This window comes from Roseateles sp. (assembly GCF_965262435.1).
Classification (GTDB): domain Bacteria; phylum Pseudomonadota; class Gammaproteobacteria; order Burkholderiales; family Burkholderiaceae_C; genus Paucibacter_A.
Window position 1 is genome coordinate 5237859 of sequence record NZ_OZ253537.1, and the last position, 57671, is coordinate 5295529.

At 66.0% G+C, this 57671-nt stretch carries 45 protein-coding genes and 2 other RNA genes (2 of these 47 cut by a window edge); 17 read left to right on the plus strand and 30 right to left on the minus strand.

Translation table 11 applies throughout. The features are described from left to right. The 7 genes from ACQY39_RS22500 to ACQY39_RS22530 all read left to right on the plus strand — a co-directional run. On the plus strand, positions 1-54 hold the 3' end of the coding sequence (locus tag ACQY39_RS22500; protein ID WP_428510073.1) for a M28 family peptidase. The gene continues 1560 nt to the left of window position 1, outside the view; the window shows 54 of its 1614 coding nt (coding positions 1561-1614); its start codon lies beyond the left edge, outside the window; it ends in the stop codon at positions 52-54. Positions 55-60: 6 nt separating this feature from the next. After that, a complete protein-coding gene (locus ACQY39_RS22505) occupies positions 61-378 on the plus strand; it encodes a hypothetical protein (protein ID WP_428510075.1) in 318 nt (105 codons plus the stop codon). Positions 379-420: 42 nt separating this feature from the next. Next, positions 421-1065 (plus strand): lysophospholipid acyltransferase family protein, encoded by a 645-nt coding sequence (locus ACQY39_RS22510; protein ID WP_428510077.1) that lies wholly within the window; start codon positions 421-423, stop codon positions 1063-1065. Beyond that, entirely contained in the window at positions 1065-2126 is a 1062-nt protein-coding gene (locus tag ACQY39_RS22515) for a phosphatidate cytidylyltransferase (protein WP_428510912.1), read from the plus strand. The genes ACQY39_RS22510 and ACQY39_RS22515 overlap by 1 nt, the downstream gene beginning before the upstream one ends. A 221-nt stretch (positions 2127-2347) precedes the next feature. Then, the gene (locus ACQY39_RS22520; protein WP_428510079.1) at positions 2348-3433 is read left to right on the plus strand and encodes a D-alanyl-D-alanine carboxypeptidase family protein; all 1086 of its coding nucleotides are present in this window, start codon (positions 2348-2350) and stop codon (positions 3431-3433) included. Positions 3434-3443: 10 nt separating this feature from the next. Continuing rightward, positions 3444-4298 (plus strand): hypothetical protein, encoded by an 855-nt coding sequence (locus tag ACQY39_RS22525; protein WP_428510081.1) that lies wholly within the window; start codon positions 3444-3446, stop codon positions 4296-4298. A 32-nt stretch (positions 4299-4330) separates the two neighbouring features. Beyond that, entirely contained in the window at positions 4331-4963 is a 633-nt protein-coding gene (locus ACQY39_RS22530; RefSeq protein WP_428510083.1) for a hypothetical protein, read from the plus strand. Positions 4964-5117: 154 nt separating this feature from the next. Here ACQY39_RS22530 and ACQY39_RS22535 read toward each other — a convergent pair whose 3' ends face one another. Continuing rightward, positions 5118-6704 carry a methyl-accepting chemotaxis protein gene (locus tag ACQY39_RS22535; RefSeq protein WP_428510085.1) on the minus strand — a complete coding sequence of 529 codons (1587 nt, stop codon included), beginning with the start codon at positions 6702-6704 and terminating at the stop codon, positions 5118-5120. Between the two features lie 429 nt (positions 6705-7133). Between ACQY39_RS22535 and ruvC the strand changes: the two genes are divergently transcribed. Together ruvC and ACQY39_RS22545 are read left to right on the plus strand one after the other, a co-directional pair. Further along, the gene (gene ruvC, locus ACQY39_RS22540; RefSeq protein WP_263518770.1) at positions 7134-7682 is read left to right on the plus strand and encodes a crossover junction endodeoxyribonuclease RuvC; all 549 of its coding nucleotides are present in this window, start codon (positions 7134-7136) and stop codon (positions 7680-7682) included. A gap of 150 nt (positions 7683-7832) precedes the next feature. Next, on the plus strand, positions 7833-8447 hold the full coding sequence (locus ACQY39_RS22545; RefSeq protein WP_428510087.1) for a LysE family translocator: 615 nt from the start codon (positions 7833-7835) through the stop codon (positions 8445-8447). Between the two features lie 13 nt (positions 8448-8460). On the opposite strand, the gene ACQY39_RS22550 is transcribed toward ACQY39_RS22545, so the two are convergent. Both ACQY39_RS22550 and ACQY39_RS22555 read right to left on the minus strand, forming a co-directional pair. Then, a complete protein-coding gene (locus ACQY39_RS22550; RefSeq protein WP_428510089.1) occupies positions 8461-8976 on the minus strand; it encodes a PEP-CTERM sorting domain-containing protein in 516 nt (171 codons plus the stop codon). 61 nt (positions 8977-9037) lie between these two features. After that, positions 9038-12076, minus strand: a complete 3039-nt coding sequence (locus ACQY39_RS22555; protein ID WP_428510091.1) for an ExeM/NucH family extracellular endonuclease — start codon at positions 12074-12076, stop codon at positions 9038-9040. A 368-nt stretch (positions 12077-12444) separates the two neighbouring features. Here ACQY39_RS22555 and ACQY39_RS22560 point away from each other — a divergent pair, with 368 nt between their 5' ends. The 3 genes from ACQY39_RS22560 (at position 12445) to ACQY39_RS22570 (ending at position 18214) form a co-directional block, all read left to right on the plus strand. Continuing rightward, positions 12445-14196 carry an ABC transporter ATP-binding protein gene (locus tag ACQY39_RS22560; RefSeq protein WP_428510093.1) on the plus strand — a complete coding sequence of 584 codons (1752 nt, stop codon included), beginning with the start codon at positions 12445-12447 and terminating at the stop codon, positions 14194-14196. A gap of 85 nt (positions 14197-14281) precedes the next feature. Further along, complete coding sequence (locus ACQY39_RS22565; RefSeq protein ID WP_428510914.1) at positions 14282-16000, plus strand: ABC transporter ATP-binding protein; 1719 nt, start codon at positions 14282-14284, stop codon at positions 15998-16000. A gap of 1719 nt (positions 16001-17719) precedes the next feature. Next, positions 17720-18214, plus strand: coding sequence for a DUF6265 family protein (locus tag ACQY39_RS22570; protein WP_428510097.1), 495 nt, complete (start codon positions 17720-17722; stop codon positions 18212-18214). Between the two features lie 588 nt (positions 18215-18802). On the opposite strand, the gene ACQY39_RS22575 is transcribed toward ACQY39_RS22570, so the two are convergent. Together ACQY39_RS22575 and ACQY39_RS22580 are read right to left on the minus strand one after the other, a co-directional pair. Continuing rightward, positions 18803-20575: an HDOD domain-containing protein gene (locus ACQY39_RS22575; RefSeq protein WP_428510099.1), complete on the minus strand. Its 1773-nt coding sequence runs from the start codon at positions 20573-20575 to the stop codon at positions 18803-18805. Between the two features lie 167 nt (positions 20576-20742). Next, positions 20743-22566 carry a M4 family metallopeptidase gene (locus ACQY39_RS22580; RefSeq protein WP_428510101.1) on the minus strand — a complete coding sequence of 608 codons (1824 nt, stop codon included), beginning with the start codon at positions 22564-22566 and terminating at the stop codon, positions 20743-20745. A gap of 431 nt (positions 22567-22997) precedes the next feature. Here ACQY39_RS22580 and ACQY39_RS22585 point away from each other — a divergent pair, with 431 nt between their 5' ends. Continuing rightward, entirely contained in the window at positions 22998-24638 is a 1641-nt protein-coding gene (locus ACQY39_RS22585) for a M20/M25/M40 family metallo-hydrolase (protein WP_428510103.1), read from the plus strand. A 25-nt stretch (positions 24639-24663) separates the two neighbouring features. On the opposite strand, the gene ACQY39_RS22590 is transcribed toward ACQY39_RS22585, so the two are convergent. From ACQY39_RS22590 to ACQY39_RS22685, 20 genes are all read right to left on the minus strand, one after another. Continuing rightward, the gene (locus ACQY39_RS22590; RefSeq protein WP_428510105.1) at positions 24664-24849 is read right to left on the minus strand and encodes a hypothetical protein; all 186 of its coding nucleotides are present in this window, start codon (positions 24847-24849) and stop codon (positions 24664-24666) included. A 49-nt stretch (positions 24850-24898) separates the two neighbouring features. Then, positions 24899-25834, minus strand: coding sequence for a UDP-3-O-acyl-N-acetylglucosamine deacetylase (lpxC, locus tag ACQY39_RS22595; RefSeq protein WP_428510107.1), 936 nt, complete (start codon positions 25832-25834; stop codon positions 24899-24901). 17 nt (positions 25835-25851) lie between these two features. Further along, the gene (locus ACQY39_RS22600) at positions 25852-27951 is read right to left on the minus strand and encodes an ATP-binding protein (protein WP_428510109.1); all 2100 of its coding nucleotides are present in this window, start codon (positions 27949-27951) and stop codon (positions 25852-25854) included. 188 nt (positions 27952-28139) lie between these two features. Then, the gene (gene ftsZ / locus ACQY39_RS22605; protein WP_428510111.1) at positions 28140-29417 is read right to left on the minus strand and encodes a cell division protein FtsZ; all 1278 of its coding nucleotides are present in this window, start codon (positions 29415-29417) and stop codon (positions 28140-28142) included. A gap of 137 nt (positions 29418-29554) precedes the next feature. Continuing rightward, complete coding sequence (gene ftsA, locus ACQY39_RS22610) at positions 29555-30784, minus strand: cell division protein FtsA (RefSeq protein ID WP_428510113.1); 1230 nt, start codon at positions 30782-30784, stop codon at positions 29555-29557. Positions 30785-30797: 13 nt separating this feature from the next. Further along, positions 30798-31670, minus strand: a complete 873-nt coding sequence (locus ACQY39_RS22615) for a cell division protein FtsQ/DivIB (protein ID WP_428510115.1) — start codon at positions 31668-31670, stop codon at positions 30798-30800. 27 nt (positions 31671-31697) lie between these two features. Next, positions 31698-32684 carry a D-alanine--D-alanine ligase gene (locus ACQY39_RS22620; RefSeq protein WP_428510117.1) on the minus strand — a complete coding sequence of 329 codons (987 nt, stop codon included), beginning with the start codon at positions 32682-32684 and terminating at the stop codon, positions 31698-31700. Between the two features lie 106 nt (positions 32685-32790). Further along, positions 32791-34194 (minus strand): UDP-N-acetylmuramate--L-alanine ligase, encoded by a 1404-nt coding sequence (gene murC, locus ACQY39_RS22625; protein ID WP_428510119.1) that lies wholly within the window; start codon positions 34192-34194, stop codon positions 32791-32793. Beyond that, a complete protein-coding gene (gene murG, locus ACQY39_RS22630; protein WP_428510121.1) occupies positions 34191-35279 on the minus strand; it encodes an undecaprenyldiphospho-muramoylpentapeptide beta-N-acetylglucosaminyltransferase in 1089 nt (362 codons plus the stop codon). Before murG ends, murC begins: the two co-directional genes overlap by 4 nt. Continuing rightward, complete coding sequence (gene ftsW, locus ACQY39_RS22635) at positions 35276-36523, minus strand: putative lipid II flippase FtsW (protein WP_428510123.1); 1248 nt, start codon at positions 36521-36523, stop codon at positions 35276-35278. The genes murG and ftsW overlap by 4 nt, the downstream gene beginning before the upstream one ends. Before the next feature lie 11 nt (positions 36524-36534). Continuing rightward, entirely contained in the window at positions 36535-38376 is a 1842-nt protein-coding gene (gene murD, locus ACQY39_RS22640) for a UDP-N-acetylmuramoyl-L-alanine--D-glutamate ligase (RefSeq protein WP_428510125.1), read from the minus strand. 4 nt (positions 38377-38380) lie between these two features. Next, positions 38381-39559, minus strand: coding sequence for a phospho-N-acetylmuramoyl-pentapeptide-transferase (gene mraY / locus ACQY39_RS22645; protein ID WP_428510127.1), 1179 nt, complete (start codon positions 39557-39559; stop codon positions 38381-38383). Positions 39560-39563: 4 nt separating this feature from the next. Next, the gene (locus ACQY39_RS22650; protein ID WP_428510916.1) at positions 39564-40967 is read right to left on the minus strand and encodes a UDP-N-acetylmuramoyl-tripeptide--D-alanyl-D-alanine ligase; all 1404 of its coding nucleotides are present in this window, start codon (positions 40965-40967) and stop codon (positions 39564-39566) included. A gap of 14 nt (positions 40968-40981) precedes the next feature. Beyond that, positions 40982-42481, minus strand: a complete 1500-nt coding sequence (locus ACQY39_RS22655) for a UDP-N-acetylmuramoyl-L-alanyl-D-glutamate--2,6-diaminopimelate ligase (protein ID WP_428510129.1) — start codon at positions 42479-42481, stop codon at positions 40982-40984. 4 nt (positions 42482-42485) lie between these two features. After that, entirely contained in the window at positions 42486-44279 is a 1794-nt protein-coding gene (locus ACQY39_RS22660; protein WP_428510131.1) for a peptidoglycan D,D-transpeptidase FtsI family protein, read from the minus strand. 2 nt (positions 44280-44281) lie between these two features. Continuing rightward, the gene (locus ACQY39_RS22665; RefSeq protein ID WP_428510133.1) at positions 44282-46135 is read right to left on the minus strand and encodes a peptidoglycan D,D-transpeptidase FtsI family protein; all 1854 of its coding nucleotides are present in this window, start codon (positions 46133-46135) and stop codon (positions 44282-44284) included. After that, complete coding sequence (gene ftsL, locus ACQY39_RS22670) at positions 46132-46443, minus strand: cell division protein FtsL (protein ID WP_428510135.1); 312 nt, start codon at positions 46441-46443, stop codon at positions 46132-46134. The genes ACQY39_RS22665 and ftsL overlap by 4 nt, the downstream gene beginning before the upstream one ends. Before the next feature lie 4 nt (positions 46444-46447). Further along, positions 46448-47452: a 16S rRNA (cytosine(1402)-N(4))-methyltransferase RsmH gene (gene rsmH / locus ACQY39_RS22675; RefSeq protein WP_428510137.1), complete on the minus strand. Its 1005-nt coding sequence runs from the start codon at positions 47450-47452 to the stop codon at positions 46448-46450. Next, positions 47452-47880: a division/cell wall cluster transcriptional repressor MraZ gene (gene mraZ / locus ACQY39_RS22680; RefSeq protein ID WP_428510918.1), complete on the minus strand. Its 429-nt coding sequence runs from the start codon at positions 47878-47880 to the stop codon at positions 47452-47454. Before mraZ ends, rsmH begins: the two co-directional genes overlap by 1 nt. Positions 47881-47976: 96 nt before the next feature. Then, positions 47977-48324 carry a hypothetical protein gene (locus ACQY39_RS22685; RefSeq protein WP_428510139.1) on the minus strand — a complete coding sequence of 116 codons (348 nt, stop codon included), beginning with the start codon at positions 48322-48324 and terminating at the stop codon, positions 47977-47979. Between ACQY39_RS22685 and ACQY39_RS22690 the strand changes: the two genes are divergently transcribed. Further along, entirely contained in the window at positions 48311-50563 is a 2253-nt protein-coding gene (locus ACQY39_RS22690; protein WP_428510141.1) for an ATP-binding protein, read from the plus strand. The genes ACQY39_RS22685 and ACQY39_RS22690 overlap by 14 nt on opposite strands. Positions 50564-50629: 66 nt before the next feature. On the opposite strand, the gene ACQY39_RS22695 is transcribed toward ACQY39_RS22690, so the two are convergent. Both ACQY39_RS22695 and ACQY39_RS22700 read right to left on the minus strand, forming a co-directional pair. After that, entirely contained in the window at positions 50630-51592 is a 963-nt protein-coding gene (locus ACQY39_RS22695; protein ID WP_428510143.1) for a carbonic anhydrase, read from the minus strand. Positions 51593-51689: 97 nt separating this feature from the next. Beyond that, complete coding sequence (locus tag ACQY39_RS22700) at positions 51690-52895, minus strand: multidrug effflux MFS transporter (protein ID WP_263518851.1); 1206 nt, start codon at positions 52893-52895, stop codon at positions 51690-51692. Positions 52896-53006: 111 nt separating this feature from the next. On the opposite strand from ACQY39_RS22700, the gene ACQY39_RS22705 reads away from it, so the two are divergent. Continuing rightward, positions 53007-53999 carry a Gfo/Idh/MocA family protein gene (locus ACQY39_RS22705; RefSeq protein ID WP_428510146.1) on the plus strand — a complete coding sequence of 331 codons (993 nt, stop codon included), beginning with the start codon at positions 53007-53009 and terminating at the stop codon, positions 53997-53999. A gap of 388 nt (positions 54000-54387) precedes the next feature. Here the strand turns inward: ACQY39_RS22705 and rnpB are convergent. Beyond that, positions 54388-54760, minus strand: an RNA gene (gene rnpB / locus ACQY39_RS22710) — RNase P RNA component class A. 112 nt (positions 54761-54872) lie between these two features. Between rnpB and cysK the strand changes: the two genes are divergently transcribed. Together cysK and ACQY39_RS22720 are read left to right on the plus strand one after the other, a co-directional pair. Next, the gene (cysK, locus tag ACQY39_RS22715) at positions 54873-55790 is read left to right on the plus strand and encodes a cysteine synthase A (protein WP_263518854.1); all 918 of its coding nucleotides are present in this window, start codon (positions 54873-54875) and stop codon (positions 55788-55790) included. Positions 55791-55852: 62 nt separating this feature from the next. Continuing rightward, a non-coding RNA gene (locus ACQY39_RS22720) (sX9 sRNA) lies at positions 55853-55935 on the plus strand. 81 nt (positions 55936-56016) lie between these two features. Here the strand turns inward: ACQY39_RS22720 and ACQY39_RS22725 are convergent. Both ACQY39_RS22725 and ACQY39_RS22730 read right to left on the minus strand, forming a co-directional pair. Then, on the minus strand, positions 56017-57021 hold the full coding sequence (locus ACQY39_RS22725) for an FHA domain-containing protein (RefSeq protein WP_428510148.1): 1005 nt from the start codon (positions 57019-57021) through the stop codon (positions 56017-56019). Further along, positions 56988-57671: the 3' portion of a S1 family peptidase gene (locus tag ACQY39_RS22730; RefSeq protein ID WP_428510150.1), read on the minus strand. Its footprint extends 714 nt past the window's final position; 684 of the gene's 1398 nt are visible here — the last part of the coding sequence; the start codon falls outside the window, past its right edge — the gene reads right to left on this strand; it ends in the stop codon at positions 56988-56990. The genes ACQY39_RS22725 and ACQY39_RS22730 overlap by 34 nt, the downstream gene beginning before the upstream one ends.

Sequence of the window (57671 nt, forward strand, 5' to 3'; positions counted from 1 at the left end):
GAGGCCCTGCCGGCCTGGCGCGCGGGCGACCCCTTTGGCGCGGTGAAGCGCTGAAGTGCCATGAATCAGCCAAACCGTCTGAGCCTCCTGCAGGGCCTGCTGCTGGCACTGTTCGTGATGCTGAGCCTGCTGATGTTCGGCAGTGCGTTCTTTACCTGGCGACTGCGCTGCGAAGGCTTTGGCTGCGTGGGCATCGGCATTGTCTGGATGGCCTGGGCTGTGTTGGTGGCTGTCTGCCTGGTGCTGGGTCTCTCCTTGCAGGCCTCTCTGAAGACGCGTTTGCCCGCAGGCGCACAGCGCCTGCTGCGCCTGACACTCTGGTCGCAAGGCGGGCTGACTGCAGGGCTGCTGATCTACTGGATGCTGCGCGGCCACTGAGACGCCGTCCGGGCGAGGCCGGCCAGCGGCTACCATCTCGGGATGTCTCTTGCTTCCGCGGCCGGTCTGGCCCTGTCTTCGCTGGCGCGCTTGATCACTGGCGCCCAAGGTCACTGGAAAGGTTGCCCGCCCATGGCGGAGCAGCGCATCTACTTCGCCAACCACCAAAGCCATTTCGATTGGGTGCTGATCTGGGCCGCGCTGCCGCGCGAGCTGCGCGCCCAGACCCGCCCCATCGCTGCGCGTGACTACTGGACCAGCAGCCCGCTCAAGGGCTGGTTGACCCGCGCGGTGTTCAACGCCATTTACGTCTCGCGCACCCGCAGCTCGCCCGATGAAGACCCGCTGGAGCCCCTGGTCGAGGCACTGCGCAACGGCGACTCCCTGGTGATCTTTCCCGAGGGCACGCGCTCCAACAAGGGCGAGCCCCAGGCCTTCAAGGCCGGGCTCTACCACCTGGCCGAACAGTTCCCCGAGGTGCGCCTGATCCCGACCTGGATCGACAACGTCCAGCGTGTCATGCCCAAGGGCGAGATCGTGCCGGTGCCGATTCTCTGCACCGTCACCTTTGGCGCGCCGATCCAGCTCAAGGCCGACGAGGACAAACGCGCCTTCCTGGAGCGTGCGCGCGCGGCGGTGCTGGCCTGCCGCCCTGGCGGTGGCGAAGGGGGCGGCGCCGCATCATGATGAATCCGATTCAATGGCTCAAGTCCCTGGACAGCAGTGGCCAGGTCGCCCTGCTCTTCATCATCTTGTTCGGCGCCCTGATGCTGCTCAGCCTGGCCAGTTTTATGCTGCAGCTGCGCGCCCGCCACCGCGGCCTCAGCAAGGACGACGACCGGCCGGGCGAGGCGGACAGCCACCTCGACTCCACCCTCTGGGGCGACGCACCGCTGACCCTGGCACCGCGCCGGCGCGGCTTGCGCCATGAGCTCGGTTTCCTCTGGGGCGGCGCCTGCCTGTTCTGGGCGGCCTGGATCTCGGGGCCGCTGGGCGCCACCTTGCTGTTCGGCGTGCTGTCCTTCCTGGCCTTGCGCGAGTTCATCACCCTGATGCACACCCGCCGCGCCGACCACCGCAGCTTGATCCTGGCCTTCTTTGTCATCCTGCCCGTGCAATACGTGCTGACCGGCGGACGGCATTTCGATCTGTTCTCGGTGCTGATTCCGGTCTACGCCTTCCTGGCCATCCCCGTGGTCAGCGCCCTGGCTGACGACCCGGCCCGCTTCCTCGAACGTAACGCCAAAATCCAGTGGGGCATCATGGTCTGCGTCTACGGCCTGTCCCATGCGCCGGCTCTGCTGCTGCTGGACTTCCCCGGCTACCGGGGCCGCGGCGCCTTCTTGCTGTTCTTTCTGGTGATGGTGGTCAGCTGCGGCCAGCTGGCCCAGCTGGTGGCCAGCCGGCGCCTGCGCCGCCGCCCGGTGGCGCGGCGCATCAGCCGCAGTTTCTCGATGCGCGCCTGGTGGATCGGCACCCTGACCGCCGCCTTGGTCGGCGCCCTGCTCTACTGGATCACGCCCTTCAAGGTCGGCCAGGCCCTGGTCATGGCCTTCATCGCCGCCGGTGCCGGCAGCTTCGGCACCCTGGTCATGAAGGCGCTGAAGCGCGACGCCGGCGTGCGCTACTGGGGCAACCGCAGCTCCATCACCGGCGCGGTCGGCCTGCTCGACCGCATCGCGGTGCTGTGCTTCGCCGCACCGGTGTTCTTCCATTCGGTGCGCTGGTATTTCAAGCTGTCTTTGTGAATTCCCGCTGAAACGGGCGTGAGCACTCGCGAACATGGCCGTTACAAGAACGTACACTTTCGCAGTTAGGGGGGCATGGTTTTTTTCGTGCGGCGCGGGCTAGCATCGCGTCCACTCTGTTCCACCCGCCGTCGGAGCGCTCGCCACAGCGAGCGCGTCTGGCGCCTTCGGTGCTGGTACCGGGTCTGCTTGTCAACGCCATCCAGCGAGAGGGAGAAGGCATGAATTGCAAGTCCCCGAGTGTGCCGCAGGGCCACAGGCCCAGCCGCACGAACCCGATTTTCCGCACACGCTGGCCACTGCTGGCCCTGAGCTATCTGCCCCTGGCCCTGTGCCTGCCCGGACAGCTGGCCCAAGCCCAGCTGCCGCCGGCACGGCCGGCCGTCATCGCCAGCACCCAAGACAGCGGCAATGGCTACATCAGCAGTTCGACGGCGGCCAACGGTCTCAGCGCGCTGATCAGCCGCTGGGACACACCCTACCCGGGCGGCCCCAACGGCCCGCAAGCACCTGGCCTGGAGCCCAGCGGCCGCCGTGTCTTCAGCATCGACGTCGACGTCAACGATGGCGGTCTGGCCGCCTTCGGTTATGCCATCTCCACCTATGACGCCGGTATCTACGACTGGTATGACATTCATGTCGAAACGCCGACGGGAAACGTGCCCATCGTCACCCGCCTCGGGCAGCCAGGCTCGACCTATGGCGTGCTGTTTGAAAGCCCGGTGGTCACCCGCTCCATCAATCTGAACCCATGGCGCAATCAGCGGGTGCGCTTCGTCTTCGCCGTGACCAATGACGGCTGGGGCGACCAGACCCAGGGCCGCTTGATCGGCTTCACGCTGAGCACTTGCACGGTGCCGCCGCTGACCCCGCTGACCGATGCGACGGCGATTTCATTTGAAGGCGGGGCCTCCTTGGACACCGCCAATTTGACGCAGCGCATGCGAACGGCGCTGAGCTGCGTGCAAACCGCAGCCGCGGCAGCGGGTGGCACGGTGACCGTGGCATCGGCCTACCGGCCGCCCCAGTACCAGCAGCACTTGCGTGAGGTCTGGGACAAATGGGATCTGCTGCGCGACATGCGTGAGCCAGAATGCGTCGAGTTGCGCACCCAGGTTCAGGCAGAGTTTCAACGTCACGGCCTGTTGCTGACCCAGCGCCCGGCTGCCTCCAGCCAACACACACTGGGGGAAGCGATCGACATGCGGTCCAGCCTGACGGCAGCGCAGTTCGCCACCGCGACCACCGGCTGCCTGCTGAACCGACCCTTGCCAGTCACCGATCCGGTCCACTATGTTCACCAATAAGGAGCGCACCATGACCCCCATCAGGAACTTGTTCCTGCGCTTCGTGGCCCCGCTGATCTCCATGCTGCTGGTGCTTCCTGCGCCGGCCCAAGCCCAGCAGGAGAACGGCATTGCCGTGAGCGCCACGGCTCTGACGCTGAACGGGCGCACCACCTATCAGTACAAGATCAGCAACCAGGGCAGCCAGCGCGTGGTGGCCCTGGCCATTGGCAATGACTACCGTTACGGCGTGCCTGAACTGACACGCTACCCCGACGGCTGGTCCGTCGAAGCCGGCATCATGCCGGGTACGGTGCTGTCGCCGGCCGCATGGACGCCGATGGTGCTGACGACTGAGGAAAGTCCGGCCGTGGAACTGCGCTGGCGCAATGATGGCAGCGCCGATGTCATGCCCGGGCAGAGCCTGACGGGCTTCGCCGTGGTGCTGGCCGGCGCCAGCACGCAGTACCTGAGCGCCCACTGGACGGCCATCCTGGCCAACGGCGGGGTGGCCTATGGTGTGCTGACGCAGTCCGGCCCGCCACGCGTCAACCTGAGCTTGGCCAGCCTCACACAGGTCTCGCCGGGCCGCTTCCTGGCCCGACTGGACGTGAGCAACAGCGGCGCCTCCGTGGCCCAGGACGTGCGCATCAACCAAGTCACTGCGCGCTCGCTGGCCGGCGCCGGCGCAGTCACCCTCAGCGGCACCAGCCTGCCGATCACCGTGGGCAACCTGGCGGCGGGCGCCAAGAGCACGGTCGAAGTCCAGCTGGCCCTGCCTGCTTCGGTCAAGCGGATTTCCTTGACTCAGCAGGGGCAACTGAAAGACGGCGGCGGCACGAGCCTGAATTTTTCGGGTTCCGTTTCCGCCTACACCAAGCAATGAGCACCCGCCACGCTTCACGGAGGATGGCACGCATGAACGCATCGACAGGAACGGCCAAAACAGGCCTGAACCCACGCCAGAACCCACGCCAGAACCCGCGCCAGAACCCGCGCCTGAATCCGGGCCTGAGCGGGCGCCTGGCAAAAGGCCTGCTGAGCTTGGGCCTGGCGCTCGCCGCCAGCAGCGCAGCCCTGGCCGCCCCACTGATCAGCTTCCTCGCCACGCCGGCCCATGTCGGCGGCGTGGCCGGAAGCACCGTGGGTTGGGGCTATCAGATCACCAACCACAGCAGCGACTACTTTGTCGCCAGCGCCTTGAATGCCGACAGCTTTCAATGGGGCTCGCCGCTGTCCTTGTTTGATTTCCCCGTGCTGGCACCGGGCGCCACGGTGTCGCAGAACTTCAGCGCCAACCTCGCTGGCCTGTTCCAGCTGAGCTGGGACGCGCTGGCGCCTGAAGGCAGCAGCAACAGCGGGCTGTTCGTGCTTTCGGGCGACTTCTTTTCCGGCGACCCCTTGGCCGGCGGCCAGTTCATTGCCGCAGCACCTGACGCCGTAGCCAGCTACAGCGCCACGCTGCAGCCGGGCAGCCAGATTCCCGAGCCCGGTGCCTTGCTGCTGTCCTTGACGGCATTGGGATTGCTGCGCGTGGCCCGCCGAAAGTAAGGCCGATCACCGGCCACTGAATCAACACCGCGCAGCCAGGCGCTATCCCGTCACTGCGCGGCGGGACCGGCAGCCAGGGCCTAGCTGAGCCGGAGCGCCTTGGCCCAGGAGCAATCGAGTCAACCACGCCTTCGCTGTCGAGCTGCGGTGCCGTTCAGACCCTGGCACTCGTCGCCTGCAGGCGGAAATAGGCCACCGTCTCTTTCAAACGCTGCGCCTGCTCGCGCAAGCCATGCGCCGCCGCCGAGGACTCCTCGACCAAGGCGGCGTTCTTCTGGGTGTGCTGGTCCAATTCGACGATGGCCTGGTTGATTTCGCCAATGCCGCGGCTCTGGTGGCTGGAGCGGTCGCCCATGCCCTGGATCAGCTGGCTGACGCCGGCGATCTGTTGCGACAAACCTTCCATCGAGGCCCCAGCGGCCTGCACCTGGCCATAGCCATCGGCCACTTTTTCCCCACTGGCAGCAATCAGGCCGTTGATCTCGCGCGCCGCCAGCGTGGCCCGCTGCGCCAGGCTGCGCACCTCAGAGGCCACGACAGCAAAGCCACGCCCCTGTTCGCCCGCGCGCGCCGCCTCGACGGCCGCATTCAAGGCCAGGATATTGGTCTGAAAGGCAATGCCGTCGATCACCGAGGTGATCTCGCCAATGCGCTGGCTGGCCTGGGCGATGCCCTGCATGGTGCTGACCACCTGCTCCACCACGGCCGCGCTGCGGTCCGCCGTGTCTGAAACACCACGGGCCAAGCTACCGGCTTCGTTGACCACCTTGACTGAGTCCTGCACCGCCTCGGTCATCTTGGCCATGGTGGCTGCCGTCTGCTGCACATTGGCAGACTGGCTCTCGGTGCGCTCGCTCAGATCCTGATTGCCCATGGCGATCTGCGCGGCCGCCGAGGCAACCGAATTGGAGGCGCAGGCGATCTCGCCGATGACCTCGTGCAAGCGAGTCTGCATCGCCGCCATCGCGCCGATCACACTGCTCGCCGCCGCCGGCGCCTGGCCTGCCGCCTGCATCTGAATCCGCTGCGACAGATCGCCCGAGGCGATCTGCCCCGCCACTTGGGCAGCCAGCTCCGGCTCTCCGCCGAGCGTGCGGGTCAACCAGCGGACCACCGATTGCGCCACCAAGGCGCCCACCAGCATGGCCGCCAACATCAGGCCGATCTGCATCCGCACGGCCTGGCGGTAGCTGGCCTGGGCCGCCAGATACTCCTGCTCGGCCACCTCCTGCTGCAGCTCCACCAAAGCTTCGATCCGGCTGGAGATGGGGTCGAAGGCCGGGTACATCTGCTGTGCCGTGAAGGCTTGCAGTTCGGGCAAGGCCTGGCGCTCCAGCAGTTGTTGCAGCGCCAGCAAGGGCGCTTCGGCTGCGCGCATGGCGGACTCGACCTCCTGGGCCAGCGCCAACTCGCGCGCGTCCATCTGGGTGGCGCGGTAGGCCGCCCACTCGCGCTGGACCGTGTCCCGGGCGGCCTGTAGATCCTGCGCGGCCTGCTTCATGTCACGGCCACTGTGGGCCGCCTTGTGGGCGCCGTCCACCACCTGAACCGCATAGGCATCGGCCACTCGCTTCAGCTGCTTCAAGGGCAGCACCCGGTCCTCATACACCGTTCGCATGCCATGCTCCAACGCACTGAGGCGCTGCAGGCCTATGGCGATGGCCAGCAAAGTGAAGGCCGTCATCACGGCCGCGAAAAATCGCATGCGCGCACGCATGCCAAAGCCAACTGCTCTGCTCATTGTTTTCTTCTCCCTGAAGAACGTACTGCCCGGACTCCTAACCCCGCCTCATGGGCGGGCTCAGGGGCTTGGGCAGCATTCTTCTCAGGCGAGGATAGCGAGGAACGCCAATAAGCCAGGAATTCTGCCCCCAGTTCCAGCTGAATAGGCCGTTACGTCAATTCCCTCATAAGCAGTGAGTAGATGCAGCGGAGATGAGATATCCGACCGTGACCGTTGGGTGTCAGGCCTGAGCCAAACAGCCTATCGCCTGTCACTTGGCCGCAACTGCGACACTTGGCACATGAGAATTCTCGGCATCGACCCCGGCTTGCAGACCACGGGCTTTAGCTTCGGCACGGCGCAGGCGCGCCTTCACATTCGCGCAGCGAATGTGAGCCTGCGCAGAACCCCTCCCCACGCGAACCCTTCCTGAGACCTTTTTTCACCATGCGCATCCTCGGCATCGATCCTGGTTTGCAGACCACGGGCTTTGGCATCATCGATGCCGATGGCCCGCGGCTGAGCTATATCGCCAGTGGCACCATCAAGACCAACGCGGTGGCCACCGGCGACCTGCCGGCGCGACTGAAGATCATTTTTGACGGCGTGCGCGAAGTCTGCACGCGCTACCAGCCGCAATGCGCAGCGGTGGAGATCGTGTTCGTCAACGTCAACCCGCAGTCCACCCTGCTGCTGGGCCAGGCGCGCGGCGCCGCAATCACGGGCCTGGTGGCCGGCGACCTGCCGGTGGCCGAATACACCGCCCTGCAAATGAAGAAGGCCATCGTCGGCAACGGGCATGCCAAGAAAGAGCAGGTGCAGCACATGGTGCAACGCCTGCTGAACCTGCCCGGCGAGCCCGGCAAGGACGCCGCCGACGCCCTGGGTCTGGCCATCATGCACGCCCACGCCAGCGTCAGCTTCGCGGCCATGAGCCGCAGCACCACGCTGCAGCGGCGCCAGCATGCGCAGTTCAAGGGGAGCAGGACGTATTGAAGGGCGAGGAGTGAATCGTGAATCGTGAATCGTGAGTCGTGAGTCGAGGGGCAGAAGCGATGGCACCATTCACCATTCACCATTCACCATTCACCATTCACCATTCACCATTCACCATTCACCATTCACCATTCACCAGAAAGCCCACCCATGTTCGGCATTGCAGACTACGGCGCTTTTGTCGCTGCCATCCTGGTGTTCCTGTTGATCCCAGGGCCCGGCAATCTGGCGCTGATCACCTCGACCAGCAAGGGCGGCTTGCGCGGCGGCCTCGCCGCCTCGGCCGGCATCGTCGCCGGCGACCAAGTGCTGCTCTGGCTGGCGGTGGCCGGTGTGGCGGCCTTGCTGGCGGCCTACCCGACCGCGTTTGCCGCTGTGCAATGGCTGGGCGCGGGCTATCTGGCCTGGCTGGGCCTGAAGATGCTGCGCGCCAAGCCGGGCGCAGCACCGGTTTTGAACATCCGGCCGCGCCAGTATTTCCAGCAGGCGTTTTTTATCACCCTGCTCAACCCCAAGGCCATCGTCTTCTACATGGCCTTCTTCCCGCTGTTTGTAGATCCCGCGCAAAAGCCGGGCCTGCACACCTTCGCAGCCATGGCCGCCACCATCGCGGTGCTGGGTTTCAGCTACGGGGTGGTGGCCAGCTTGCTGACACACCACCTGGCGGCGCGCATGCGCGCCAACCCGAGCATCGCCCGCTGGCTGGAAAAGCTGGCGGGGCTGATGCTGCTGGGCTTCGGCTTGCGGCTGGCGCTGAGTCGTTGATTCAGCCGCAGGCTTAGGCGCTGAAGGCAGCGCGGCGGCGGCGGCTCAAGCCGGCCACCACGGCCAGGCCTGCCAGGCCCAGGGCCCAGCTGGCCGGCTCGGGCACGGCGCTGACGGTCAAGTCGCCCAGGCTGTCCAGGCCGTTCGCGTTGTAGGTGAAGCCGCTGCTGCCGAAGAAGGACTGCAGCTGCAGCGTGGCACCCGGTGTGACCAAGCCGGTGAAGCCGGCATTCGGGCCGATCAGCTGGCCACCCTCAAACTGGGCGTAGGCGTCAATGGCCGCGGGCAACTGGAAGGTCTGGCCCAGGAAGCTCAGGCTCAAGCCGCTCAGGGCCACAGTACCGTCCGGTCCCGCCAGTGCGGCGGCGGCATCGTCAAAGCTGAACTGGCCGCTGAGCAGCTGGCCCAGCTGCGGGCCGGAAGTGACGGTGCCGCTGAAGTTGTAGGTGGCGGCCTGGGCCGCGAAGGCAGCGCTGGCGAGGGCAAGTGCGAGGGCGCTGCGGGTAAAGGTGTGGGAGAGAAGCTTCATGGTCGGTGATTTCTAAAGTGTTGGGCAGGTGGCGCGAGGACCAAGCCCTCGCGCCGCAGCATCAGTAGCGGTAATTGACGGGGCTCAGCTGCTCGCAGCGCAAGCCCTTGAGCTGCACCAGGGGGCGGCTCTTCTGGAAACCCGAGCTGCCCTTGGCGTCGATGCCGACCAGGGCATTGCTGCTGACATTGGTGCAGACGATGTGACCTTGGGCAAAGGGATCAGCCAGGTTCAGGCCCAGGCTTTGCAGCAGGGCGCGCACATCGAGCAGGTCGTCGGCGGGGTTGAAATCGGTGATCACATCGCCCGCGTCGGCCATGCTGGCGTAGACGAACTGGTCACGGCCGGCGCCACCGGTCAGGGTGTCGGCACCGGGGCCGCCTTCGATGAGGTCGTCACCGGCCGTGCCCACCAGGCTGTCGCGGCCGGCCGTGCCCTTGATCGTCTTGTACAGGTTCAGACCCAGCACCATGGGGTCATGGTCGCTGGAGCGGTAGGGCTCGGCGCTGTAGTAGCCGACCGGGTTGAACTCGGTGTTGTAGTCGATGACGGTGGGCTCGTCGGCGTTGATGTGCCAGGAGGTGGCACCGCTGACCTTGGGCACGATGGACGCGCTGCCGAAGCCATGGTCCAGGCGGCCGGCAAAGCCATCGAAGACGTAGGAATAGTGCTCGGGGTCGATGCGGCCGACCAGGTCGACGATGGCGCCGCCCTGGGTCAGAATCTCGATCGGGTCTTCCTGGGCATAGGCATTGAAGTCACCGAGCAAGATCACATCCTGCGTACCGGCGGCCGCCTGCACCTGGCTGACGAAGCCCTTGAGGCGCTGCGCCTGCTGCTGGCGGGTGGCGTTGTAGCAACCTTGCAGATCGTTCTGGTCGGCATCGGCGCCTGAGGCACCGCTGCAGCTCTTGGACTTCAGGTGGTTGACCAGCACGGCAAAGCGCTCGCCGTTGGCGGCGCGGAAACCTTGCGCCAGGGTTGGGCGGTTGTTGACGGGGTCGGTGTCGGACAGCGGCGCGCCAACAGGGCTCAGCTTGGCCGGCTTGTAGATCATGGCGACGCGGATGGCGTCATCGCCGGTGTCGCCCGGCAGGGCCACCGAAGCGTAGGTCCCGGCGCCGAGCACGGCATTGAGGCCGTCCACCAGGTTCTGCACGGCCACCTGGCCGTTGTTCTGGATCTCCATCAGACCGACCACATCGGCATTGAGCGCGCTCAGCGAGGCGACGATCTTGGCCTTCTGGCGGCTGAATTCATTGAGGTTGTCGGCGCCGCGGCAGTTGGCGGCCGAGCTGGCACCGCCCAGGCTGCAACCCTGGCCGGTCTGGCCCGAGGCGGTCTGGCCATTGGTGAAGGTGGTGAAGAAGTTCAGCACATTGGCGCTGGCGATGCGGACATTGCCGCCCACGACCGGCGCGGTCTGCGGGCGCGGGTTGCTGCGCTGGAACTGCGGCGTGCCCACCGGCTGCAGGCGGTACATGGAGGCACCGGTGGCATTGCTGGTGGCGGGGCCGAAGTCGATCACGCCGGTCAGCGACTCGATGGTGTCGCCGGCACGCACCGTCTTGTCCGCGCCCATGAAGGGCACGGGGTTGGGGTTCTGCGCGAGGCTGTTGTCGTCCAGGATGATGGCGCGGGCCAGATTCGCCTGGTACATCGCCTGAGCGTCCGGGCCGGGGCGCAGGACGTTGGTCGGGTTCAGCAGGCGGCCACCGGCGGCCAGGGTCAGCTGGCCGTAGCGGCCGAGGAAGTAGTTCTGCTGCACGGTGATGGGGCCGGTCAGCGTGACCAGCATGCCCTCATAGGCTTCGAGCGCGCCATTGGGCAAGGTGGCCAGGTTGACGGCCGTGGGCTCAATCTGATGGCCGCTGCTCAGCACCGTCAGGCCGCTGATGTTCTTCAGCTGTGTGATGGTGCCCTGGCCGGCAGTGAACTCGGTGACCACGCCGCTGAGCTGCAGCTTCTGGCCCACGGCCACGATGGGCGCGGTGCTGGTGAAGACGAAGATACCGTCCGAGGTGGCGGGGTTGCCATCGCCCAGCGGGTCTTGCAGATAGAAGCCGGTGGGGCTGAGGTAGGTGACCACGCCGCCGGTGCTGACGGTCTGGTTCAGCAGCGGGCTGCTGGCGCCGCTGCCCTGGATGCTGTAGACCGGCGTGAGGCCGGCCACATTGACCTTGAAGCTGCAGACGGCCGTCTGCGCCTCGTTGTTGGCCCATTGCAGATTGAGGCTGTAGCTGCCGCCGCCGACCGAGGCGTCCACCTCGATCTCGGCCGTGGCCACGCCGCCATCGGCCTGGGCCGGGGTGAAGGCGCCGAGCGTGATGCCGGCGGGCCAGTTGCCCGAGATGGCACGGGCGTTGACGACGCTGTCGGCGTCGCTAGCCGTGACGCTGAAGCGGCTGTTCTGGCCGGCTGTGGCCGAGCTGTCGGGGCAGACCGGCACGATGGGCTGGTCGCCTGGCACACCGCCGCCGCAAACATGGGCCGGCGTGGCCGAGTTGCGCAGCAGCGGGCTGCCAATGTCGAAATCCTGGCTGTTGTTGTTGTCGTCCTTGCAGCCGGCGCTCTTGCGCTGGGCCGAACTCGTGTTGTTGAGCACCGGTGTGGGCGCTGCCTCGAAGCCATTGGCGCTGCCATAGCCGACCAGATCGACATAGCTACCGGCAGCCGGGTTGGCGCCGCTCAGGGCGGTGGTGCTGGCCACCAGGGCAACCTTGCCCGAGGCGGCACCCAGGTTCAGCGTGCCTGTGCCGTCCTGCGTGGTGATGTCGGCGCCCAGGCTGCCGGCATTGCCCTGGCGGATCAGCAGGTAGCGGCCCGGCTGCAGGGTGGTGTTGGCGAGGTTGTTCAAGGCCGACACGTTCCAGTTGCCGGTGCCGGTGGCACTGCCGTACTGCAGCGAGTATCCGGCCAGGCTGACCGGCTGGCTGCCGGCGTTGAAGAGCTCGACATAGTCATGCTTGAAGCTGGGGCTGCCGGTGGTGGCACCGCCGCCGCCGTAAACTTGGCTGATGACCAGGCCATTGCTCGAAGCCAGGGCCAAGGGGGCGGCGAACGCAGTGGCCAGCAGGCCGACAAGGGTGTTCAGTTTCATGAGGACTCCGACATGAAAAGAAGAAAAAAGGAAACGGACGGACGTGGTGATGAACGACACAGCAGCCCCGGCACCCAAGCCGAGCTGCAAACAAACGTTTGCCAGTGCAGTCTTTGAGGAAATCAAGCCCAGCGCAATAGATGCTAGTGCCGATAGATGACAACTTGAGACACCCGAAACACGGGGGCTGTGAGGACGGGCGCTTGCCGGTCTGAGCAGCAAGCCAGGCTGCTGACAAGGCGGGGCGGGCGAGCCTCCTAGAATCTGACCCAACCCAGCCAGGCGTGCACGGCGCGCCAAGCCTCCGCTGAAGTGTGGGCCGCCCCAGCCGGCCGCGGCCCGACCTCGCCAACCTCGCTCCCATCCCCATGACCCTGACCCAGATGCTCGCCGGCTTTGTGCGCCGGCATTGGCCGGCCTATGCCGGTTCGGCCCTGATGCTGGCTGGCATTGCCCTTCTGATCGTCTGGATCCCCCGCCAGGTGGGCCAGGTGGTGGACGGCCTGGTGGCCGGCCGACTGCAAGGCACGGCCCTGCTGCAGGAGCTGGCCCTGCTGGTGGGCGCCGGGGTCTGCATCTACCTGCTGCGCGTGGGCTGGCGACTGGCCTTGTTCGCCGCCGCCTACCGCCTGGGCCAGCAGCTGCGCACCCGGCTCTATGCCCGCCTGAGCCTGCAAGGCCCGGCCTACTTTCAGGCCAAACGCACCGGCGACCTGATGGCCCTGGCCACCAACGACATCGACGCCGTCGAGATGGCCGCCGGCGAAGCCCTGCTCGCCGCCTTTGACGGCAGCCTGACCCTGCTGCTGGTGCTCTTGATGATGACGGTGGGTGTGGACTGGCGCCTGGGTCTGGCCACCTTGATACCTTTTCCCTTCATGGCCTTTGCCTTCTGGCGCATCTCCAACCATGTGCACCATGCCTGGCAGAGCTCGCTGGCCCAGTTCTCCGGGCTGAACCAGCATGTGCAAGAGGGCTTGAGTGGCGTGCGAACCCTGCGCGCCCTGGGCCTGCTGCCGCGCAACACCCGCCAGTTCAGCGAGCTGGCCGCCGGCGCCGGCGAGGCCAGCTTCCAGGCCCAACGCTGGGAGGCGGCGTTCGAGCCCGCCGTGGGCATGACCTTGAGCGCGGCCATGGCCATCGCCCTGGGCCTGGGCGGCTGGCTGGTGGCGCGCCAGGAGCTGAGCATCGGCCAGCTGACCTCCTTCACCATGTACCTGGGCCAGCTGATCTGGCCCATGTTCGCTGCCGGCTGGGTGCTGTCCCTGCTGGAGCGCGGCCGCGCCGCCTGGGACCGCCTGGGCCCGGTGCTGGAAGCGCCGCTGAGCTTGCAAGACGAAGGCCAGGCCGAGCTGCCGCCGGCGGCCACCCTGCGCTTCGAGGGCGTCAGCTTCAGCTACCCCGAGGCCCAGAAGCCGGCCTTGCAGGACATTGCGCTGGAACTGCCACCCGGCCAGACCCTGGGCCTGGTCGGCCCGACCGGATCGGGCAAGTCCACCCTTTTGCGCCTGCTGCTGCGCCAGTTCGAGCCCAGCCAAGGGCAGATCACCTTCGGGGGCCAGGTCTTGCCCGCGCTGCGCCTGGCGGCGCTGCGGCGCGCCCTGGCCTGGGTGCCGCAAGAGCCATTCTTGTTCTCGGCCCGCATCGCCGAGAACATCGGCCTGGCCCGGCCCGAGGCCAGCGCCGCCGAGGTCGAGGAAGCCGCCCGCCTGGCCGCCGTGCACGAGGACATCCTGCGCCTGCCGCAGGGCTATGCCACCGAGATCGGCGAGCGCGGTGTGACGCTCTCGGGCGGGCAGCGGCAGCGCGTAGCCATCGCCCGGGCGCTGCTGGCCGATGCGCCGGTGCTGCTCCTCGATGACGCTCTGTCGGCGGTGGATACCGGCACCGAGACGCAAATCCTCGACCACCTGCGCGACTTGCGCCGCCAGCGCCCCGAGCGCAGCGCCATCATCGTCAGCCACCGCCTGAGCGCGGTCATGGAGGCCGACCAGATCCTGGTGCTGCGCGGCGGCCGCATCACCGAGCGCGGCAGCCACGCCGAGCTGCTCGCCCTGGGTGGCTGGTATGCCACGCAGTGGCGCTATCAACAACTGGAGGCCAGCCTTGACGCACTCTGACACCGCCACGGCAGGCAAGAACAACAGCAACAGCACCGCCGAAGCCAGCAAACCCGAGTCTCCCTGGGCAGCGGTCGGCTTGCTGATGGAGGCGGCCCAGCCCGAACGGCCTCAGCTCTGGCGCGGCCTGGCCTGGCTGATCGCCGCCGCTGGCCTGGAAGCCCTGGGGCCTATCCTCGGCAAGCATTACATCGACACCTACTTGCTACCCGGTCGTTTCGACGGGATGGACGTGCAGGCCATGGCCAGCCTGCTGGCTGCCCTGCTGCTGACCGGCTGGGCCGCCAGCTGGATCCGCTTTGCACAGCTCAGCCGCATGGCCGGCGTGGCGCGGCGCTCGGTGCAGCGCCTGCGCGAGCGGGTCTACAGCCATGTGCTGGCCCTGCCCATGGCCTTTTTCGACCGCGCCATCACCGGCCAGCTGGTCAGCCGCGTCACCAACGACAGCGAGGCGGTCAACACCCTGTACCGCCAGGTCTTGTACGTGATGCTCGACTCCAGCATCGTCGTGCTCGGCTCGCTGATCGCCATGGCCTGGCTGGACTGGCGGCTGATGCTGATCGTGGCCATGCTGGTGCCGGCCATGCTGATCATCATCAGCATCTACCGCCGCCTCAGCGCGCCGGCCGTCGCGCGGGCGCGCGAGCTGCGCAGCGACATCAACGCGCAGATGGCCGAGAGCATGGCCGGCATGGCCATGCTGCAGTCGGCCGGCGCTGCGCCGCGCTTCAGCGCCCGCTTCGAAGCCACCAATGTCCAGCACCGCGCGGCCCGAGTGCGAGAGCTCAGCGCCAATGCCTGGCTGCTGCGCCCGGCCCTGGACCTGCTCAATGTGCTGCTGCTGGTGACCGTGATCTACGGCTTCGGCCAGCGCGATCTGAGCGGGCTGGAGGTGGGCTTGCTCTACGCCTTCCTGAGCTATATCGCCCGCGTGGTCGAGCCACTGAGCCAGATCACCTTGCAGTTCAGCCAGCTGCAGCAATCGATGATTGCCGCCGCACGCGTGCGCAGCCTGCTGCAGGAAACCGCACCGGTCAGCAGCAGCCAGCAAGCCAGCCGGTGCATCGATGCCGGCGAGATCCGAATCGAAAGCCTGGAGTTCAGCTACCAGCCTGGCCGCCCGGTACTGGAGCGCTTGAACCTGCACTTCGAACCCGGCAGCTTTGTCGGCATCGTCGGTCACACGGGCAGCGGCAAGTCCACCCTGCTCTCCCTGCTGCTGCGCTTCTACACGCCCCAGCAAGGCCGCATCACGATCGACGGCCAGGCCCTGGACAGCGTGCCGGACGAGGCCTTCCGCAAGGCCGTGGGCCTGGTGCCGCAAGAGCCCTATCTGATGGCCGCCAGCGCACGCGAGAACATCACCATGGGCCGCCCCGACATCAGCGAAGCGCAGATGCGCGAGGCCGCCCGCGCCGCACGCATCGACGACTTCCTGTCCGCCCTGCCTCAAGGTTATGACACCTTGCTCGGCGAAGGCGGCGCCCGCGTTTCCACTGGCCAGAAACAGCTGATCGCCATGGCCCGCGCCCTGGCCGGCGCACCCAAGATTTTGTTCCTCGACGAAGCCACCTCCAATATCGACAGCGCCACCGAACAAATCGTCGGCGAAGCCCTGACGGCGCTGCGCGGCCGCGTCACCGTGGTGGCGATTGCCCACCGCCTCTCCACCATCCGCGAAGCCGACCAGATCGTCGTCCTCAACCACGGCCACCTGGTCGAACGTGGCAGCCACAGCGAGCTGATGGCGATCGAGGGCGGGCTGTATCAGAGGTTGGTGCAGTTGCAGGATTTGAGTGAGTGAGGCGGGAAGAAGTGAACGGGTGAACAGGTGAATGGCATGGGGTGAACGCCGCGAAGCGACTGCCTTGGTTCGTGCCGCTACAGCCACTGCACCGCCATCGGCAACGAGTGCCCAGGCCCTGGCTCAGCCCGCGCCCAGCCAGCCCGCACTCCAGGCGGCACAAGCCTTCATGGTACGGGTGGCGCAGATCGACATCCACCGCTGTCCCCAGTGCAAGACCGGGCAGATGCGGGTGGTGCAGGTCCTGGCCGGGCTACGCCGGCTGCCCGTGCCCGGAGCGAAGCTAGATCCAGCAGGCAGACCGCACGTCCAAGCCAAAGGTCCGCCGGGAGCACAAGCACCTGCCGAGGTCGAGCTCGAAAGCGCCGTGCCTGCAGTGTGGAGGGAGGCCCGACTGAGCCAGTTGCGGCTCCAGCGCTGGTACTGGCCGAAAAGCACCCACTCCAAGGCCGCCGCAGCGCGCCTCAAACTGAAGCCAGGCGCCTTGCGGGAATATCACGAGCGCCAGAACTTTGTTGCCGCCCATGATCGGCGTCATGTCTGCCACCACTGCGAACCACTCCACATGGCCCACATGCCTCGCTCGCCACGTGGGTGGTGACGGTTTCGTCCAACACGGTTGCCCTACCGTCCGCCGCATTGGGCTGTTAGCTCACCGCCGTGCGGCGGCAGATAAACGCTGACTGTGAGGTGACCTCACGGATTCAGGGGTTAGCCCTCGTCAATGTTAGGGAAGAAGAGCAAGCGCCCCCCAAGATTGCACCCATCTTGAGCTCGGCTTTACAAGGCAAGATAGTTGGGCATTCCAGTTCTGGATGCGTTGACGTAACTTTCGGGGAATAGATATGAAAACGATTCATTTGAGAGTAACTCTACTCACTGGGAATGATGACCTCCGTGGTGGAAGCTGGGCCGACTTCATCCTGAAGTTGGAAGGTGTTCCGACTCCGTTGGAGCAGCGTCAGTTCACTGGTACAGGCGGACTTGGTGGCCGCTCTTCCCACGGCTTCGACGTCCGCTTTATGGTTCCCGACACGTTTCAGCCAAGCCACATCGAGAACTTCCAGATTCGCCACGTCTCGCAAGAGAGCTTCGGACAAACAGCCGATAACTGGGACCTACGTTATGCCACCGTCGATCTCATCCCAACGCCTCCGCCCGCAACTAGGGTCGGGGCAACTGGTCCACATCGGTTCGACGGAAGCCATCGGGTTTTGACGACCGCTTCCAGAATCTGAACCGCGCAGTCGCAAGCTTCTCCATGCGAGAACTTCTTGAAGTGCAACGTAGCGCGGGTATCAGGGCAAGCGGCGAAGCCTCCGGCCTTACAGGGACTTCCCGCTGAGTCAACACCGCCGCATTGAATTGCCCCTTCGAGACTTTCTGAATCGCGATTCATTGCACATGCCGACGCGGCAAGGGACTGATCAGAGAACAGAGAACTGACTGCCACTCTACAAACGGCCTTGTTGCACAGGGGCGCGACAGGGGCGCAAGGATCAGCCCTTGAATTTGCCCATGGCGCAAGGGTCCATGGCGCAAGGGTCAGGCCTTGAATCTGAAGTCCCTATGAGTCGCGCGGAGCCCCGTCAATTGGGCAGCAGACTTCAGCACCAGACACTCCACGATGCAGGCATCCTGTTGACCGCTTAAGAGCCTTTTTGACAATCTGGCTACCGACCACATCATTGAATTGAACAGCGGAGGGACTTGTTCGCCATGCGATGCCCCAGCCTCGCCTCCGTCACCGCGCTGATGACCCTCTGCCTGTCTGCTGCGGCGCAGACCCAGGAAGCGCACTTTTCATCACTGAGCTGGATGTCCGGCTGCTGGGCCGCGGAGTCGGATGAGCCTGGCTCCGGCGAACACTGGTTGCCGCCGGCCGGCGGGACCCTGCTGGGTGTCGCCAAGACGGTGAAGAACGGCAGGACTGTGGCGCATGAGTTCCTGCAGATCCGGCTGAATACCGAGGGCAAGATCGTGTACATCGCCCAACCATTTGGGCAAAAAGAGGCGACGTTCGCGGCCACAAGCGTCAGCGAAACCGCGGTCACGTTTGCGAATCCGCAGCACGATGTGCCGCAGCGCATCACCTGCCGGATGCTACCCGGTGATCGCTTGGCCGCAGGAATCGAAGGCCAGCGCGACGGCGCCCTGCGTGGCTTCGACTTCCCGATGAAGCGAGTGCCATGCGAAGCATTGGCGGGCGAGTGAATCTACACAAGTCGCTCACATCACAGCCAATGCCTCGGGACTCATGGCTTGGTTGAATCGGGGCCGCGGGCAGGCACAGCGGAAACCTGGCGATGAACCTGCAACTTAGCTCTGACCCGCCGCTTTTCTTGGGGGCCTTTCTGCTCGCAGCCCTTGCAACAGCAGGCATGTACCGGCGCGAGTTCAAGCGCTCGCCGGACAAAGCGGCTCGCTACTGCGCCCTGCCGCTCTGCTATAGAGCCCTGTGCTGGCTGCTGGTCTTGCCGCTGTTTGCAGGCAGCTTGCCGACCAAGTGGCTGTTGGTGCCGGCCCTAGCTTCGCTCTACCTCGCCGAGTCCTGTGCATTCGCTGGTACCGCAGGGCGGGGCTTTGGCACTAGGGCTTTGGCCCAGTGCTGCCACCGCCCGTCACCACCTGGTTGCGCAAGGTCTAGAGCAGGGTCAGCTCGCGCTCGCTGATGTGAAGGGTTCCGGTTTCGGCGCGGTCGCCGTCAATAGCGGGGAGGACCAGGCCGCCGGCGACCCGGGGCAGCTGGACCAAGATGCCGGGGCGGACCTGCTGGCGGTGCCAGGCAGGCAAGCATTCTTTTCAGCCCGGGCCGGCGCCACCAAATCGCATGGCCATCACGACCTGGTTGCGCAAGGTCTTGAGCAGGCGCAGCTCGCGCTCGCCGATTTGCAGCCCACCGGCGACGGCCTGGTCGCCGTAGAAGGCGCCGAGCACTTGCTCACCGGCCACCATGGGCAGGAGCACAAAGGTCTGGGCGCGCACCTGCTTGGCGTACCAGGGCGGCAGGCGCTGAGCAATGACAGGGTCGGAAGCGTCCGAGATCAAGGTGTCGGCGCCCTTGCTGCAGAGCAGACCGAACAGCTCACTGGGCGGCTTGAGCGGAATGTCGAACACCGGCGCCAGCTCCTGGGCCCGTTCGCCCATGCCCATGCGGCCGCGCAGACCGCCGCTGGTCGGGTCACGCAGGCAGACGATGACGCGCTGCAGCTGCAAGGCGTCCTGCATTTCCTTCATGCACAGCTGCAGCAGCTTGGCCGCCGGCGCGCCGGACAGCACCAGCTCGCTGACGCGCTCGAGCGCAGCCGACAAGGCCTCGGCCATGACGGGGTTGGCGGGCGCCGGTGCGGCGGCAGGCCGGGCCGCTGGGGCGGGCGCCGGGGCCGGCTTGGCTGCTGCCTTCTCGGGCGCTTTTTCGGACGCCTTTTCGGCGGTCTTGGCTTTGACCGGCACGGCTACCGGGTCGAAGCCCAGGGTCTTGGCCAGATCGTCCCAGACCAGCTTGACCTGCTCGACCACGGCGGGCAAGACCTCGGGGTCGAGATTCAGCGGCACGCCCATCTCCGCGGCAAAGCGGTCGACACAGGCTTTGCGCGCCTCGGCCCGCTCCTCGGCATTGCCGCCGCCGGGCAGGCGCAGCAAGTCACCGGCCAAGCGGTTGGCCGCGGTGCAAAGCACGCGCTGGTATTCCTCAGGCCCGGCCGGCCGCTCCAGGCTGCTGGGCGCCAGGCTGCGCATGGCCACGCGGACCGATTCGGGCCAGCCCCAGCTCTTGGCCACCTCGACGCCGATCTCCTCGAAGCCCAGGCCCCATTGCTGGCGGGCGAGTTTTTCGCGCTTGTCGTGCCAGGCCGATTCGCCTTCAAGCAAGCCCTCGGCTTGCAGGCGCGCCTCGATCGCGGCTGTGTCCTCGGCGAAGTGCATGCCGGCCAGCATGCTGCCGAGGTTCTGGAACAGGGCATTCAAGTAAGCGCCCTCGATGTGCTTGCTGCTGTTGCACATCTCATGCGCCAGCAAGGCCGCCATCTGAGCGCGGCCGAACTCCTGGCGCAGGCGGTTGCCGTCGGCCGTCTTGGGCAGGCGCTCGAACAACATCAGAGAGCTGGCCACCATGCCGATGGTCTGGAAGCCCATCAAGGCGACCGCACGCTCCATGCTGGTGATGCTGCCGCCACCGGCCGAGCTGTAAAACGCGGCGTTGACCAGACGCAACAGTTTGCCGGTCATGGCAATGTCGTTGGAGATCTCGCCGGTCAGGGCGCGGGTGTGCGCCTTCTCGGAGCGGCTGACCTTTTGCATGGAGCGGACCGAATCCTTCATGGACGCGAAGTCGGCGTGAGCAGCGATCTTCTGCATCAGGCGCTGCAAGCGGGCCTCGCGTTCGGCGGCCTCTTTTTCCTCGGCCTCGCGCTGGGCGGCCAAGCGCTCCGCTTCCTCCGGGTCGATGGCTGCTGCGCCCTCGGTTTCCTGACCCTGCGCCGCATCCAGAGCCGGTCCGGCTTCGACGGGCACCTCTGCGCCGGGTGGCGGGAGCGCGTCGGCGTCCCGGTCTTGCGAGCCAGAAGAAGAAGTCATGAACGTGCGTCCCACCGAGCGGCGGCTAGATTCGGAGCCGCGATCTTCGCACCACCCGCGCTGGCGCCCAAAGCACAAAAAGCAAGGCCGATCCTGCGCATGTCAGGACCGGCCTTGCCGTGATTCAGCAGACAGCCACGGCCCGAAGGCCGCGGCAGCGCTCAAACTCAGTTGTGGTTGGCGACCAAGCTGGTGCCTGTGACTGCCGAGTAGGCATTCAGCAGCAGGTAGTAGGTGCCAGCCTTGGGGGCGGCGACCGTGATGGTCTCGGTGTTGGTCGAACCATCCGACTTCAGCTCGAAGCTGGTCGTGGTCGGAGCCGAGCCAAACTTCAGGTAGATGTCGCCATCACCCGTGCCGCCCGAGAGCTTGAAGGTCAGATTCTTGGCACCGGTCGGCACCACCAGGGTGTAAGTCAGCTTGGCACCCTTGGCCAGGCTGATGCCGGTCTTGGCCACGCCCTTGGTCAGGGGGATGGCGGCCGGCGGCGGCGTGGTGCCGCAGCTGACGCCCACAGCCGAGAAGGCAGCGGTGACATCGGCCGTGGCGTAGCCGCGGGCGGTGGCGGCCTTTTCGACACCGCAAGCGCCTTGGTTGAAGGTGCTGCTGGCCGTCCAGTACAGGCGGTTGGCATCGACCATCACTTCGAAGGCCTTGCGGGTGTTCCAGCCGGCCTTGGTGGCCAGCAGGTAGAAGGCCTTGTTGAAGACACCACTCGAATGGTGAACGTCCATGCCTGCACGATAGGCACTGGCATTGCCGATCGAGCGGCCGTCACGGGTCGGGTCGGCGAAATAGCGCAGGGCGCCGGAGGCCTTGAAGATCTCGCTGCCGACCAGCCAGTCGTTCGTGCCCTTCATGAAGTACTCAGCCGCTTCACCGGCCATGTCGGAGAAGGCCTCGTTGATGCCACCCGACTGGTTGGAGTACACCAGGCCCGAGTTCTGCTCGGTGAAGCCGTGGCTGACTTCGTGCGCGGACACATCCAGCGACACCAGGGGGTAGAAGGTGGACGCGCCGTCACCGAAGTGCATGGCCGAGCCGTCCCAGAAGGCGTTCTCGTAGTTGCTGCTGTAGTGCACCTTCATGTACAGAGTCTGGCTGATCGGGCGGATGTTGAACCAGCCTTGGTACATATTGAAGACCACATTGCCGAAGTAATGCGCGTCGTTCAGCGGCGAGTAGGCGCCGTTGGTCAGCTTGTACTCGTTGCGTGGGCAGGTGAACTTGTAGGGGGTGCTGCCGCTGGTACCGCCCCTCAGGTCGACGGTGATGACGTTGCCGCTGTTCATCTGGCAATCGGTGGTCACGACCAGGGGGCCGTAGGTGGTGCCGTATTCGTACTTGCCGGTCTTGGTGTTGCCGCCGGGGCCGGTGGCGTTGGCGTGGTTCAGGCCTTCCCACTGCTCAAGCACGGCGCCGCTGTTGGCGTCGATCAGCAGGTGCGGGCGGCTGGGCTCATCGCCGTGGCTGGTCAGGAAGGAGACCAGGTAGACCAGCTGGGCGACGTTGCGCTCGTTGAGCTTGACGAAGAGCTTGACCTGCTCGTTGCTGGTCTTGCCCACCTTGGATGCTTCCTTGGCGCGGCTCTTGGCCACGGCCAACACGGCTTGCTCGCTCAGGCTGGGCTGCACATGGCCCAGGTCTTGGTTGATGTTGCGAACCAGAGCGCCCGAGAAGCTGGGCGTGCGGCTGCCCTTGGACAGGTGCTCGACCACGGCTTCGCCCCAGATGGGCACGCCTTGGTAGTGCTGCTCGTAGCGGGTGACCACCAGGCCGCTGGAGTAGGTCTGGCTGCGCAGGGGCTTGAGCTCGTCGGCAGCCAGGCCCAGGGCGGCCGGGCCGGTGACGCCGCGGGCGGCCACCAGGCCGACGCGTGCCAGGTCAGCGCCTTCGAGTTCGACGCGGTCAGCCGCCATGGCCTGGCAGGCCAGGGAAGCGGCGGAGGCCAGCAGTGCGCTGCGGGCCAAGAGTTTGAAAGTTGCTTGCATGGTGGTTCGACTCCTAGGAATGAAGGCTTGTCAGCCCATATTTGTAGACCCGGCAGACCGGTGAGTGGCTTGCGGGCCGGTAAGGTCAAACCCTGGATCGCAAGGCCATACCCCTCACCGTCTGACCCCGGTCGCCGTGCCGCAGCAACCATCGCCACAGCCGCCGCCCGCCACGTTTGAAGGCAGCCGGTCAGTGGGAGCGAATCCTAGTGAAGGGCGGTTTCCGCACAAGCTGTAAGAACTGACATCCGCATTCGCCCCAATTTCGGGGAGGGGGCCTTTGGGACGATGGTTGCGCGCTCGGCGAGGCCATCAACACCGGCTGGCCGAAGCCGCGGCGAACCCGCGTTCTGAGGCAAGCCCCAAGCGGCACTGGCGCCTGCGCCGGCCGGCGCAGGCTTGCCCCCACACCCCACAAGGAGACCTTGAACATGCCCACCCTGCACTCTCATTCGCGCCCACACGCCTGGCTGGCCCCGGCTCTGGCCGGCCTGCTGGCACTCAGCCCCCTGCTCAGCCCCAGCGCCCTGGCCCAGGCCACAAACGCCAGCAAGCCCGCGGCCAGCAACAAGGTCTGGATCAGCCTGGGCGATGCCGCCTTCAAGGAGCTGCAGCGCGCATATCCTGCCGCGCGCTCCTCGGCCAGCGTCAGTGCATTGGCCTCGGTGAGCGAAGCTGAAAGCAGCGCCACGGGCGCGCGCCCGCCCGAGCGCGTGCATTTGGTCGAGGTGGAGGAAAGCATGCTGGGTGAGCTGTCAGCCGCTGTGCACGACAAATTGCACCGCTGCGGCGGCTTTATGTTCCACGCCAGCCAGGCCGAGGGTCAGCGCAGCCTGAATGCCCTGAGCCGGCCCAAGCAGGCCCTGCTAGCCGCCATCAGACCCAGTTATGTGATTGACCAGCAAGCCCTGGTCATGCCCATGCTGGCGCAGATGCAGGCCAGCAATATCGGCCAGACCATCCTCGACCTCTCGGCCAACACCAACCGCTACTACACGACCAGCGGCGGCACCGCCGCATCGACCTGGCTGAAGAACCGCTGGACCAATCTGGCCGGCGGCCGCAGTGACATCACCGTGGAGCAGTTCACCCATGCCAGCTGGCCGCAGAAGTCGGTCATCCTGACCTTCAAGGGCACGGACAACGCGGCCCAACATGTCGTTCTGGGCGCACACCTGGATTCAATTGCCGGCTCCGCCACCGGCGAAAGCACCCGCGCGCCTGGCGCCGACGACGACGCCTCCGGGGTTGCCAGCCTGACCGAGATCATCCGCACCCTGGTGGCCAATAACTTCAAGCCTCGGCGCACCCTGAAATTCATGGCCTACGCGGCGGAAGAGGTGGGCCTGCGGGGTTCGGCCGAGATCGCACGCAGCTACGCAGCGGCCAACACCAACGTGGTCGGGGTCATGCAACTGGACATGACCAATTACAAGGGCGCCGCGAATGACATCTACATCTTCACCGACTACACCGATGCCGGCCAGAACACCTTTGTCACCAATCTGATCAAGACCTATCTGCCCACGCTCAAGATCGGCACCGACCGCTGCGGCTATGCCTGTTCGGACCATGCCAGCTGGAGCGCCCAGGGCTATTACGCCACCATGCCCTTCGAGGCCTCGTTCTCAACCAGCAACCCGCGCATTCACACCGCCAACGACACCTATGCCAACACGGGCAGCAATGCCGAGCACTCGCTCAAGTTCGCGCGCATGGCCCTGGCCTATGCGGTGGAGTTGGGTGCCGACGGCACAGGCACGCCGCCGCCTGGAGACAAGGTGGAAAACTTCAGCGGCAGCCTGACCAAGAACCAGACCAAAAGCTTCGGCCCCTTCAGGGTCAAGGCCGGCGGCACCTTCAAGGCCAGCACCACCGGCACCGGCGACATCGACTTGTTCGTCAAGAAAGCCACCGTGCCCACGACCGCCAGCTATGACTGCAAGAGCGATGGCAGCACCGCCATCGAGACCTGCAGCATCAGCGCCGCAGCCAACAGCGATGTCTATGTCTTGCTGAAAGGCTATAGCGCCGGCAACTACCAGCTGAAGGTCAGCTACACGCCGCAGTAAGTCACGCGCAGCTGGGGCAGCGGCTTCACAGCATCAGGGCCAGCCGCTCCAGCACCAGCACCGCGAAAAAGCCCAGCGCGGCCAGCAGCGTCCATTTGACGATGAGCAGGCCGCGCTGCCGCCAGACCTTCTGCCCAGTGGCGATGTAGATGGCAAAGCTGACGATGCCGGCAAACATCAGCAGGCCCGCGACGAGGCGAAAGATCATCATGAGCACACTCCTGGCCTGAGCGCCCGCTGCCGCGGCCGCAGGAAACAGATCACCACGCCGGTGCCAGCTGCGCGAAGCCTTGCGGCGCGCGCGCCTCGTCCTCGAAAGTGACCAGCTCGTAGGCCTCAGCATCGGCCAGCAAGGCACGCACCAGCTTGTTGTTCAGGGCATGACCGCCCTTGAACGAGGTGTAGGCGGCCAGCAGCGGATAGCCCGCCACCTGCATATCGCCGATGGCGTCGAGGATCTTGTGCTTGACGAACTCGTCGTCATAACGGAGTCCGTCAGCGTTCAGCACACGGTAGTCATCGACCACGATGGCGTTGTCCATGGAGCCGCCGAGGGTCAGCCCACGCGAGCGCATCAGCTCGATATCGCTGGTCATGCCGAAGGTGCGGGCACGGGCGATTTCCTTTTTGTACTGGCCCGAGCCCATGTCGAAGACATACTGCTGGCCGGTGGCCGACACGGCCGGGTTGTCGAACTCAATCTGGAAGCTCAGGGTGTAGCCGTGGTGCGGCTCCAGACGCGCCCACATCAGGCGCTTGCCCTCGCCCTGGCGCACTTCCACCGCCTTCTTGACGCGCAGGAACTTCTTGGCGGCGTTCTGCTGCTCGATGCCGGCGCTCTGCAGCAGATAGACAAAGCTGGCGGCCGAGCCGTCGAGGATGGGCACCTCGTCGGCATTGATGTCCACGTAAAGATTGTCCAGACCCAGACCGGCGCAGGCCGAGAGCAGGTGCTCGATCGTCTGTACCTTGGGCGCGCCGGGGTCGCCGCCGGGGCTGATGGTGGTGGCCATGCGGGTGTCGCAGACGGTATCGGGGCGCACGGGAATGTCCACCGGTGTGCACAGGTCAACGCGGCGGAAGACGATGCCGGTGTCAGGCGCCGCCGGCCTGAGGGTCAGTTCGACGCGCTGCCCGCTGTGGATGCCCACGCCCACCGCCCGGGTCAAGGCCTTCAGGGTTCTTTGTTTCAGCATGCCTCGATTGTCGGCGATCAGGCCGCGCCTTGCTGAGGCGGGGCCATGGGGCGCTGCACCGGCAGGCGCAGGCTCAGGCGGGTGCCCTGGCCGGGGCTGGACTCGATCTTGAGCGATCCGCCCAAACGCTGCGCCCGGCGCTGCTGGCTCTTCAGGCCGCGGCCGCGCTGGGCGGTGTCGAGATCGAAGCCTTCGCCGTCGTCCTCGACCCGGATCTCGACATAGCTGCCCTGGTTGCGCGTCACCATGCGCACCCGCGAAGCCTTGGCATGCTTGAGCACATTGCTCAGCGCTTCCTGCAAGAGGCGCAGCACATGCAAGGCGTCGGGCGGCTCCAGCCAAGCCAGTGGGGGCAGGTCTTGCACATCCCATTCTAGGCTCAGGCCACCGACCTGCAAACGCTTGCCCAGGCGGTAACGCATGGTGGCCAGCAGCGACACCAGATCATGGCCGACCGGCTCCAGCGAATCGATCACCAGGCGCAAGTCGTCCACGCATTCGCGCAAGACCTCGACCACCTTGTCCTGCTCCATGCGGCCCTGCTCCACCGCCACCATGGCCGAGAGCAGCGAGGAGCCCAGGCCATCGTGCATGTCCTGCATCAGACGCTGGCGCTCCATCAGCAAGGCCTGCTGCCTCTCCGCCTCGCGTAGGCGCTCATGCTGAGCCAGCAGTTCATCGCTTTGCTGCTGCAAGCGTTGCGCCTGGCAGGCATTGAGCTGCTCGACCTCTTCAAGGGCCCCGATATAGCGGCGTTGCACGGCATAGAGAAAGCTGGCGACGATGATCAGGGTCGCATACGGCATCAGATAGATGTGCTCGGGCCAGGCCAAGCCAGCCAGCAAGATCACATCGTGCACCCCCAGCACCAGGCTCAGGGCGAGGCTGATGGCGATCAAACGCAATTCCCGGCTGCCCTCGCGCAGGGCCACGACACCAACGAAAACCGTCCCCAGCACGCTGACCAAGGCATTGAGGGCTTGCTGGAACACCGGGTCGGGCGCCAGGCCGAACAAAGGCAAGGTCAGCAAGCTTCCGGCCAACACTACCAGGGCCACTGCACGCTCCAGGCGCGGGAACGGGCGCCGGGCAAAGCGCAAGGCAAACATGAAGGTCAGCAGCATCACCCAGGACATGGAAGCATGGGTCATCCACCAGAACCACTCCAGGCCCAGTGGCGAGCGCGGCAGGTTGAGGTGGTAGTGCAGATTGCGCAGCAGCCAGGCCACCGAGGCCAGAGCAAACAGCAGATAAGCCGGCTCGCTGCGACGCCTCACCCACAGGGCCAGGGAGAACAAGCCCAGCGTAACCAGGGTCAGGCTGATGGCCTGAGGCGCGCCGATCTGCAGCATCCAGCGCTGGCGCGGCAGGCTCTCCAAGTCCTCCCGGGCGCCCAACCAGACGGTGGACACCGAGAAAAAGCTCCCGTGCAGAACCGGCACGGCCACCACCAACTCGATGCTGCGATTCTGGTGCAGCTCGGTCAGCGCCGGCGGAAACAAGGCCCAGAGCGGCCGCACCCATTGCTCCCGCGCACCGTACTGGTTGTCAAAGACCTGACGCCAGCCTTCATCGGTCTTGACGAGCACGGCGGCCGACATGGCCGACAAGCGCGGCATGTACAGCGCCACACTGGTCGGCCAGCGTCCCTGGGGTGGCGCGTAGCGCAAGCGATACCAGCGCATTTCATAACTGCGAGCCTGGCCGGCAGGAACAGAAGCACTCGCGTGGGACACCCGTGGCCTGACATCAGGCAGGCTGACCGTGGACCAGGCGGCCGCGTCGGCCGGCGGCTGCAAGCGCGCCGGCAGGATGCCATGCGTGCCTTCCATCGAGCGCAGCGCCGCCCACCAGGCATCGAGATCTTCACGGTTCCAGACGCTGATCGCGCGGTCGGCGCTGAATGCCTGCTCGCCATTGTTCTTCGCAGGCAGATCCTTCAAGGCCAGGGCCTGCATCTGCACCTGGGCTAGGGACTGCGACTGGCCTTGCGCATGCACAACAGCCGGCCCCGCGAGCAGCAACAAAGCGGCCATCCAGGCCAAGGCTGCCACGCCCGACACCCAGCCAAAGCCCCGAAGAGCTCCGATCCATGCTGCTCGAAAAATGTCGCTCATGCCTTGCTGTGCCCTGCCCGCTGCGGCCCAAAGCAGGAGCATGCCACAGGCGCAAGGACTGACTCTCTTGGGTCGAGCACCGCATCAAGGGCAGCGCGCGCCTGAGCATGCACTGCCGCAACAAAAACGGACCCCGCAGGGTCCGTTTTCTGGTTCGAGCAACAGGGCCCGATATTCGCCGAGTTCGCTCAGTCCGCTTGCTTGCGCAAGAAGGCCGGGATCTCGATCTCGTCCATGCCGTTCGAGGACAGGGCCTCGACCTTGGTGGCGGCCGCGGTACGGCCGTGGCGCCAGACGCTGTGCGAGGCACCCAGATCAGCACCGAGACCCGAGGCCACGCCGCTGCTGACACCGCCCATGCCGCCCAGGCCCAGACCGCCGGCTTGCGCCACCGTCGTGCCGGCCTGCATCTTGACGTGGTCGGTCAGGACCGGCACGTCATAGGTGCCCGTGCGCAGCTGCGTCTGCACCTGCTGCTGCACCACCTGCAAGGGCGCTTGCTGACGCGCACGCTGCGAAGACAGGCCGGTGGCGATGACCGTCACCCGCAGGGCATCGCCCAAGGATTCGTCATAAGCCGTGCCGTAGATGACATGTGCGTCTTCCGAGGCGTAACGCTTGATGGCGTTCATCGCGTTGCGGGATTCACTCAGCTTGAAGTTGGCGCGGCTGGCCGCGATCAGCACCAGAACGCCACGGGCGCCGGACAGATCGATGCCTTCCAGCAGCGGGCAAGCGACAGCCGCTTCCGCCGCCTTGGCGGCGCGGTCCGGACCACTGGCTTGCGCCGTGCCCATCATGGCCTTGCCGGGCTCGCTCATCACCGTCTTGACGTCTTCGAAGTCGACGTTGACCAAGCCGGGGATGTGAATGATGTCGGAAATGCCGCCAACAGCATTCTTCAGCACGTCATTGGCATGCGCAAAGGCCTGATCCTGCGTGACATCATCACCCAGCACATCCAGCAGCTTGTCGTTCAGCACGACGATCAGCGAGTCGACATTGGCTTCGAGTTCGGCCAAGCCAGCATCGGCAGCCTTGGAGCGACGGCCACCTTCGAATTCGAAAGGCTTGGTCACCACACCGACGGTGAGGATGCCCATGTCCTTGGCCACGCGGGCGATGACTGGTGCCGCACCGGTGCCGGTGCCGCCGCCCATGCCGGCGGTGATGAAGAGCATGTGCGCGCCCTGGATGGACTCGCGGATGCGCGCTTCAGCCTCTTCCGCCGCGGCCTTGCCCATTTCAGGCTTGGCGCCAGCGCCGAGGCCGGTGCTGCCCAGCTGCAAGAGCTGGTCCGCCTTGGATCGGTTCAGGGCTTGAGCATCGGTGTTGGCGCAGATGAATTCCACACCCATCACGCCCTGCGCGATCATGTGGTCCACCGCGTTGCCGCCGCCGCCGCCAACACCAATCACCTTGATTTGGGTGCCTTGGTCAAACTCTTCGATCATCTCGATCGCCATAATCAATTCTCCTTGAGCAATTGTGCCGCCGCTAAGCCCGAAAAACTATAGGGATGACCCTTTTTTTCACGCGCTGCCGTTGTTTTCCGACAGTTAAACCAGTACCGCCTTACCCATCCGGTAAGCAGATGTGAATTTCAGAAGTTACCCAGGAACCAATCCTTGGCCCGGCCGAACAAGGTTTTCATGGAACCGGCTTGTTGCGCCGCCTTCAAACCCCGGGTGCGCGACAACCGCGCCTCTTCCAGCAAACCCATGACCGTGGCCGAACGCGGGTTCGAAACCATGTCGAACAAAGCACCGCTATAGGTCGGGTTGCCGCGGCGCACGGGTTTCAGGAATATGTCCTCGGCGAGTTCCACCATACCGGGCATCACCGCTGATCCGCCGGTCAGGACAATCCCCGAAGACAACAGTTCCTCATACCCACTTTCGCGGATGACTTGATTCACCAGCGAGAATATTTCCTCGACTCTGGGTTCAATAACGCCGGCAAGTGCTTGTTTTGAAAGCATTCGAGGCGCGCGATCGCCCAAACCGGGCACTTCGACTTGGTCGGCCGGGTCGGCCAGCATTTGTTTGGCGACGCCATATTCGACCTTGATTTCCTCGGCATCCTTGGTCGGCGTGCGCAGGGCCATGGCGATATCGCTGGTGATCAGATCACCAGCAATGGGGATGACGGCGGTATGGCGGATCGAGCCGCCGGTGAAGATCGCCACATCGGTGGTGCCGGCGCCGATGTCGACCAGGGCGACGCCGAGATCGCGCTCGTCGGCGGTCAAGGCAGCCAGGCTGGAGGCGCTGGAATTCAAAACCAGTTGGTCGACTTCCAGGCCGCAGCGGCGCACGCACTTGACGATGTTTTCCGCCGCACTTTGCGCGCCGGTGACAATATGGACCTTCACTTCCAGACGGCCGCCGCTCATGCCGATCGGTTCCTTGACCTCATGGCCGTCAATCACGAATTCCTGCGGCTCCACCAGCAGCAGGCGCTGGTCGTTGGGAATATTGATGGCTTTGGCGGTTTCCACGACCCGGGCGACATCGACCGGTGTCACTTCCTTGTCGCGCACGATGACCATGCCGGTGGAATTCTGGCCGCGGATATGGCTGCCGGTGATGCCGGTGTAAACCCGGGAAATCTTGCAGTCGGCCATCATTTCGGCCTCTTTCAAGGCCTGCTGGATCGATTGCACGGTGGCGTCAATATTGACTACCACACCGCGTTTCAAACCATTCGAGCTGGCCACGCCGAGGCCGGCGATGCGCAATTCACCATTGCCCAGCACCTCGGCCACCACGGCCATGATCTTGGCCGTGCCGATATCGAGCCCAACGACCAAATCCTTGTATTCCTTGGCCATGCTTGTTCTTCCTTCAGTTTCTTATGGTTCCCGCGCTGGCGGGTTTGGCCGGCTTGGCCGCGGGTTTGTTGGTTTTGACCGGCTTGGCGACCGTGCCAATGCCTTGCAGACGCAGGGCATAACCATCGGCATGGCGCAAATCCGCCGACAGCAGTGGCGCCTGATAGCGTGAGGTGATCTGGGTCACTGTGCGAAGCAGTTGCCCGTAGCGCTCCAGCACCTCGTCCTCGCTGCCGCGGCCGAGTTCCACGACGGCGCCTTTTTCAAGATTGATGCGCCAGGAGCCGCGACCCGAGAGATCCAGGCGTTCGACCCGCTCGTCCAGACTGCGACTGGCTTGCTGCAGGCGCTGCCACATGCTCAGCATGGCGCTCGCTGTGCCTGCCGGACCGGCCAACACGGGCAGGTTTTCATCTTCGACATCGCCGAGATTGGCCTGAAACACCTCGCCGAAGCTGTTGACCAGGCGCCGCTCCACCGTCGCGTCGCTTTGGGCGTCGGCACCTTCCGCCTTGGTTTCCCAGTAAGCGGCCGGCCGGTGCTCCTCGAGCCGGACCTTGAGCTGGTTCGGCCAGACCCGCTGCACCACCGCGCTGCGCACCCAAGGCACGGCCTCGAAAGCCTCGCGCCCCTGCTGCAAGCTCATGCTCAGAAAGGAACCCGACAGGCCCGGCAGCGCATTGGCGCGCAAGGACGCGGCGCTGTTGCGCGCAACATCGCCTTCCACCTGAATGGCACGAATGGCAAACACCGGCTGGCGCGAGACCCAGCGCAGGCTGAGCCCAGCCGCCAGCAGGAATGCACCCGCGAGCAGCAAGGCCGTCACCGCATTCATCAGGCGGATGTCGGGCGGCAAGCTGCTGCTGAGGGTGGCGGAGGCGCGCATGGTTTTTTGTTTGGAGCCCGGGCTCGGTCAGGCCTGCTTGGCCGGCACCTGGCCGTCCAGACGCGCCTGGGACAGCACCCACATGCACAGCTGCTCGTAAGAGATGCCAGCAGCCTTGGCCGAAATCGGCACCAGGGAATGCGAGGTCATGCCCGGCGAGGTGTTCATTTCAAGCAAGAAGGGCTTGTTGTCCCGCTTGCGCAGCATCACGTCAGCGCGCGCCCAGCCGCGGCAGCCCAGCGAGCGGTAAGCGGCCAGGGTCAACTCACGCACCTCGCGCTCGAGCTCAATGCCCAGGGTGTCGGTCAGGTAGCGGGTGGTGTCGGTGAAGTACTTGTTCTGGTAGTCGTAGTTGCCGCCGACGGCTTCGATCTGCACCACCGGCAGAGCCACGGCGGTGTCGCCCTCGCCCAGCACCGGGCAGGTGAGCTCGGGGCCGTCGATGAATTCCTCGCAAAGGATCTCGTCGTCGTAGCGCGCGGCCAGCTCAACCGCCTCTTGCATCTGCGAATAGCCTTCGACCTTGCTGATGCCGATGGTCGAGCCCTCGTGCGGCGGCTTGACGAAGACCGGCAGGCCCAGTTGGTCCGGGATGGCCATGCAGTTCTCGCGGCTGATGGCGCTCTTCTTGAGCTTGACATAGCGCGGCGTGGCCAGGCCATCGGCCAGCCACAGGCGCTTGGTCATGATCTTGTCGATGGCAATGCTGGAGGCCATCACACCCGAGCCGGTGTAGGGAATGCCCAGCAGTTCCAGCGCACCTTGGACCGTGCCGTCTTCGCCGTGACGGCCATGCAGGGCGATGAAGCAGCGGTCGAAGCCCTCGTCCTTGAGCACTTGCAGCGGCCGCTCGGAAGGGTCGAAGCCATGCGCATCCACGCCTTGCCCGCGCAAGGCCTTGAGCACGCCCGGACCCGACATGGTCAGCGAAACCTCGCGCTCGGCCGAGTCGCCGCCCATCAGCACGGCCACCTTGCCTAGCGATTTCGGATCGATATTCAGATCCAGTTTCATGACAGCCCCTCGTTCGCCGAGTACGTCGAACGATCCCCCAAGGGGATGCGGTCCGGCTTGGGAGCGGCCCGGCGCTCGGCCCGCCCCACTTGTGTCAGCAGTGCGTTCACTCTTGGACACCCTTCAGAAAAGTCACGGTTTGTGCCGGCACGGCACCGATGGAGCCAGCGCCCATCACGATCACAACGTCGTCGGCACGCGCCGCCGCGGCAATGGCCTGCGGCAGGGCGGCGACGTCGTCGACAAAACTCACCTCGGCCAGCGAGGTCTTCTCCAGCGAGGCGAGCAGCGCGCGGCCATCGGCGCCGGCGATCACGCCCTCACCGGCGGCGTACACCTCGGTCAGCAGCACGGCGTCGAAGCCGGCGATCACGCGCACGAACTCGGCAAAGCAGTCGCGCGTGCGGGTGTAGCGGTGAGGCTGGAAGGCCAGCACCAGGCGGCGGCCCGGGAAGGCGCCGCGCGCGGCTGCCAACACTGCCGCCATCTCCACCGGATGGTGGCCGTAGTCATCGACCAGGCTGAATTGGCCACCACCCGCCGCCGGCAGCTCGCCGTAGCGCTGGAAGCGCCGGCCCACGCCACCGAACTTGGCCAGCGCGGCCAGCACCGGCGCGTCAGGCAACTCCAGCTCGTCGGCCACGGCGATCGCGGCCAGTGCATTCAAGACGTTGTGCCGACCTGCCAAATTCAACACCACCGGCAGATCGGGTCGGCCCTGGCGCTGCACAGTGAAGCGCATGCCGCCACCCGACAGGGCTTGCATATCGACCGCGCGCACATCGAGGTCTTCGTCGAAGCCGTAGGTCACCACCGGGCGCGAAAGCAGCGGCAGGATGGAGCGCACGCCGGCATCGTCGGCGCACATCACCGCCGCGCCGTAGAAAGGCATGCGGTGCAGGAAATCGACAAAGGCCAGCTTCAGGCGGGCGAAATCATGGCCGTAGGTGTCCATGTGGTCGGCGTCGATATTGGTGACGACGGCCAGCATGGGCAGCAGCTTGAGGAAGGAGGCATCGGACTCGTCGGCTTCGACGACGATGAACTCGCCCCGCCCCAGACGCGAGTTGGCGCCGGCGCTGGCCAGCTTGCCGCCGATCACAAAGCTCGGGTCCTGGCCGGCCTCGATCAACACATCGGTGACCAGGGAGGTGGTCGTGGTCTTGCCATGGGTGCCGGCGATGGCGATGCCTTTTTGCTGGCGCATCAGCTCGGCCAGCATGACGGCGCGCTGCACCACCGGGATGTGGCGCGCGCGGGCGGCCAGCACCTCGGGGTTGTCGGCGCGCACGGCCGTGGAGGTGACCACCACCTGGGCATCGCCGATGTGCTCGGCCGCATGACCGATCTGCACGCGCAGGCCCAGGCTGGCCAGGCGCTGCAAGGTGGCGCTGTCGGACTGGTCCGAGCCCGAGACGCGGTAGCCCTGGGCTTGCAGGATCTCGGCAATGCCGCTCATGCCGGCGCCGCCGATGCCCACGAAGTGAATGCGTTGCAAGGCGTGTTTCATGAGCGGGCACCTGTCATCTTTTCAATCTCATCGGCCACCCGCGAGGCGGCGCGCGGCCGGGCCAGCGTCCGGGCCTTGTCGGCCATGGCCAGCAAATGCTCTCGGTCCATGCCTTGCAGCAATTGCTTCAGCCCTTCGGCCGTCATCTCTTCTTGCGGCAGGTGCACGGCCGCGCCATGCTGGGCCATGAAACGGGCGTTGTCGCGCTGATGCGAGGTGGTGCTCACCACCAGCGGCACCAGCACCGAGGCCAGGCCGGCGGCGCAGATTTCGCTGACCGTCACCGCACCGGCGCGGCACAGCATCACATCGGCCGCGCCCAGCTCGGCCGCCATGTCATCGATGAAGGGCCGGATGTCGGCCTGCACACCGGCCGCCTTGTAGGCCGCCTGCACTGCGGCCAGATTGGCCTGGCCGGTCTGATGGACCACTTGCGGGCGGGGCTGATCGGCAGGCCACAGAGCCAGGGCTTTAGGCAGCAGATCATTGATGGCGCGCGCGCCCAAGGAGCCGCCCACCACCAGCACACGCAGCGGGCCGCTGCGGCCGGCATAGCGCTGGGCCGGCGGCGCCAGGGCTTCGATCTCGGCGCGCACCGGGTTGCCGGTGACCACGGCCTTGCTGGTCGAGGCCGCAGCCGCGCCGTCGAAACCGAAGGCAATGGTCTGTGCCATGGGCTTGAGGCTCTGGTTGCTCAGCAGCATGGCCGCATCGGCATTGACCAGCATCAGCGGCCGGCGCATCAACCAAGCCATCAAGCCACCGGGGAAGCAGACATAACCGCCCATGCCCAGCACCGCATCAGCGCTGCGCGTCACGAACACCTGACGACTCTGCACAAAAGCCTGTGCCAGCTTGAACACACCCTTGACTGAGTGCAGCAGCCCCTTGCCGCGCAGGCCGGCAAAGGCCAGGCGATCGAGGGGGATGCCCGTGGGCGGCACCAGCTTGTTTTCCATGCCGAGCTCGGTGCCCATCCAGCTGACGCTCCAGCCGCGGCGCTTCATCTCCTCGGCCACGGCCAGGCCCGGGATGATGTGGCCGCCGGTGCCGGCCGCCATGATGACGAGGTGCTTTGTACTCATGCTCGGCCTCCGCGCATGAGCTGCCTATTCTCGATGTCTATCCGCAGCACGATGGCCAAGGCCACGCAGTTCATCAAGATGGCAGAACCGCCAAAGCTCATCAGTGGCAAGGTCAGGCCCTTGGTCGGCAGCGCGCCCAGGTTCACGCCCATATTGATGAAGGCCTGGCCGCCCACCCAGATGCCGATGCCTTGCGCATAAAGGCCGGCGAACACGCGGTCCAGGGCGATGGCCTGGCGGCCGATATGAAAGAGCCGGCGCGAAAGCCAGAAGAAAGCAATGATGACCAGTGCCACGCCGACAAAGCCCAGCTCTTCGCCGATCACGGCGAGCAGAAAGTCGGTGTGCGCCTCGGGCAGGTAGTGCAGCTTTTCGACACTGCTGCCCAGGCCCTGGCCCAGCCATTCGCCGCGGCCCAGTGCGATCAGGGAATGCGTCAGCTGGTAGGCCTTGCCCTGGGCGTACTTCTCGTCCCAGGGGTTGAGGTAGGCAAAGATGCGCTCGCGGCGGAACTCGCTGAAGGTGATCATCAGCACAAAGGCGCCGACCAGCACGGCCACGATCAGGAAAAACATGCGGCCGTTGACGCCGCCCAGGAACAAGATGCCCATGGCGATAGCCGCGATCACCATGAAGGCACCCATGTCCGGCTCGGCCAGCAGCAGCACGCCGACGATGGCCAGCGACACGGCCATGGGCCAGACGGCCTGGAAGAAGTTCTCCTTCACATCCATCTTGCGCATCATGTAACTGGCCGCGTACATGGCAATCGCCATCTTGGCCAGTTCCGAGGGCTGGAAGTTCATCACGCCCAGCGGAATCCAGCGCCGCGCACCATAAACCACCTTGCCCACGCCGGGGATCAGTACCGCCACCAGCAAGACCAGGGCCAACACAAACATCCAAGGGGCAAAGCGCTCCCAAGTGGACACCGGCACCTGCACCGTGATCAAGGCTGCGACCAAGCCGAAGGAGATCGCCACGATGTGGCGGGTCAGGAAATGGGTGGGCAGGTATTTGGCAAAACGTGGGTTATCCGGCATGGCGATGGAGGCGGAATACACCATCACCAGGCCCAGGCCCATCAAGGCCAGCACCACCCAGACCAGGGTGGCATCGAAACCGCTGAGCTTGGTCGGCTGGCCGGCCGACACACTGACCCAATCGCGCACCGGCACGCTCTCGGCCCCGCCCTTGCTGCCGGCCCACAGCGCACGCAGGCGCTCGGTCCAGGACTGGATCATGGTGGAGAAGCTCACAGGCTCAAGCCCCGGTCTTCGGCCAGCTGCTGCACGGCGGCCACAAAGACCTCGGCGCGGTGGGCGTAGTTGCGGAACATGTCCAGGCTGGCACAGGCCGGGCTCAGCAGCACACTGTCGCCACTCTGCGCTTGTGCCTGGCACCAGGCCGTGGCGGCTTCTAAGCTTTCATGCGCTTGCAGAGGCACACCGCAATCGGCCAGGGCGGCAGCGATCTGCGGGCCGTCGCGGCCGATCAAGGCCACGGCGCGGGCATGGCGAGCCACGCCGGCGGCCAGGGGGCTGAAATCCTGGCCCTTGCCGTCGCCGCCGAGGATCAAGACCAGCTTGGCCGGCGCACGGTCGGCACCCAGGCCGGTGATCGCCGCCACGGTGGCGCCGACATTGGTGCCCTTGGAATCGTCGTAGAAATCCACGCCTTCGATCGAGGCCACATGCTCGACGCGGTGCGGTTCGCCGCGGTATTCGCGCAGGCCGTGCAACATGGGCGCCAACGCGCAGCCGGCGGCGCTGGCCAGGGCCAGGGCGGCCAGTGCATTGGCGGCGTTATGGCGGCCGCGCACGCGCAGGGCATCGGCGGGCATCAGGCGCTGCAGGGTGATCTCCTCCTCGTCCTCGCCCTTTTTCCGTTTCAGGGTTTCGTCTTGCTCGCGGGCGCGCACCAGCCAGGCCATGCCGCCCTCTTCCACGAGACCGAAGTCGCCCGGGCGGTCCGGCGCATCCAGGCCGAAGCGGGTCACGGCGCGCTGCACCGATTTGGCAGCGCGGCCGCGGCCTTGCTTGACCATCACGGCGGCAGGCACCAGGCCTTCGACCACCGGGTCGTCGCGGTTGATGACCATCAGCCCGTTCTGACCGAAGACGAACGCCTTGGCCCGGGTGTAGGCGGCCATATCGCCATGCCAGTCCAGATGGTCTTGCGTGAGATTGAGCACCGCGCCGGCCGTGGGCTCGAAGCCCTGCACACCGTCGAGCTGAAAGCTGGACAGCTCCAGCACCCAGACCTCGGGCAGGTGCTCGAAGACCGGGCCCTTGGGCGGCGGCGGCTTGATGGGCAGGGGCGCCTCGTCGAGCAGGGCTTCGACCATGTCCAGGGTGCTGACAGCTTCTGCAGTGTCCGCACTCGCGGCTGCTGGCACGGCGTCGACCGGCACGGGTTCAGATGTTTCAAGTTCAGCCGAAGGCTCGATGGCCGGCTCGGCCGAGGCCTCCACCGCTTCCGTCGCAGCTTCGGGAGCAGCAGCTTCATCGGCCACCGGACTTGGCGCCTCGGCCTCAGCTGCAAGCTCCAGCGCCGCTTCTTCCGGCAGCACCGGTGCCGGCTCCAGATCCAGGGCCGCGCCCAGGGTCGTCAGCATGCTGGGGCCGATATTGCCGGCCACGGCCACGCGCTTGCCGGCACGTTCGGCCAGCAAGGCCGTCATGCAGGTGGTGGTGGTCTTGCCATTGGTGCCGGTGATGGCCAGCACGGCCGGCGCATAGCCACGCTCGGCCTTGAGATCGGCCAGGGCGCGGGCGAAGAGATCGAGCTCGCCTTGCACCGGCACGCCGGTCTGGCGCGCCTGGTTCAGCAGCGGCTGCAGGCGGGCATCCAGGGGCGACAGGCCCGGGCTCTTGAGCACCAGCTGCACGCCGATCAGCTCGTCGGCCGACAAGTCGCCGCTGAAGAAACGGGCGGCCGGCACCTGCTCGGCCAGGGCCGCAGCCTGCGGCGGCTGCGGGCGCGAGTCCCACACCGCAATGCGCTCTGCGCCGTGGCGCGCCACCCAGGCGGCCATGGCCAGGCCGGAGTCACCGAGACCCAGAATCAGCACGCGCAAGCCTTGAAGATGCTTCATGGCGTCAGCGCAGTTTCAAGCTGGCCAGGCCGACCAGGCACAGCAGCATGGTGATGATCCAGAAGCGCACGACCACCTGCGTTTCCTTCCAGCCGGACTTCTCGAAGTGGTGGTGCAGCGGCGCCATCTTGAAGATGCGCCGGCCCTCGCCGTACTTCTTCTTGGTGTACTTGAACCAGGTCACTTGCAGCATGACCGAGAGCACCTCGGCCACGAACACACCGCCCATGATGCCCAGCACGATTTCCTGGCGCGTGATCACGGCCAGGGTGCCCAGCGCACCGCCCAGGGACAGCGCGCCCACATCGCCCATAAAGACCTGGGCCGGGTAGGCGTTGAACCAGAGGAAGGCAAGACCTGCCCCCGCCATGGCCGCGCAGAAGATCAGCAGCTCGCCGGCGCCCGGGATGTAGGGCAGCAGCAGGTATTTGGAAAACACCGAGGAGCCGGTCAGGTAGGCGAAGAGACCCAAGGCCGAGCCCACCAGCACGACCGGCATGATGGCCAGGCCATCGAGCCCATCAGTGAAGTTGACCGCATTGCTGCAGCCGACGATGACAAAGAATGACAGCGCGATGAAACCGAACACGCCCAGCGGGTAGCTGACCGTCTTGAAGAAGGGCACGATCAGGTCGGCCTTGGGTGGCAGGTCGGTCGAGAAGCCGCTGCTGATCCAGCGGAAGAACAGCTGCACCACGCCCAGGAAGGAGGTCTCGGACACGCTGAAGGCCAGGTAGAGCGCAGCCACCAGGCCGATCAGCGATTGCCAGAAGAACTTCTCGCGGCTGCGCATGCCCTCGGGGTTCTTGTCCACCACCTTGCGCCAGTCATCGACCCAGCCCACGGCGCCAAAGCCCATGGTCACCAACATCACCACCCAGACAAAGCGGTTGCTCCAGTCGAACCACAGCAGGGTCGAGACGCCGATGCCGATCAGGATCAGCACACCGCCCATGGTGGGCGTGCCGTTCTTGGCCAGATGCTGCTGGATGCCGTACTCACGGATGGGCTGGCCGATCTTCATCTCGGTCAGGCGGCGGATCACCCAGGGGCCGAAGGCCAGGCCGATCAGCAGCGCCGTCATGGCGGCCATCACGGCACGGAAGGTGATGTACTGGAACAGGCGCAAAAAGCCCAGATCCGGGTAAAGGCCTTGCAGCCATTGAGCCAGGGTCAGCAGCATGTCTTCAGGCCCCCGCTTTCGTGTCGGCCGTCTGCAGCAGGGCAGCGACCACTTGTTCCATACGCATGAAGCGAGATCCCTTGATCAAAATGTTCTGCACCGTCGGCGCGGACTCGGCCAGCGCGGCCAGCAGATCCGCCACGGTGGCAAAGGCGCACGCGCCTGAGCCGTAAGCCGCGGCGGCATCGGCCGCGGCCGAACCGGCGGTCCACAGCGCCGCCAGGCCGCGCTCAGCGGCATAAGCCCCCACCTCGCGGTGGAAGGCCGGGCCCTGGTCGCCGACCTCGCCCATATCGCCCAGCAGCAGCCAGGAGTCACCGGGCAGCTCAGCCAGCACATCGATGGCGGCGCGCACGCTGTCGGGGTTGGCGTTGTAGCTGTCGTCGATCAGGGTGATGCGCTGACCGGCACGCTCGAAGCACTTGAGCTGCGAGCGACCCTTGACCGGGCGGAAGTCCTCCAGGCCGCGGGCGATCACCGCCAGCGGCGCGCCGGCCGCCAGGGCGCAGGCCGCCGCAGCCAGTGCATTTCGCACGTTATGCAAACCAGCCACCGCCAGGGCCACCGGCGCCACGCCGGCGGGCGTGTGCAGCTCCAGGGCCCAGTGGCCGCTGTCCACCCAGCGGGCGCTGCCGGTGACATCGGCCTCGCCCTGCAGGGCAAAGCTCAGATGCGGGCGGCTGCCGGCCAGCTCCAGCCAGATCGGTGCGCAGGCATCTTCGGCCGGGAACACGGCCACGCCAGTCGGGCCCAGGGCCTCGATCACGGCGCCGTTCTCGCGCGCCGCGGCCTCCACCGTCTGCATGAATTCCTGATGCTCGCGCTGGGCGTTGTTGACCAGGGCGACGGTGGGCCAGGCGAAGGCGGCCAGCGGCGCGATCTCGCCCGGGTGGTTCATGCCCAGCTCGACCACGGCCGCGCGCTGCCACAGCGCCTCGTCCTGGCGCAGGCGCAGCAGGGTCAGGGGCACGCCGATCTCGTTGTTGTAATTGCCTTCGGTCGCCAGGCAGTGGCTGCCATGCCAGGCGCGCAGGATGCTGGCGATCATCTGGGTGACCGTGGTCTTGCCATTGCTGCCGGTGACGGCAATCAGGGGCAGTTGCACCTGGGCACGCCAGGCCTGGGCCAGCAGGCCCAAGGCCTGCTTGCTGTCCGGCACCTCGATGCCAGCCAGGCCGGCCTCGGCCAGGCCGCGCTCGGCCAGGGCGGCCACCGCGCCGGCCGCAGCGGCCTGGGGCAGGAAGTCATGCGCATCGAAGCGCTCGCCGCGCAGGGCGACAAACAGATCGCCGGGCGCCAGGCTGCGCGTGTCGCTGTGCACGCGCTGGATGGACGTGTCGGGAGAGCCGATCAGGCGCGCCGTGGACAGCAGCGGCAGCAGGAGGGCATGGGCCTGGCCCAGGGTCATCAAGGCTTGGGCGCTCACAGACCGGCCCTCCGGATCAGGGCGGCGCGCGCTTCGTCCACATCGGAGAAGGGATGGCGCTGACCCTCAATTTCTTGATAGTCCTCATGGCCCTTGCCGGCCACCAGGATGACGTCGCGCGGGCCCGCTTGCAGCACGGCTTCGGCGATCGCCTCGCGGCGGTCCACCACGCTGAGGTGGCCGGCACCAGCCGGCAGGCCGGCTTCGATATCGGCCAGGATCTGCTGCGGCGCCTCGCTGCGCGGGTTGTCGCTGGTGACGATGACGCGGTCGGCCAGGCGGGCTGCGATGGCGCCCATGGCCGGGCGCTTGCTGCGATCGCGGTCACCGCCGCAGCCGAAGACGCAGACCAGCTTGCCGCCGCGCGCCTGAGCCAGCGGGGCCAGGGCGCCGAGCGCCTTGTCCAGGGCATCGGGCGTGTGGGCGTAATCCACCACCAGCTGGGGCAGCTCCAGGCCGTTGCCGACCCGCTGCATGCGGCCCGGCACGGGCGTGACGCAGCCGGCCACGGCGGCCACCTCGGCCAGGCCATGGCCCAGGGCGCGCAGGCCACCGATCACGGCCAGCAAGTTGGAGACGTTGTACTCGCCGATCAGGCCGGTTTCCACCAGCACCGCCTGTTCGGCTTCCTTGAGCGTGAACGCCAGGCCGCCGGCGCGGTAGTGCAGATCCACCGCACTCAGGCGTGCCTCGCGGTTCAGGCCGTAGGTCCAGACATCGAGACGGCCTTGCAGGGCCTCGGCCAGCTCGGCACCCTTGGCATCGTCAAGATTCACCACTGCCGCCTGCAGGCCCGCGCGATCGAAGAGCTCGCGCTTGGCAGCCCAGTAGGCCTCCATCGTGCCGTGGTAGTCGAGGTGGTCTTGCGTGAAATTGGTGAACAGGGCAACACGGATCTGCGTACCGTCCAGGCGGTGTTCTTTCAGGCCGATGCTGGAGGCCTCGATGGCGCAGGCGCCATAACCCTCATCCTGCATGCGCCGGAAAGCGGCCTGCAGCAGCACCGGGTCGGGCGTGGTCAGGCCGGTGTAGTCGATCTGGCTGGCTTGCTCGCGGCCTGGGATGGGCGGCTCGCCCACGCCCAGGGTACCGACCACGCCGCAGCGCTGGCTCAGCAGGCTCAGGGCCTGGGCCGTCCACCAGGCGGTGCTGGTCTTGCCATTGGTGCCGGTGCTGGCGATCACGGCCAACTGCTGGGAAGGATCACCGTAATAGGCCGCGGCGATCAGGCCGGTGCGGGCCTTGAGCCCGGGCAGCGAGGCCACGCGGGCATCGACAAAGCCATGCGCCTCCACGCCCTCGTCCTCGACCAGGCAGGTGGCGGCACCGGCCGCCAGCGCGCCGACCACAAAGCCGCGGCCGTCACGCGCATAGCCGGGCCAGGCGATGAAGGCATCACCGGCCTGCACCTGGCGGCTATCGGTGCGCAGGGCGCCGGTGGTCCATTCCTGCAACCAGCGGGCGGCCGCTTCGGGGGACTTGAGTCGTGTCAACATGGCTTCAGAGAATCTCGTCCAGGGCCGGCGCGGGGCGCGTGGCCAGAATTTGGGAGCTGACGGCCAGATCCGGCGGCACGCCCAGCAGCTGCAGGCTCTTGCCCACGACCTGGCTGAACACGGGGCCGGCCACCTTGCCGCCATCGTGGAAGCGGCCGGTGGGCTCATCCACCATCACCGCAACAATCAAACGCGGCTGATCGATCGGCGCCAGGCCGACGAACCAGGCGCGGAACTTGTTCTTGTTGTAGCCACGGCCTTCTTGCTTGTAGGCCGTGCCCGATTTGCCACCGACGCTGTAGCCCTCGCTGCGCGCCTTGAGCGAGGTGCCGCCCTGCTCGGTCACGGTCTGCAGCATCTCGCGCACCTGGCGCGTGGTGCCGGCGCTGAAGATGCGCTGGCCTTGCACGGCCTCGCCGTCTGAGAGCTTGGTCATGCGCAGGGGAATGATCTCGCCGTCACGCGCGAACACGGTGTAAGCGCGAGCCAGCTGCAGCAGTGAAGCCGACAGGCCATAGCCATAGCTCATGGTCGCCTGCTCGATCGGCCGCCATTTATGGGCCGGGCGCAGAGTGCCGCCGACGGCACCGGGGAAGTCAATCTGCGGCCGACGGCCCAGCCCCAGGCTGGTGTACAGGCCGTGCATTTCCTTGGCCGGCATCTGCAGGGCCATCTTGACCGTGCCGACATTGCTGGAGCGCTGGATGATCTCGGCCACGGTCAGCGAATCGCTGGGGTGGGAATCGTGGATGGTGGCGCCGGTGATGGTCATGCGGCCGCCATCGGTGGCGATCACGGTGTCGGCGCGCACGCGGCCGCTGTCCATGGCCTGGGCGGCAATGAAGGGCTTCATCACCGAACCCGGCTCGAAGACATCGGTCAGCGCGCGATTGCGCAGCTGCTCACCGCTCAGATGCTTGCGCTGGGCCGGGTTGTAGCTGGGGAAGTTGGCCAGGGCCAGGATCTCGCCGCTGCGCGCATCGAGCACCACCACCGAGCCGGCCTTGGCCTGGTTCTCGGCCACGGCGCTGCGGATGGCCTGATAGGCGAAGTATTGGGTCTTGGCATCGATGGACAGGGCCACATCGCGGCCGTTGTGGGCCGGCACAGTTTCGCCCGCCGCTTCAACCACCCGGCCGAAGCGGTCGCGCATGACCGAGCGCTGGCCATCGCGGCCTTGCAAATCCTTCTGGAAGGCCAGCTCGATGCCCTCCTGTCCGCGGTCTTCCAGATTGGTGAAACCCACCACATGAGCCGCTGCCTCGCCCTCGGGATACTGGCGCTGGAACTCGCGGTCCTGGAACACGCCCTTGAGCTTGAGCGCCTGCACGCGGGCAGCCGTCTCGCCATCCACCTGGCGGCGCAGCCAGACGAAGCGCGCGCTGGGCTCGAGCTTGGCGCTCAGTTCGGCCTCGCTCAGCTTCAGGGCCTGGGCCAGGGCGCGGCGCTGGGCCGGGCTGGCGTCCACTTCAGCCGGAATGGCCCAAAAGGACGGCACGGCCACGCTGCTGGCCAGCACCTGGCCGCTGCGGTCCTGGATGCGGCCGCGGCTGGCCGGCAGTTCCAGGGTGCGCACCAGGCGCGCTTCGCCCTGCTTCTGAAAAAACTGGGTGCCGATCACCTGCACATAGAGGGCGCGGCCCAGCAAAGCGGCCAGGCCGCCGCCGACCAGGGCGAGCAGGAACTGCGAACGCCAGATCGGCGTGCGCGTGCTCAACACAGGGCTGCGGGCATGGCTGAGGCCACGCTGAGTTTGGGCGTCACGAAGGGGGCGGCGCAAGAAGCGGGGCTTCCACATGATCAGAAGCTCTCTTCCACGGCCTGGCTGGCCAACGGCTTGCCGGCGCCCTGGCTGGCGACGATCTGCGGCTTGACCTCGAGGTCGGTGGGGACACCGAGCAGGCGCAGGCTTTGCGACACCACCTGGCTGAACACCGGGCCAGCCACGGCGCCGCCGTAGTAGACGCCGTTGCTGGGCTCGTCCACCATCACCGCGACGATGATGCGCGGCTTGCTGATCGGCGCCAGTCCGACAAACCAGCTGCGGTACTTGTTGCCGGCGTAGCCCTTGCCTTCTTGCTTGTGCGCCGTGCCCGACTTGCCGCCCACGCTGTAGCCGCTGGCCATGGCCAAGGGCGCAGTGCCGCCTGGTGCGGCGGCCGCCATCAGCATCTGGCGCACGTCGTGTGCGGTTTTGGGCGAGAAGACCTTGAGGCCATGCACCGACTCAGCGCCGGGCTGGTGCAGCATGGTGATGGGGATGACTTCGCCATCACGCGCAAACACGGTGTAGGCGCGCGCCAGCTGCAGCAGCGAGGCCGAGAGGCCATAGCCATAGCTCATGGTCGCCTGCTCGATCGGCCGCCAGCTCTTGTAGGGCCGCAGCTTGCCGGTGATGGCGCCAGGGAAGTCGATCTGCGGACGCTGGCCCAGGCCGATGGCCGTGAACATCTCGTGCATCTCGCGTGCCGGCATGTTCATGGCCATCTTGACCGTGCCCACATTGCTGGACTTCTGGATCACCTCGGCCACCGTCAACATCCCGTGCGGATGCGCATCGGTGATCTTGGAGCCAGTGATGAAGATGCTGCCTGGCGCGGTCTGGATCGGCGTCTCGGGTGTCACCCGACCGGTTTCCAGCGCCAGCGCGGCGATGAAGGGCTTCATGGTCGAGCCAGGCTCGAAGATGTCGGTCAGCGCGCGGTTGCGCAGCTGGGCGCCGCTGAGGTTTTTGCGCTCGCCCGGGTTGTAGCTGGGGAAGTTGGCCAGAGCCAGCACCTCGCCGGTCTGCACATCGAGCACTACCACCGAGCCGGCCTTGGCCTTGTGCTCGGCCACGGCATCACGGATGCGCTGGTAGGCGAAGAACTGCACCTTGGAATCGATGGACAGGTCGATGTCACGGCCGTTCGCCGCCGGCACGCGCTCACCCACGTCTTCGTCCACCACCCGGCCCAGGCGGTCGCGCACGACCGAACGCGAGCCATCCTTGCCCTGCAGCGCCTTTTGAAAGGCCAGCTCGATGCCTTCCTGGCCGCGCTCTTCGATATTGGTGAAGCCCACCACATGGGCTGCGGCTTCGCCCTCGGGGTACTTGCGCTTGTACTCGCGATCCTGGAACACGCCCTTCAGACCCAGGGCCTTGATGTCGGCCGCCACTTGGTCTTCGGCCTGGCGACGCAACCAGACGAAGCGGGTGGCCGGGTCGAGCTTGCGCTCAAGTTCGGCGGGGCTGATGCCAAGAATCTTGGCCAGGGCGCGCCGCTTGGCCGGGTCTTCGTCGACCTCCTTGGGGATGGCCCAGACCGAAGGCACGGCCACGCTGGCGGCCAGCACCTGGCCGCTGCGGTCATTGATGCGGCCACGGCTGGCCGGTAGCTCGACCGTGTGCACAAAGCGAGCCTCACCCTGCTTTTGGTAGAACTCGGTGCCGATCACCTGCACATACAGCGCGCGGCCCAGCAGGCCGGCAAATGCCAGGCCGACCAGGCCAACCAGGAAGCGCGAGCGCCAGGGCGGCGTCTTGGACGCCAGCAAGGGGCTGGTGGAGTAGCTGACGCTGCGCGCGCTCTGGGTGCGCACGGCCGAGGCCTTGGGCAGTGGGCGCTGGGTGGCGCCGGCGCCGCCCTTTTTGCCGCCGCGCAGCCAACTCATGGCCGCACTCCGGAGGCGGCCACGGTGCGCGCCTTGCCGGCCACGCCGTGGTCTTCGGCTTGCTGGCTGTAGGCCGGCGTGATGCCGTGCATTTGCAGGCGCTCGCGCGCCACCTTCTCGACGCGGATGTTGGTGGCCTGGTCATGGCGTTCGGCCTGCAGGCGCTGGCTGTCAGCCTCCAGGCGACGGCTTTCGGCCTGGGCACGATCGACGGCGGTGAACAGGCGGCGCGCCTCGTAGGCGCTGCGCACCAGCATCAGGCCGCTGGCCAGCACAGCGATCAGCAGGATGAAGTTCAGCCGCCCCACGGAATCAGCCGCCCGTACGTTGGTGGCGCCGCTTCAGGTGTTCGACCGGCAAGGGCACCTCGGTGCGCTCGGCCACGCGCAGCACGGCGGAGCGGGCGCGCGGATTGGCGGCCACCTCGGCCTCGCTGGGCTTGATGCGGGCAATGGCGCGCAAGGGCTGCGCCTTGGGTTCGGCAAACAAGGCACGGCGGTCGACGATGTCCTTGCTGTGCGCGCCGATGAAGGTTTTGACGATGCGGTCTTCCAGCGAATGGAAGCTGATCACGGCCAGACGGCCGCCCGGCGCCAGCAGGCGCAGGGCCGCATTCAGCCCCTGTTCGAGCTCCTCAAGCTCGCCGTTGACGTGAATCCGAAGAGCTTGAAATGTCCGCGTTGCAGGGTTCTGGCCCGCTTCGCGGGTTTTGACTGCACGAGCCACGACTTCGGAAAGTTCATCGGTGCTTCGCACAGGACTCCCGCTCTCCCGACGAGCAACAAGCGCCTTTGCAATCTGAACAGCAAACCGTTCTTCCCCATAATTGCGTATCACTTCCGCGATCTGGCGCTCATCGGCGCGGGCCAGGAAATCCGCAGCACTCTCGCCACGGGTGGTGTCCATGCGCATGTCCAGCGGTCCGTTGAAACGGAAGCTGAAGCCGCGCTCGGGGTTGTCAATCTGCGGGCTCGAAACACCCAGATCCAGCAGCACGCCCTGCACCTGCTCAATGCCCAGACCGGCCAGCTGCGAGCGCATGTCGGCAAACGGCGAATGCAGGATGCGAAAGCGCGCATCGGTGATGGCGGTGGCGCCGCTGCTGGCAGCAGCAATCGCCTCCAGATCGCGGTCGATGCCGATCAGGCGACCCTGCTCGCCCAGCTTGCCGAGCAGCAGGCGCGAATGGCCGCCGCGGCCGAAGGTGCCGTCGACATAACAGCCATTCGGATCGTTGAGCACACCCTCCACCGTTTCGTGCAGCAGCACGGTGGTGTGGGAGAACTGGGCAGTTGGGGTGTCTTGTGGGGCGTCCATCAGAAGCTGAAGTCCTTGAGGGCGTCCGGCAGTTCGGATTCCATCACCTTGGCCTCATGCGCGGCGTAGGTGGCGGCATCCCAGAGTTCGAAGTGGCTGCCCATGCCGAGCAGCATCACGTCTTTTTGCAAACCGGCTGCAACACGCAGCTCGGGCGAGATCAGCACGCGGGCAGCGCCGTCGATCTCCACATCCATGGCATTGCCCAGGAACACCCGTTTCCAGCCGGCCGCCGACATGGGCAGGGCGGCAATGCGGTCGCGGAAAGCTTCCCAGGCCGGGCGGGGGAAAACCATCAAGCAGCCTTCCGGATGCTTGGTGACCGTCAGCTGCCCGGCGCACAGCGCCTGCAGCACTTCGCGGTGGCGTGTCGGGACGGCCAAACGCCCCTTGGCATCCATTGCCAAGGCTGAAGCCCCCTGAAACACAAAATTCGCCACGGCGACCCACCAAAATGCACTTTTCACCACTTTACTAACCGAACCTCGGGCAGTCAAGGCAAATCGCAAAAAATTCCAATGAAATCAAGCACTTAGATACAACTTCTCAACGCAACCTACAAGTAAAACTCGTTCAAAATGAAGGACTTGCAAAGCTGTCTGCAAGTGGAAGATGAACTTGAAAGCGACAAATTCTTCGCCAGGGACAGCTTTCGCTGTCCGCGCGGGCCGTACGCCGCCAAAATGCGCTTCAGCTTCAAGCGGTCTTGCCGAGAAACAAGGACAAGCGTGTGAAAGTGTTTTAGGCAGCCCCAAAAAAGTTGCCGCCCCAGCCTGAGAGCACGACGAGGTCATATTGAGCAGAAAAGCATCCAGCTCGCTGTTTTTCGCGATTGCGCTTGGCGCCAGCATCGGCTTGGTGCTGCCGGCCATTGCCGTGGGCGGTTTCTTGATCGGCCTGCGCGAACCCCAGGTGGCCGAAGCAGCTCTGCAGCGCGAGCTGGACGCCAAGCTCGACGTGCTGGTCAGCAGCCTGCCCGAACTGCTCTGGAACCTCGATACGGTGGCCGCGCGCGAGGTGGTCTCGGCCATCATGACCTCACCCGATGTGGTGCGCGTCAACGTCAGCGACGCCTCGCAAGGCCAGCCCTTCATCGAGATGAGCTTCCCCGAGCGCAAGAAGGGCCAGAGCATCAAGGGCGAGCGCGAGATCTTCCGCGGCCTGACCCGCATCGGCCATATCCAGATCGAGATCGACGACCACCTCAGCACCGCCGCCCTGACGCGACAGCGCTGGCTCTACGGCGCCACCGTGGGTGGGCAGTTGCTGGCTTCATTGGCCCTGATCCTGGTGCTGGTCAATTCACGCCTGATGCGGCCCTTGCGCGAGCTCGGCGACTTCGCCAATGACTTGGCCGAAGGCCGTTTCAGCGCCGAGCTCAAGCCCGGCCGGCCCGATGAGATCGGCCTGCTCGGCGGCCACCTGGAGCACATGCGCGATGCGCTGCAGCAGCAGTTCGAGGCCCAGCGCGCCCTGATCGAGCGCCTGCGCGGCATGGCCGAGACCGTGCCCGGCGTGGTCTACCAGCTGCGCCTGGGCACCGACGGCCGCTTCAGCTTTGCCTATGTCAGCGAAGCGGTGAAAGACTATTTCCGCCTCAACGCCGCCGCCCTGAGCCAGGACGCCGAACCCTTGTTTGCCCAGATCGAAGCGGCCGATCGCGCCAGCGTGCGCGAGTCCCTGCTCGCCTCGGCCCGACATCTGGCCCCCTGGCAACAGGAGTTCCGCACCCATTTCAGCGACGGCAGCGAGCGCTGGATCTTTGGCAATGCCATTGCCCAGCTGGAAGACGGCGGCAGCGTGCTCTGGCACGGCTTCCTGACCGACATCTCACGCCAACGCCGCGACGCCCTGGAGCTGCTGCGCTACCGCCACCATCTTGAAGAACTGGTGGAGGCGCGCACCGCCGAGCTGGCCGAGGCCACGCATGCGGCGCAGGCAGCCAGCCTGGCCAAGAGCGCCTTCCTGGCCAATATGAGCCACGAGATCCGCACGCCGATGAACGCCATCATCGGCCTGACCTATCTGGTGCAAAGCGACACCACCGAGCCCGAACAGCAGGAACGCCTGCAGAAGGTGGCCGATGCCGCCGAGCATCTGCTCAGCGTCATCAACAATGTGCTCGATTTCTCCAAGATCGAAGCCGGCAAGTTGCAGCTGGAGCACGCCGAGTTCACCGTCATCCAGGTCTTGGACAACATCTCGAGCATGCTGGCACAGCGCGCCCACGAGAAGCAGCTGCGCGTGCAGCTGGACCTGGAAGACCAGCTGGCCACCCAGGTGCTGTTGGGCGACGCTCAACGCATCACCGAAGTGCTGCTGAATTTCGCCGGCAATGCGGTCAAGTTCACCGACGCGGGCTTTGTGCGCCTGAGCGCCAGCGTGCAAGAGGACCTGGGCGACGCCCTGCGTCTGCGTTTCGATGTCCAGGACAGCGGCATCGGCATCGCCGCCGAAGCCCAGGCCCGCTTGTTCCAGGACTTTGAGCAGGCCGACAGCTCCACCACCCGGCGCTACGGCGGCACCGGTCTGGGCCTGGCCATCTGCCGCCGCCTGGCTGAGCTGATGCACGGCGAGGTCGGTGTGCAAAGCAAGCCCGGCGAGGGCAGTCGCTTCTGGTTCTCGCTGCGCCTGGACAAGAGCCAGGCCACCCTGCCCACCTTGGCTGCCGCGCCGCGCGGCACGGCCGCACGCGAACAGCTCAAGCAATTCAGCGGCACCCGCATCCTGCTGGCCGAGGACAACCCGGTCAACCAGGAGGTGGCCGTGGCCTTGCTGGGCAGCGCCGGTCTGGTCGTGGACGTGGCCGGCGACGGCGAGGAGGCCTTGCGCATGGCCGGCGCCTACGACTACGCCCTGATCCTCATGGATGTGCAAATGCCCTTGATGGACGGCCTCGACGCGACCCGAGCCATCCGCGCCCTGCCCCTGGGCCGCAATGTGCCCATCCTCGCGATGACGGCCAATGCCTTCGCCGAAGAACGCCAGCGCTGCCTCGATGCCGGCATGAACGACCATGTGGCCAAGCCCGTGGTCGCCGAGCAGCTGTTCGCCACCTTGTTCAGTTGGCTGGAGCGGCGCGCTGAGCAACAGCGCCAGCCGGTCGCTTAAACCGCCCGCCGACGCAGAATCCGACGCCGGATACGGCGGCCACCACGGGCCGCCGGCCACACACCCTCAGTTGCTTTCCTTGATCAAACGACCTGAGCCGGCCTGGATGGGCCTGGCATTCATCGGGTAGAGACGCGAGAAGATCGCGATCTGGTTGGGCGAGACCTGCACCGGCGTGCGCATCACCATCCAAAGCACGCCTTCCGAGCAGGGCGGCGTGGTCAGCGAGCCCATATAGGTGTAGTAGGCCCGGTTCTCCGGCAGGAGCTGATTCAGGTCCAGCAGGCCCGGCGCGGGCAAGGCCTCGCCTTTTTCCAGCGGCAGGTTGTTCCAGATGGTCTGCACCAGGGCCTGATCCTGGCCACGCTCCAGAAGCACCGCCACCACGGCCAAGCGCCCTTCGGCGTCTTTGTGCACCAGATGGGCCACCATATCGAACTGGCGGCCGTTGATGCGCTCTTCGCTGGGCCGGTGGAAATGGAATTGCAGCAGCTCGAAGCGCCGCCCCATCACCTGCAGGCTGTTGCCCGGCGACACATTGACCTGGATGGTGTGGCCGTTGTCCAGCACGGCAAAGCCGCTCGGCCGGTACTCGAATTGGATCTTTTCCAGGTCGACGCGGATGCCCTCGCGGATGTCGATCGGGCTTTGCCGCGTGCCGATGGCGCACTGGCGGAACTCCGGATTCAGCTCCGCCCATTTCTCGGGGCCGCCTTCGCCGGCATAACCCCAGTGGACATGGCTCTTGGACTCATGTTTGGCCTCCGCCTTTCCCTTGGTGCGCCCGGCCTTGCCGCCCTCCTCCGCAGCACCCTTGCCGCTGACCTTCATGGGCTTGGGTGCATCGGACTTGTCGCTCAGGCGTTCGGCCAAGCGTTGGCGCAGCACGTCGAGCGACGCCTCGCCCCCGCCCTTGGCCTCCGCTTTCGGTTCGGGCTTGGCCTTGCTTTCATTGGCCGAGGCTGGCCCGCTGAGCACACCCGCGGCCAGCAGCGCCAGCATCAGGCCGGCACCGTTTCTCTTGTTCATCGTTGAAGACATGCGCTGCTCCCGGCCACTCTGCGGGCCTGATCGCCATGTCTTCGGTCAAATCAGCACAGGCTTGAGCACTGAGGCTGACTGACACTCAATGAACCTCACCCTTGATCCAGAGCCAGGACAGCAGCCCGATGCTCATCAAGCCCATGGACGTGAAGGCCAGGGCCACGGTGGAATGCATCACCAGGGGCACGACCACACCGGCCACCAGGCCGTTGGCGGCGCTGCCGATGCAGGCCTGCAGCGAGGACGCCATGCCGCGCCGCTCGGGCACCACGTCGAGCACCAGCAGGGTCACGACGGGCACCATCAGCGCCCAGCCAAAGGAAAAGCAAGAGATCACCGGCAAGGCCCAGAAGGGACTCGGCGCCAGCAGCAGATTGAGCGTCACATTGAGCAGGGAAACCAGCACCATGATAGTGAAGCCCATGCGGATCTGCCGCTTCGGCGCGATGCGCCCAGCCAACCGACCGCTCAAGGCGGCACCGCCCATGATGCCGCCAATGGAAAAACAGAAGAACCAGAAAAACTGCGTCGGCGCCAGTTGCAAATGCTCGCCCACAAACACCGGCGCCGCCAGCACATAGAGGAACATGCCGTTGAAGGGAATGCCGCTGGCCAGCGCCAGCAAGATGAAGCGGCGGTTGCCGACCATCTGCCGGTAGCCGCGCATCAGCTCCCCGGCATGGAAAGGTTGGCGATCCTTGCGATGAAGAGTTTCCGGCAGCAAACGCCAGTTGGCGACGAACAAGGCGGCGCCAACAAAGACCAGGAACCAGAAGATCGAATGCCAGTCGGCATGGACGAACAGAAAGCCGCCCACCATGGGCGCGATCGCAGGCGCCACACCGAAGAAGATGGTGACCTGGGACATCACCCGCTGCGCCTCGGACGGCGGGAACATATCGCGGATGATGGCGCGCGAGACCACAATGCCGGCGCCCGCCGACATGCCCTGCACCGTGCGCCAGAACACCAGCTGGCCAATGCTGCCGGCCAGGGCGCAACCGACCGAGGCCAGGGTGAAGATGGCCATGCCGACCAGCACCACGGGTCGCCGGCCGAGGCTGTCGGACAGGGCGCCGTGGAACAGATTCATCACCGCAAAGCCCAGCAGATAGCTGGACAAAGTCTGCTGCATCTCCACCGGCGTGGCCTGCAGGGCGCTGGCAATGCCGGCAAACGCAGGCAGGTAGGTGTCGATGGAAAACGGGCCCACCATGCCCAGGCAGGCCAACAGAACGGCCAAGGCCCAACGGGGTGCGCGCCACAAACGGCTGGCTTCAGGATTCATGGGTAGCTCGGTTCACGCGCCCGGCGGTGGTGCCTGCTGCAGCGGAGCCAGTCGAGTGTAGCGGTGCCCCCTACACTGCATGCCCCGAGGGCTTTGCACAGCGAACAAGACATGGCGAACGACAGCAGCGCATTGAAGATTGGCGTGATCGGCCTGGGTGTGATGGGCCAGCGCATGCTGGAGCGCTTGCAGGGTCACGCGCGCTTGCGTGCCGATTGGGTCTGGGACGCCAACCCTGCCGCACTTGCCGCAACCCTGGCCCGTTTCCCCGGTCTGCGTGCAGCCGCCAGCGCGGAAAGCCTGATCTTCAGCCCCGGCCTGCACAGCCTCTACATCGCCACGCCGCCGGCGGCCCACCTCCAGCTGAGCGAACTCGGCTTTGACGCCGGCCTGGCCGTGTTTTGCGAGAAGCCGCTGACGGTGGACTTTGCAGGCGCTCGGCGCAGCATCCAGCGCATCGAAGGCGAAGGCCAGCGCGCGGCTGTCAACTTTGCCCTGGCCTCTTCGCCCGGTCTGGCCCTGCTGCAAAGCCGTTTTGGCGCGCCGGCCGGTGCCGACCGCGGTGGTCTGGAGCGCATCGATCTGGAACTGGGCTTTGCCCAATGGCCGCGCCCCTGGCAGGCGGCGGCCGGGCTCTGGCTGGGCGAACGCGCCGAGGGCGGATTCAGCCGCGAGGTGCTCTCGCATTTCATCTTTGCCGCGCAGCGCGTGCTAGGCCCGGCCCAGGTGCTGACACAGCGCGTTGTCTACCCGCTTGAAGGCCAGGGTTCCGAACTCAGCCTGAACGCCGAACTGCTGATCGGCGGTGTGCCCCTGAGCATCCAAGGCCAAGTGGGCAGCAGCGAGGCCGACCTCAATCACATGGTCTGGCAGGCCAGCAGCGGCCGCATCGACCTGCGCGAATGGTTCAGCCGCATCGAGGACACAGGCGCTGCAAACGAAGCGAGTGGTAACGACCCCATCGAGCGGCGGCAACACGGCCAACAGAGCCAGCTGGATCAATGGGTGGCCCTGATCGAAGGCAGGCCGCACGGTCTGCCCGGCTTTGCAGAGGCCCTGGCCGTGCAGGAAACCATTGAGGCGCTGCTCCAGCCGTCTGCCTGAGGCATGACTTTGGCGAGCGACTGAACCCGGCCCATAGCAGACCTTGACTCTAGGGCTGGTGCCAAGGGGCGCCGGGCGAGTGCTTCCGCTCATGTCCCCCGGCCCGCGCTGCGCGCGGACCTCCTCCTTGACTTCGCTTCAGCACTCACCCGACACCCCTTGTCAGTTCAACGGGTCGGCGTCTTCGTCAAAGGCGCAAGGCCTTCCTGGATTGGGCCGGCTGGGTGCTCTGCGAAGTGAAGTCAAGGAGGAGGCGCCAGCCACAGGCTGGGGCCGGGGGACATGAACGGAGCAGAGTGCCCAGTCGGCCCAATCTCCGCCCCACCCAACGGCTGCTACGTGCCGATAGAAGCCAGTAGGCACGACTTCGCCGTGCGAAAAAAATAAAGAGTGAAGCAAGTCGATAGGCCGGATTCTGTGCAAGACCTGACCCTTGCGGGCCTGGTCCTGTGACCGCCATTCCTCTTGGCCGGACATCGCTGCCCGGCTCGGTGCCACCTACCCGCCCGCTCTGCGAGCCGCATCAATACGGGCCTACTTGGTGTTGCTGCGCGTAGAGATTGCCCGTTTCACCCGACCCCGGAGGCTGCGCTTCCGGTCCCGCCCGGCTTGCGCCCGGCACGTTTGATCGACTCGTCTCTGTTGCTCTAATCCTCGGCTCACGCCGGACAGCCGTTAGCTGCTACGCCGCTCTATGCAGTCCGGACCTTCCTCCAGTGCCATGTTTCCATGCTCGCACCAGCGGCGGTCTGACTTGCTTCACAGCGGCATTATCCCTGATGGCGCACTCGGCATAAGCTCATCACGAAAACAGTGAAGGCAAGGGCCGCGCCACAGGCTAGCATTTGCGCTTCCTCAAGGAGCCCCATTGCCATGAAAGCCAACAACATTCTCGCCACCATTGGCAACACGCCGCACATCCGCATCCAGCGCCTGTTCGGGGCCGATGCCCAGGTCTGGATCAAGTCCGAGCGCAGCAACCCGGGCGGCTCCATCAAGGACCGCATCGCCCTGGCCATGGTGGAAGACGCCGAGGCACGCGGCCTGCTGCAGCCGGGCGGCACCATCATCGAACCGACCTCGGGCAACACCGGCGTGGGCCTGGCCATGGTGGCCGCAGTCAAGGGCTACAAGCTGATCCTGGTGATGCCGGACAGCATGTCGGTGGAACGCCGCCGCCTGATGCTGGCCTACGGCGCGAGCTTTGACCTGACCCCACGTGAAAAAGGTATGAAGGGCGCCATCGCCCGAGCCCAGGAACTGCTGGCCGAGCATGAGAACGCCTGGATGCCGCAGCAGTTCGAGAACCCGGCCAATATCGACGTCCATGTGCGCAGCACCGCGCAGGAAATCCTGCGCGACTTCCCCGAGGGCCTGGACGCCCTGATCACCGGCGTGGGCACCGGCGGCCACATCAGCGGCTGTGCTCAGGTGCTGAAAGAACACTGGCCCCAGCTCAAGGTCTTCGCGGTCGAGCCCTCGGCTTCGCCGGTCATCAGCGGCGGCGCGCCGAGCCCGCACCCGATTCAGGGCATCGGCGCCGGCTTCATCCCGGTCAATCTGAAGACCGAATTGCTGGACGGCGTGATCCAGGTCGAGGCCGAGGCCGCGCGCGAATACGCACGCCGCAGCGCCGCGCAAGAAGGCCTGCTGGTCGGCATCTCCAGCGGCGCCACCTTGGCCGCCATCGCGCAAAAGCTGCCCGAGCTGGGCGCTGGCGCCCGCGTGCTGGGATTCAACTACGACACGGGCGAGCGATATCTGTCGATCGAAGGCTTCCTGCCGGCCTGAGAGTTCGTGAATTTTCTACTGCGCGACTGCCATGCGTCGTTGGTCCGGTGCTCGGAATCCTCACGTACAGGAAGTACGTTCCGGTTCCTCCGCTCCGTCCGCCTAGCCTGACAGCCGCTCGCTACGAAAATTCTCAAACTCAGCCCGCCGTAGCGCCGAAAACAAGGCCCCGGAAGCTTGCGCTGGCCGGGGCCTTTTTTTGCATCCGCGCTGCCGGCGCAGAGGCTTAGTCCGACTCGCCGTCGCCGCTCGGTGTCTCGTTGTCCTTGCTGGCCTGCCGTGCCAACTCGGCTTCGAGCGGGCGCAAGGCGTCGATCAAGGCTTCGGGTGGCTTGGGCTCGGTCAAACGAAAGGACGGCGGCGGCAAGGCGCTCAGGTAATTGGGTCCGAACCAGTGCTGCTGCTCCAGGCGGCGCGCCACTGTCAGCACCAGCAGGGTGAGCAGACCGGCCGCCATGGCCAGGCCCAACCAGCGCCGCGCGCGGGGCCAAACCAGGATGGCATGCCACCAGAGCAGGGCCGCCACACCGAGCGGGAAGACCAGGGCGTCCACCACCATCAGGCGCGGCGCATTCAGCGCATAAGCCAGCAAGGGCAGACCCAGGCCGAGCAGATGCAAGCCGGTCAATCCGACCAGGGCCCGGCGCAAATGGCTGGCAAAAGGGAAACGGTGCTGGAAGAGCTGAGTCACCAAGGACCACAAGGCGGCCCAGCCGAGCAGAACGGCCAGCGGCAGCAGCACGGCACCGCTGTAGTCCACCCAAGGCGAGCCCGGGTTGAGCAAGGACCATTGGTCAAACCAGATCAGTGCCAGCCAAAGGCACAGGAGGCCGGGAACCCAGAACGCAGCGGCCTTGGCGGCGCGCTGCTGATGCGCTTGCATGGGCAACTCAGGGGCCAAGACTTCAGCACTGCTGCGCCAGCGCAGGTGGGTGGCGCCGAGCTGGAAAGAGGCGGCCGCCGGCATGGTGGCCACTTCGCCGCCGCCCATGCGGCGGTCGTCAAGCCAGCCGCCGTTGAGGCTGGGCAACAAGCGCAGGCGCGGGCCCTGCTCGTCCCACAGCAGCAACGCATGTTCGGCCGCCACATGGCTGTCTTCCAGCACCACATCGCAGAGCACGGAGCGGCCGATCAAGGCCGGCCATTGCTGGATACGCTGGAGCGCGCGGACCTCGCCGTCGCGGCCCAGCACCTCGATCACCGCGATGCGCTGGTCTTCTTGCCGTTCCATGCAAAGCCCTCCAAGTAATGCGCGCTCAGCTTCAGCGCGTTGTCAAAGCTGACGCCGCGGGCGTCGAAACGGCCAAGTGCGCCTTCGGTGCTGGCGTCCACTGTGGTCACCAACACGCTCAAATCATGCAGACCGGCCAGCTTGCGGTAGGCCCGCAGGCAGACCACGGCGCGCAGGGGCAGACCGTCACGGTCAACAAACTCCTCCTTGCAGAATGGCGCGGTGCGGTCCTTGTCATTGCGACCCAGGCGTTCATTGCGGAAGCTGGCCGAGTACTGCTTGGCAAAGCGGATGGCCCCGAGCTTGCCGCCGTCATAGGCTTCGTGCGACATGTCGAGATAGCCGGTTTGCATGGCGTCGCTGACAAACACGGCATGCTCCATGCGGCACTGCGAACGCTGGAACTCCAGGCCCTTGCTGTCGGCCGGCGTGCCGCGACCCCAGCAGCGCATGAACTGCTCCTGCGGCACCGGCAGCTGGTAACGGCTGTGCCCGGCCGAGGACCAGGGCTGCTGGATGAAGCGCGCGCTGAGCTCGTCCTGATAGCGCAGCAATTGCTCGCGCAAGCGCGGCCAGGCCGGGGTGTTCATGGGCTTGGCCGTGCGGCTGCGCTCGAACAGCTGACGGGCAAAATCACCGGGCACGAGAAA

What these genes read in the sequence shown, in the direction of transcription:
- ruvC (WP_263518770.1), top strand. Translation starts at nt 7,134, where the DNA reads ATGCGCATCCTCGGCATCGATCCTGGTTTGCAGACCACGGGCTTTGGC.
- ACQY39_RS22585 (WP_428510103.1), top strand. Translation starts at nt 22,998, where the DNA reads ATGCCCACCCTGCACTCTCATTCGCGCCCACACGCCTGGCTGGCCCCG.
- ACQY39_RS22700 (WP_263518851.1), bottom strand. Translation starts at nt 52,895, where the DNA reads ATGAATCCTGAAGCCAGCCGTTTGTGGCGCGCACCCCGTTGGGCCTTG.
- ACQY39_RS22705 (WP_428510146.1), top strand. Translation starts at nt 53,007, where the DNA reads ATGGCGAACGACAGCAGCGCATTGAAGATTGGCGTGATCGGCCTGGGT.
- ACQY39_RS22550 (WP_428510089.1), bottom strand. Translation starts at nt 8,976, where the DNA reads ATGAAGCTTCTCTCCCACACCTTTACCCGCAGCGCCCTCGCACTTGCC.
- murG (WP_428510121.1), bottom strand. Translation starts at nt 35,279, where the DNA reads ATGAGTACAAAGCACCTCGTCATCATGGCGGCCGGCACCGGCGGCCAC.
- ACQY39_RS22545 (WP_428510087.1), top strand. Translation starts at nt 7,833, where the DNA reads ATGTTCGGCATTGCAGACTACGGCGCTTTTGTCGCTGCCATCCTGGTG.
- ACQY39_RS22555 (WP_428510091.1), bottom strand. Translation starts at nt 12,076, where the DNA reads ATGAAACTGAACACCCTTGTCGGCCTGCTGGCCACTGCGTTCGCCGCC.
- ACQY39_RS22535 (WP_428510085.1), bottom strand. Translation starts at nt 6,704, where the DNA reads ATGAGCAGAGCAGTTGGCTTTGGCATGCGTGCGCGCATGCGATTTTTC.
- ACQY39_RS22530 (WP_428510083.1), top strand. Translation starts at nt 4,331, where the DNA reads ATGAACGCATCGACAGGAACGGCCAAAACAGGCCTGAACCCACGCCAG.
- murC (WP_428510119.1), bottom strand. Translation starts at nt 34,194, where the DNA reads ATGAAACACGCCTTGCAACGCATTCACTTCGTGGGCATCGGCGGCGCC.
- ACQY39_RS22665 (WP_428510133.1), bottom strand. Translation starts at nt 46,135, where the DNA reads ATGAGTTGGCTGCGCGGCGGCAAAAAGGGCGGCGCCGGCGCCACCCAG.
- ACQY39_RS22620 (WP_428510117.1), bottom strand. Translation starts at nt 32,684, where the DNA reads ATGAAACTGGATCTGAATATCGATCCGAAATCGCTAGGCAAGGTGGCC.
- ACQY39_RS22525 (WP_428510081.1), top strand. Translation starts at nt 3,444, where the DNA reads ATGACCCCCATCAGGAACTTGTTCCTGCGCTTCGTGGCCCCGCTGATC.
- ftsZ (WP_428510111.1), bottom strand. Translation starts at nt 29,417, where the DNA reads ATGGCGATCGAGATGATCGAAGAGTTTGACCAAGGCACCCAAATCAAG.
- ACQY39_RS22660 (WP_428510131.1), bottom strand. Translation starts at nt 44,279, where the DNA reads ATGTGGAAGCCCCGCTTCTTGCGCCGCCCCCTTCGTGACGCCCAAACT.
- ACQY39_RS22650 (WP_428510916.1), bottom strand. Translation starts at nt 40,967, where the DNA reads ATGACCCTGGGCCAGGCCCATGCCCTCCTGCTGCCGCTGCTGTCCACG.
- murD (WP_428510125.1), bottom strand. Translation starts at nt 38,376, where the DNA reads ATGAAGCATCTTCAAGGCTTGCGCGTGCTGATTCTGGGTCTCGGTGAC.
- mraY (WP_428510127.1), bottom strand. Translation starts at nt 39,559, where the DNA reads ATGCTGCTGACCCTGGCTCAATGGCTGCAAGGCCTTTACCCGGATCTG.
- rsmH (WP_428510137.1), bottom strand. Translation starts at nt 47,452, where the DNA reads ATGGACGCCCCACAAGACACCCCAACTGCCCAGTTCTCCCACACCACC.
- ACQY39_RS22590 (WP_428510105.1), bottom strand. Translation starts at nt 24,849, where the DNA reads ATGATGATCTTTCGCCTCGTCGCGGGCCTGCTGATGTTTGCCGGCATC.
- ACQY39_RS22510 (WP_428510077.1), top strand. Translation starts at nt 421, where the DNA reads ATGTCTCTTGCTTCCGCGGCCGGTCTGGCCCTGTCTTCGCTGGCGCGC.
- ACQY39_RS22580 (WP_428510101.1), bottom strand. Translation starts at nt 22,566, where the DNA reads ATGCAAGCAACTTTCAAACTCTTGGCCCGCAGCGCACTGCTGGCCTCC.
- ACQY39_RS22565 (WP_428510914.1), top strand. Translation starts at nt 14,282, where the DNA reads ATGGAGGCGGCCCAGCCCGAACGGCCTCAGCTCTGGCGCGGCCTGGCC.
- ACQY39_RS22600 (WP_428510109.1), bottom strand. Translation starts at nt 27,951, where the DNA reads ATGAGCGACATTTTTCGAGCAGCATGGATCGGAGCTCTTCGGGGCTTT.
- ACQY39_RS22520 (WP_428510079.1), top strand. Translation starts at nt 2,348, where the DNA reads ATGAATTGCAAGTCCCCGAGTGTGCCGCAGGGCCACAGGCCCAGCCGC.
- ACQY39_RS22695 (WP_428510143.1), bottom strand. Translation starts at nt 51,592, where the DNA reads ATGAACAAGAGAAACGGTGCCGGCCTGATGCTGGCGCTGCTGGCCGCG.
- ACQY39_RS22570 (WP_428510097.1), top strand. Translation starts at nt 17,720, where the DNA reads ATGCGATGCCCCAGCCTCGCCTCCGTCACCGCGCTGATGACCCTCTGC.
- ACQY39_RS22685 (WP_428510139.1), bottom strand. Translation starts at nt 48,324, where the DNA reads ATGGCCGGCAGCACCAAGCCGATGCTGGCGCCAAGCGCAATCGCGAAA.
- ftsW (WP_428510123.1), bottom strand. Translation starts at nt 36,523, where the DNA reads ATGATCCAGTCCTGGACCGAGCGCCTGCGTGCGCTGTGGGCCGGCAGC.
- ACQY39_RS22615 (WP_428510115.1), bottom strand. Translation starts at nt 31,670, where the DNA reads ATGCGCGCCTCCGCCACCCTCAGCAGCAGCTTGCCGCCCGACATCCGC.
- ACQY39_RS22655 (WP_428510129.1), bottom strand. Translation starts at nt 42,481, where the DNA reads ATGTTGACACGACTCAAGTCCCCCGAAGCGGCCGCCCGCTGGTTGCAG.
- ACQY39_RS22575 (WP_428510099.1), bottom strand. Translation starts at nt 20,575, where the DNA reads ATGACTTCTTCTTCTGGCTCGCAAGACCGGGACGCCGACGCGCTCCCG.
- cysK (WP_263518854.1), top strand. Translation starts at nt 54,873, where the DNA reads ATGAAAGCCAACAACATTCTCGCCACCATTGGCAACACGCCGCACATC.
- ACQY39_RS22725 (WP_428510148.1), bottom strand. Translation starts at nt 57,021, where the DNA reads ATGGAACGGCAAGAAGACCAGCGCATCGCGGTGATCGAGGTGCTGGGC.
- ftsA (WP_428510113.1), bottom strand. Translation starts at nt 30,784, where the DNA reads ATGGCCAAGGAATACAAGGATTTGGTCGTTGGGCTCGATATCGGCACG.
- lpxC (WP_428510107.1), bottom strand. Translation starts at nt 25,834, where the DNA reads ATGCTGAAACAAAGAACCCTGAAGGCCTTGACCCGGGCGGTGGGCGTG.
- ACQY39_RS22560 (WP_428510093.1), top strand. Translation starts at nt 12,445, where the DNA reads ATGACCCTGACCCAGATGCTCGCCGGCTTTGTGCGCCGGCATTGGCCG.
- ACQY39_RS22515 (WP_428510912.1), top strand. Translation starts at nt 1,065, where the DNA reads ATGAATCCGATTCAATGGCTCAAGTCCCTGGACAGCAGTGGCCAGGTC.
- ACQY39_RS22505 (WP_428510075.1), top strand. Translation starts at nt 61, where the DNA reads ATGAATCAGCCAAACCGTCTGAGCCTCCTGCAGGGCCTGCTGCTGGCA.